55 protein-coding genes are annotated in these 57,671 nt (G+C 47.7%); 17 read left to right on the top strand and 38 right to left on the bottom strand.

All coding sequences use genetic code 11. From position 1 onward, the window contains the following. Positions 1 to 66 precede the first annotated feature (66 nt). From Q0R17_RS04470 to Q0R17_RS04460, 3 genes are all read left to right on the top strand, one after another. On the top strand, positions 67 to 756 hold the full coding sequence (locus tag Q0R17_RS04470; protein ID WP_293932499.1) for an OmpA family protein: 690 nt from the start codon (positions 67 to 69) through the stop codon (positions 754 to 756). A 71-nt stretch (positions 757 to 827) separates the two neighbouring features. Continuing rightward, positions 828 to 1,436, top strand: coding sequence for an outer membrane lipoprotein chaperone LolA (gene lolA / locus Q0R17_RS04465; protein WP_293932497.1), 609 nt, complete (start codon positions 828 to 830; stop codon positions 1,434 to 1,436). A 137-nt stretch (positions 1,437 to 1,573) separates the two neighbouring features. Then, positions 1,574 to 2,893: a replication-associated recombination protein A gene (locus Q0R17_RS04460; protein ID WP_293932495.1), complete on the top strand. Its 1,320-nt coding sequence runs from the start codon at positions 1,574 to 1,576 to the stop codon at positions 2,891 to 2,893. Positions 2,894 to 3,111: 218 nt separating this feature from the next. Here the strand turns inward: Q0R17_RS04460 and Q0R17_RS04455 are convergent, their stop codons facing one another. The 3 genes from Q0R17_RS04455 to Q0R17_RS04445 form a co-directional block, all read right to left on the bottom strand. Further along, on the bottom strand, positions 3,112 to 3,585 hold the full coding sequence (locus Q0R17_RS04455; RefSeq protein WP_293932493.1) for a WbuC family cupin fold metalloprotein: 474 nt from the start codon (positions 3,583 to 3,585) through the stop codon (positions 3,112 to 3,114). Positions 3,586 to 3,591: 6 nt separating this feature from the next. Further along, on the bottom strand, positions 3,592 to 3,819 hold the full coding sequence (locus Q0R17_RS04450; RefSeq protein WP_293932491.1) for an RNA-binding S4 domain-containing protein: 228 nt from the start codon (positions 3,817 to 3,819) through the stop codon (positions 3,592 to 3,594). 74 nt (positions 3,820 to 3,893) lie between these two features. Continuing rightward, a complete protein-coding gene (locus Q0R17_RS04445) occupies positions 3,894 to 4,643 on the bottom strand; it encodes a transferase spermidine synthase (protein ID WP_293932489.1) in 750 nt (249 codons plus the stop codon). Between the two features lie 5 nt (positions 4,644 to 4,648). Between Q0R17_RS04445 and Q0R17_RS04440 the strand changes: the two genes are divergently transcribed. Further along, entirely contained in the window at positions 4,649 to 4,930 is a 282-nt protein-coding gene (locus Q0R17_RS04440) for a GIY-YIG nuclease family protein (protein WP_293932487.1), read from the top strand. Position 4,931: 1 nt separating this feature from the next. On the opposite strand, the gene Q0R17_RS04435 is transcribed toward Q0R17_RS04440, so the two are convergent. From Q0R17_RS04435 to cysM, 6 genes are all read right to left on the bottom strand, one after another. Further along, entirely contained in the window at positions 4,932 to 5,270 is a 339-nt protein-coding gene (locus Q0R17_RS04435) for a hypothetical protein (RefSeq protein WP_293932485.1), read from the bottom strand. 276 nt (positions 5,271 to 5,546) lie between these two features. Further along, complete coding sequence (locus Q0R17_RS04430) at positions 5,547 to 6,749, bottom strand: tryptophan--tRNA ligase (RefSeq protein WP_293932483.1); 1,203 nt, start codon at positions 6,747 to 6,749, stop codon at positions 5,547 to 5,549. Positions 6,750 to 6,783: 34 nt separating this feature from the next. Then, positions 6,784 to 7,425, bottom strand: a complete 642-nt coding sequence (locus tag Q0R17_RS04425; RefSeq protein ID WP_293932481.1) for a site-2 protease family protein — start codon at positions 7,423 to 7,425, stop codon at positions 6,784 to 6,786. Between the two features lie 130 nt (positions 7,426 to 7,555). Continuing rightward, positions 7,556 to 8,179 (bottom strand): L-threonylcarbamoyladenylate synthase, encoded by a 624-nt coding sequence (locus tag Q0R17_RS04420; protein ID WP_293932479.1) that lies wholly within the window; start codon positions 8,177 to 8,179, stop codon positions 7,556 to 7,558. Positions 8,180 to 8,182: 3 nt separating this feature from the next. Then, positions 8,183 to 9,052: a 3',5'-nucleoside bisphosphate phosphatase gene (locus Q0R17_RS04415; protein WP_293932478.1), complete on the bottom strand. Its 870-nt coding sequence runs from the start codon at positions 9,050 to 9,052 to the stop codon at positions 8,183 to 8,185. Positions 9,053 to 9,193: 141 nt separating this feature from the next. Continuing rightward, positions 9,194 to 10,072, bottom strand: coding sequence for a cysteine synthase CysM (gene cysM, locus Q0R17_RS04410; protein ID WP_293932476.1), 879 nt, complete (start codon positions 10,070 to 10,072; stop codon positions 9,194 to 9,196). A 142-nt stretch (positions 10,073 to 10,214) separates the two neighbouring features. On the opposite strand from cysM, the gene Q0R17_RS04405 reads away from it, so the two are divergent. Then, positions 10,215 to 11,573, top strand: coding sequence for a sodium-dependent transporter (locus Q0R17_RS04405; protein WP_293932474.1), 1,359 nt, complete (start codon positions 10,215 to 10,217; stop codon positions 11,571 to 11,573). A 57-nt stretch (positions 11,574 to 11,630) separates the two neighbouring features. Here the strand turns inward: Q0R17_RS04405 and Q0R17_RS04400 are convergent, their stop codons facing one another. From Q0R17_RS04400 to Q0R17_RS04285, 24 genes are all read right to left on the bottom strand, one after another. Further along, the gene (locus tag Q0R17_RS04400; RefSeq protein ID WP_293932472.1) at positions 11,631 to 12,764 is read right to left on the bottom strand and encodes an MFS transporter; all 1,134 of its coding nucleotides are present in this window, start codon (positions 12,762 to 12,764) and stop codon (positions 11,631 to 11,633) included. A gap of 9 nt (positions 12,765 to 12,773) precedes the next feature. Next, on the bottom strand, positions 12,774 to 13,103 hold the full coding sequence (locus tag Q0R17_RS04395; RefSeq protein WP_293932470.1) for an EscU/YscU/HrcU family type III secretion system export apparatus switch protein: 330 nt from the start codon (positions 13,101 to 13,103) through the stop codon (positions 12,774 to 12,776). Further along, complete coding sequence (locus tag Q0R17_RS04390) at positions 13,093 to 14,142, bottom strand: flagellar hook-length control protein FliK (RefSeq protein ID WP_293932468.1); 1,050 nt, start codon at positions 14,140 to 14,142, stop codon at positions 13,093 to 13,095. Before Q0R17_RS04390 ends, Q0R17_RS04395 begins: the two co-directional genes overlap by 11 nt. Before the next feature lie 104 nt (positions 14,143 to 14,246). After that, a complete protein-coding gene (locus Q0R17_RS04385) occupies positions 14,247 to 14,642 on the bottom strand; it encodes a DUF2802 domain-containing protein (protein WP_293932466.1) in 396 nt (131 codons plus the stop codon). Positions 14,643 to 14,678: 36 nt separating this feature from the next. Continuing rightward, complete coding sequence (locus tag Q0R17_RS04380; RefSeq protein ID WP_293932464.1) at positions 14,679 to 14,999, bottom strand: hypothetical protein; 321 nt, start codon at positions 14,997 to 14,999, stop codon at positions 14,679 to 14,681. After that, positions 14,986 to 15,447 carry a flagellar export chaperone FliS gene (gene fliS, locus Q0R17_RS04375; protein ID WP_293932462.1) on the bottom strand — a complete coding sequence of 154 codons (462 nt, stop codon included), beginning with the start codon at positions 15,445 to 15,447 and terminating at the stop codon, positions 14,986 to 14,988. The genes Q0R17_RS04380 and fliS overlap by 14 nt, the downstream gene beginning before the upstream one ends. Before the next feature lie 142 nt (positions 15,448 to 15,589). After that, the gene (fliD, locus tag Q0R17_RS04370; RefSeq protein WP_293932460.1) at positions 15,590 to 18,019 is read right to left on the bottom strand and encodes a flagellar filament capping protein FliD; all 2,430 of its coding nucleotides are present in this window, start codon (positions 18,017 to 18,019) and stop codon (positions 15,590 to 15,592) included. A gap of 39 nt (positions 18,020 to 18,058) precedes the next feature. Then, the gene (locus Q0R17_RS04365) at positions 18,059 to 18,448 is read right to left on the bottom strand and encodes a flagellar protein FlaG (RefSeq protein ID WP_293932458.1); all 390 of its coding nucleotides are present in this window, start codon (positions 18,446 to 18,448) and stop codon (positions 18,059 to 18,061) included. Positions 18,449 to 18,523: 75 nt separating this feature from the next. Then, a complete protein-coding gene (locus Q0R17_RS04360; protein WP_293932456.1) occupies positions 18,524 to 20,155 on the bottom strand; it encodes a flagellin in 1,632 nt (543 codons plus the stop codon). A gap of 184 nt (positions 20,156 to 20,339) precedes the next feature. Further along, positions 20,340 to 24,866, bottom strand: coding sequence for a TIGR00180 family glycosyltransferase (locus Q0R17_RS04355; RefSeq protein WP_293932454.1), 4,527 nt, complete (start codon positions 24,864 to 24,866; stop codon positions 20,340 to 20,342). 90 nt (positions 24,867 to 24,956) lie between these two features. Then, positions 24,957 to 25,775: a cephalosporin hydroxylase family protein gene (locus Q0R17_RS04350; RefSeq protein ID WP_293932453.1), complete on the bottom strand. Its 819-nt coding sequence runs from the start codon at positions 25,773 to 25,775 to the stop codon at positions 24,957 to 24,959. Positions 25,776 to 25,804: 29 nt separating this feature from the next. Beyond that, positions 25,805 to 26,461 carry a hypothetical protein gene (locus Q0R17_RS04345; protein ID WP_293932451.1) on the bottom strand — a complete coding sequence of 219 codons (657 nt, stop codon included), beginning with the start codon at positions 26,459 to 26,461 and terminating at the stop codon, positions 25,805 to 25,807. Beyond that, a complete protein-coding gene (locus tag Q0R17_RS04340; protein WP_293932449.1) occupies positions 26,458 to 27,567 on the bottom strand; it encodes a DegT/DnrJ/EryC1/StrS aminotransferase family protein in 1,110 nt (369 codons plus the stop codon). Before Q0R17_RS04340 ends, Q0R17_RS04345 begins: the two co-directional genes overlap by 4 nt. Continuing rightward, on the bottom strand, positions 27,564 to 28,787 hold the full coding sequence (locus tag Q0R17_RS04335) for a class I SAM-dependent methyltransferase (protein ID WP_293932447.1): 1,224 nt from the start codon (positions 28,785 to 28,787) through the stop codon (positions 27,564 to 27,566). Before Q0R17_RS04335 ends, Q0R17_RS04340 begins: the two co-directional genes overlap by 4 nt. Beyond that, the gene (rfbC, locus tag Q0R17_RS04330) at positions 28,784 to 29,335 is read right to left on the bottom strand and encodes a dTDP-4-dehydrorhamnose 3,5-epimerase (RefSeq protein WP_293932445.1); all 552 of its coding nucleotides are present in this window, start codon (positions 29,333 to 29,335) and stop codon (positions 28,784 to 28,786) included. The genes Q0R17_RS04335 and rfbC overlap by 4 nt, the downstream gene beginning before the upstream one ends. Further along, a complete protein-coding gene (gene rfbG / locus Q0R17_RS04325) occupies positions 29,335 to 30,408 on the bottom strand; it encodes a CDP-glucose 4,6-dehydratase (protein WP_293932443.1) in 1,074 nt (357 codons plus the stop codon). The genes rfbC and rfbG overlap by 1 nt, the downstream gene beginning before the upstream one ends. Before the next feature lie 132 nt (positions 30,409 to 30,540). Continuing rightward, on the bottom strand, positions 30,541 to 31,326 hold the full coding sequence (gene rfbF / locus Q0R17_RS04320) for a glucose-1-phosphate cytidylyltransferase (RefSeq protein WP_293932441.1): 786 nt from the start codon (positions 31,324 to 31,326) through the stop codon (positions 30,541 to 30,543). 213 nt (positions 31,327 to 31,539) lie between these two features. Continuing rightward, the gene (galU, locus tag Q0R17_RS04315; protein WP_293932439.1) at positions 31,540 to 32,589 is read right to left on the bottom strand and encodes a UTP--glucose-1-phosphate uridylyltransferase GalU; all 1,050 of its coding nucleotides are present in this window, start codon (positions 32,587 to 32,589) and stop codon (positions 31,540 to 31,542) included. Positions 32,590 to 32,677: 88 nt separating this feature from the next. Beyond that, a complete protein-coding gene (gene ligA / locus Q0R17_RS04310; protein ID WP_293932437.1) occupies positions 32,678 to 35,074 on the bottom strand; it encodes an NAD-dependent DNA ligase LigA in 2,397 nt (798 codons plus the stop codon). A gap of 248 nt (positions 35,075 to 35,322) precedes the next feature. Continuing rightward, positions 35,323 to 35,886 carry a hypothetical protein gene (locus Q0R17_RS04305; protein ID WP_293932435.1) on the bottom strand — a complete coding sequence of 188 codons (564 nt, stop codon included), beginning with the start codon at positions 35,884 to 35,886 and terminating at the stop codon, positions 35,323 to 35,325. A 134-nt stretch (positions 35,887 to 36,020) separates the two neighbouring features. Further along, complete coding sequence (locus Q0R17_RS04300) at positions 36,021 to 37,214, bottom strand: cell division protein ZipA C-terminal FtsZ-binding domain-containing protein (protein ID WP_293932433.1); 1,194 nt, start codon at positions 37,212 to 37,214, stop codon at positions 36,021 to 36,023. An 893-nt stretch (positions 37,215 to 38,107) separates the two neighbouring features. After that, positions 38,108 to 38,782 carry a choice-of-anchor E domain-containing protein gene (locus tag Q0R17_RS04295; RefSeq protein ID WP_293932431.1) on the bottom strand — a complete coding sequence of 225 codons (675 nt, stop codon included), beginning with the start codon at positions 38,780 to 38,782 and terminating at the stop codon, positions 38,108 to 38,110. 325 nt (positions 38,783 to 39,107) lie between these two features. Continuing rightward, positions 39,108 to 40,079: a DUF808 domain-containing protein gene (locus Q0R17_RS04290; RefSeq protein ID WP_293932429.1), complete on the bottom strand. Its 972-nt coding sequence runs from the start codon at positions 40,077 to 40,079 to the stop codon at positions 39,108 to 39,110. Positions 40,080 to 40,089: 10 nt separating this feature from the next. Then, complete coding sequence (locus Q0R17_RS04285) at positions 40,090 to 40,956, bottom strand: MBL fold metallo-hydrolase (RefSeq protein ID WP_308446351.1); 867 nt, start codon at positions 40,954 to 40,956, stop codon at positions 40,090 to 40,092. Positions 40,957 to 41,053: 97 nt separating this feature from the next. Here Q0R17_RS04285 and Q0R17_RS04280 point away from each other — a divergent pair, with 97 nt between their 5' ends. Genes Q0R17_RS04280 through Q0R17_RS04265 form a run of 4 tightly spaced genes read left to right on the top strand, consistent with a single transcriptional unit; the run spans position 41,054 to position 43,923 of the window. Beyond that, positions 41,054 to 41,386 carry a helix-turn-helix transcriptional regulator gene (locus tag Q0R17_RS04280; RefSeq protein WP_293932428.1) on the top strand — a complete coding sequence of 111 codons (333 nt, stop codon included), beginning with the start codon at positions 41,054 to 41,056 and terminating at the stop codon, positions 41,384 to 41,386. After that, positions 41,376 to 41,801 carry a YeeE/YedE family protein gene (locus tag Q0R17_RS04275; RefSeq protein WP_293932426.1) on the top strand — a complete coding sequence of 142 codons (426 nt, stop codon included), beginning with the start codon at positions 41,376 to 41,378 and terminating at the stop codon, positions 41,799 to 41,801. The genes Q0R17_RS04280 and Q0R17_RS04275 overlap by 11 nt, the downstream gene beginning before the upstream one ends. Positions 41,802 to 41,809: 8 nt before the next feature. Continuing rightward, the gene (locus Q0R17_RS04270; RefSeq protein WP_293932424.1) at positions 41,810 to 42,220 is read left to right on the top strand and encodes a DUF6691 family protein; all 411 of its coding nucleotides are present in this window, start codon (positions 41,810 to 41,812) and stop codon (positions 42,218 to 42,220) included. Beyond that, a complete protein-coding gene (locus tag Q0R17_RS04265) occupies positions 42,217 to 43,923 on the top strand; it encodes a SulP family inorganic anion transporter (RefSeq protein ID WP_293932422.1) in 1,707 nt (568 codons plus the stop codon). The genes Q0R17_RS04270 and Q0R17_RS04265 overlap by 4 nt, the downstream gene beginning before the upstream one ends. Here the strand turns inward: Q0R17_RS04265 and motD are convergent. The 5 genes from motD to Q0R17_RS04240 all read right to left on the bottom strand — a co-directional run bounded on the left by motD (position 43,916) and on the right by Q0R17_RS04240 (position 47,725). Further along, positions 43,916 to 44,737 carry a flagellar motor protein MotD gene (gene motD / locus Q0R17_RS04260; protein WP_293932420.1) on the bottom strand — a complete coding sequence of 274 codons (822 nt, stop codon included), beginning with the start codon at positions 44,735 to 44,737 and terminating at the stop codon, positions 43,916 to 43,918. The genes Q0R17_RS04265 and motD overlap by 8 nt on opposite strands. Before the next feature lie 93 nt (positions 44,738 to 44,830). Next, positions 44,831 to 45,763 (bottom strand): S49 family peptidase, encoded by a 933-nt coding sequence (locus Q0R17_RS04255; protein ID WP_293932418.1) that lies wholly within the window; start codon positions 45,761 to 45,763, stop codon positions 44,831 to 44,833. Then, on the bottom strand, positions 45,756 to 46,112 hold the full coding sequence (locus Q0R17_RS04250; protein WP_293932416.1) for a Rieske 2Fe-2S domain-containing protein: 357 nt from the start codon (positions 46,110 to 46,112) through the stop codon (positions 45,756 to 45,758). Before Q0R17_RS04250 ends, Q0R17_RS04255 begins: the two co-directional genes overlap by 8 nt. Beyond that, positions 46,105 to 46,761, bottom strand: coding sequence for an HAD-IIIA family hydrolase (locus tag Q0R17_RS04245; protein WP_293932414.1), 657 nt, complete (start codon positions 46,759 to 46,761; stop codon positions 46,105 to 46,107). The genes Q0R17_RS04250 and Q0R17_RS04245 overlap by 8 nt, the downstream gene beginning before the upstream one ends. After that, the gene (locus Q0R17_RS04240) at positions 46,754 to 47,725 is read right to left on the bottom strand and encodes an RluA family pseudouridine synthase (RefSeq protein WP_293932412.1); all 972 of its coding nucleotides are present in this window, start codon (positions 47,723 to 47,725) and stop codon (positions 46,754 to 46,756) included. The genes Q0R17_RS04245 and Q0R17_RS04240 overlap by 8 nt, the downstream gene beginning before the upstream one ends. 772 nt (positions 47,726 to 48,497) lie before the next feature. Between Q0R17_RS04240 and Q0R17_RS04235 the strand changes: the two genes are divergently transcribed. The 8 genes from Q0R17_RS04235 to Q0R17_RS04200 form a co-directional block, all read left to right on the top strand. Next, positions 48,498 to 51,419, top strand: a complete 2,922-nt coding sequence (locus Q0R17_RS04235; RefSeq protein ID WP_293932410.1) for an Rne/Rng family ribonuclease — start codon at positions 48,498 to 48,500, stop codon at positions 51,417 to 51,419. A 433-nt stretch (positions 51,420 to 51,852) separates the two neighbouring features. Beyond that, positions 51,853 to 52,782 (top strand): branched-chain amino acid ABC transporter permease, encoded by a 930-nt coding sequence (locus Q0R17_RS04230; RefSeq protein WP_130107495.1) that lies wholly within the window; start codon positions 51,853 to 51,855, stop codon positions 52,780 to 52,782. An 8-nt stretch (positions 52,783 to 52,790) separates the two neighbouring features. Continuing rightward, the gene (locus Q0R17_RS04225) at positions 52,791 to 53,897 is read left to right on the top strand and encodes an ABC transporter ATP-binding protein (protein ID WP_293932406.1); all 1,107 of its coding nucleotides are present in this window, start codon (positions 52,791 to 52,793) and stop codon (positions 53,895 to 53,897) included. Beyond that, positions 53,894 to 54,679, top strand: a complete 786-nt coding sequence (locus tag Q0R17_RS04220) for an ABC transporter ATP-binding protein (protein ID WP_293932404.1) — start codon at positions 53,894 to 53,896, stop codon at positions 54,677 to 54,679. The genes Q0R17_RS04225 and Q0R17_RS04220 overlap by 4 nt, the downstream gene beginning before the upstream one ends. Before the next feature lie 73 nt (positions 54,680 to 54,752). Beyond that, positions 54,753 to 55,469 carry an ABC transporter ATP-binding protein gene (locus Q0R17_RS04215; RefSeq protein WP_293932402.1) on the top strand — a complete coding sequence of 239 codons (717 nt, stop codon included), beginning with the start codon at positions 54,753 to 54,755 and terminating at the stop codon, positions 55,467 to 55,469. A gap of 244 nt (positions 55,470 to 55,713) precedes the next feature. Continuing rightward, positions 55,714 to 56,109: a hypothetical protein gene (locus Q0R17_RS04210; RefSeq protein WP_293932400.1), complete on the top strand. Its 396-nt coding sequence runs from the start codon at positions 55,714 to 55,716 to the stop codon at positions 56,107 to 56,109. Between the two features lie 102 nt (positions 56,110 to 56,211). Next, entirely contained in the window at positions 56,212 to 57,429 is a 1,218-nt protein-coding gene (locus Q0R17_RS04205) for a TolC family protein (protein WP_293932398.1), read from the top strand. A gap of 2 nt (positions 57,430 to 57,431) precedes the next feature. After that, on the top strand, positions 57,432 to 57,671 hold a 240-nt coding region (locus Q0R17_RS04200), incomplete at its 3' end, for a heavy metal-binding domain-containing protein (protein ID WP_293932396.1).

Raw genomic sequence — 57,671 nt, 5'->3', positions numbered from 1 at the left:
GGCTTATCCAGAACCTACAAGCAATATAAATATCAGCTTGCTAAACGATTTTCTAGGAGATTAAAAATGCTGTCGATCAAGCAATCCCTGACACGCCTTGCCGTTGTTGCTGCCTTAGGTGCTATGAGCACTGCTGCATTTGCTGGCGTAGAAGCTTACACACAGAATGCAAACACCACAGGTGGTGTTGTTAAAAATGGTATCGGCGAATGCTGGCGTACAGGCACATGGTCTAAAGAAGCCGCAAACGTTGAAGGTTGTGATGGCTACGTTAAACCAGCTGCTGTAGTTGCTCCAGTTGTTGTTGCTCCAGCTCCAGCTCCGGTTGTTGTTGCTGCACCAGTAATCAACACTAAGCACTTCACACTGAAATCAGACGTTCTGTTTGATTTCAACAAAGCAAGCCTGAAGCCAGCTGGTAAAGATGCTTTAGACAAGCTGTACGACGAAGTTAAAGCAATGGACCCTAAAGACGGCCAAGCTGTTGTAATTGGTTACACTGACCGCATTGGTTCAGACAAATACAACCAACCACTGTCTGAAAAACGTGCAAAATCTGTTGCTGATTACCTGATTACTAAGGGTGCTCCAGCAGGCCAAATCAAGTTTGAAGGCCGTGGTAAAGCAGAGCCAGTTACTGGCGACACATGCGGTAAAATCAAAAAACGCGCTAAGCTGATTGAATGCCTGTCCCCAGATCGTCGTGTTGAAATCGACATCAAAGGCACAAAAGAAGTGATCACTCCAGCTAAGTAATCCTTAGCCACGGCAAAAAGCCCCGCCAGTGCGGGGCTTTTTTCTATTTAACTTGAGCTTGGAGAAGCCCAATGCGTCAACTTGCTCTCACCCTTTTGCTAATACTGACGAGCCAAATCGCCTTGGCAGACGCGGCAAACAGCCTTAAAGACTATCTAAACAATACCAAATCGATGCAAGCAAGCTTTAAACAAGTTGTGAGCGATAGACAAGGCAAAACACAAACCAGCAGTGGTATTCTTGCCATCCAACGCCCAGGTTTGTTTCGCTGGATGTCACAAAAACCTTTCGAGCAACTCCTGCTTGCTGACGGTAAACAATTTTGGGTTTACGATCCAGACTTAAAACAAGCCATTGTTAAAGATATTGGCAAGGCTCTAGAAAGTAGCCCTGCGGCGCTGTTGGCGGGTAATAATCAATTTGAACGCCTCTACACCCTCAATGCACTCCCCAACAAAGACAATATCGAATGGCTAGAGGCCAAGCCTAAAAAAGCAGACAACTCCTTCGACACCATCAAGCTTGGCTTTAACCAAGGTCAGCTTACGCAGATGGAACTCCACGACCATTTTGGGCAAACCACCCGCATCTACTTTAGCGATATAAAAATCAATCCTAAAATTGATGCTAGTCAGTTTCGCTTCACCCCACCAAAAGATGCCGATGTAATTCGTGAATAAACACAAACATTCTTTTTTACCTACAAAATGCACGTAAAACACACATAAATCCGCATCATTTACACGTTTGTTTTTTGTGTTTTATGTAAAAAACATGTGCTTGATATCAGTTAACCATCGCTAGGTATGCCATTTCAGTGAGTGATTTATTTTCCAATCTCGGCAAAGGACATATCCCACTTGCCGAGCAATTACGCCCAAAAACCATAGACGAAGTCGTTGGCCAGCAACATTTACTCGGCACCGGCAAGCCACTAGCGGCCGCTATTTTAGGCAGAAAACTGCATTCCATGATTTTATGGGGGCCACCTGGCGTTGGCAAAACCACCCTCGCCCGCCTATTATCCGGCGCCTTTGATGTAGAATTTATTGCACTTTCGGCGGTTTTTTCTGGCGTAAAAGATATTCGCGCAGCAATGGAAGAAGCCGAAAACCACCGCAGCATGGGGCGGCACACCCTACTATTTGTGGATGAAGTGCACCGTTTTAACAAGGCCCAACAAGACGCTTTCTTACCCTTTGTTGAATCAGGCCTTGTCACTTTTATCGGCGCAACCACCGAAAACCCTTCATTTGAAGTCAACTCCGCCCTCCTTTCCCGCGCTCAAGTTTATGTTTTAAACACGCTATCAGAGGCCGAGCTGACCGAATTACTACTACGGGCCTGTCAAAAATGTCTGCCAGAGCTGACTTTTGAGCAGTCGGCCATCGATACCCTCACTGGCTTTGCCGATGGCGATGCGAGGCGCTTACTCAATTTAATTGAGCAATCTGCCACTGCAGCACTGGCCGCCAAGCGTGTACAAATTGATGCAGCCTTTTTAAGCGACACCCTCACCCTCAACGCCCGACGTTTTGACAAAGGCGGCGACTCGTTTTATGACCAAATATCCGCGCTGCATAAATCAGTACGCGGCTCCAACCCTGATGGTGCGCTGTACTGGCTGACCCGCATGCTAGATGGTGGCTGTGACGCACGCTATTTATCACGGCGTATTGTACGTATGGCTTGGGAAGACATTGGCCTTGCCGACCCACGCGCCATGCAGATCTGTAACGATGCTGCCACAACGTTCGAGCGCCTTGGTAGCCCAGAAGGTGAGCTAGCCCTCGCCCAAGCCGTAATTTACCTTGCCATCGCCCCCAAATCTAACGCGGGCTACTTGGCCTATAAAAATGCCAAAGCACTCATCGCCACAGACAAGAGCCGCGAAGTCCCCATACACCTACGCAACGCCCCCACCAAGCTAATGAAAGAGCTTGGTCATGGCAAACACTACCGTTATGCACACGACGAACCAGAAGCCTATGCCGCGGGGGAAAGTTATTTGCCTGAGGGTTTAGAAGACGTGCACTTTTATGAGCCGACGCCACGGGGGCTAGAGGCCAAAATTGCCGAGAAACTACGCCACCTTGCCGAGCTAGACGCCGCATGGCTAAAGCTAAATAAAATGTAGCTTAGGCACGATTTTATGCCCAGCCTGCGCATCAACTTAAACCGTTGCCATAACAAAATACGGCATTGCATCAAGATGCATCTTTTTGTTGAGAGCGGGTGCAGCCCTCGTGCTTTTGCGGCACGAAAAAGATCTTTTCAACCTTGCTTAGCGCCCATGGGGCCTAGGACAGGTTAAAAGCTTGTGTCTGGACCATCCATAGCTCGGCAGACACACCACTAAGCCTCAAATCGATCACCAACTTGAGCCTTGGCATACCAAGCAAGTAATGCAGGAACAAGCTCCTCGCCATCGGCAGGGCCCCATGCGGCAAAGTCTGCTTCAGCAATCGGCTGATATGGGCCGTGCTTGACTTCAAAAATCACCCCACCCTGATCCAAAGACAATACCGCATGCCATACCCCCGCTGGGGTTTCTAATACAGCAGCTTCTGCCCCTAAAACACAACGCTCAATCACATAGCCTGCTTCATCAAAATGCAACACGACAAATCGCCCCGCCAAAGGATAGAGCAGCTCCCAAGTATGCGGATGGCGATGCGGGCGCACCAAGGTATCTGGCTCCATCGCAATCGCCAGCCGTTGAATGGGGTCGGCTAGCTCGGCATGCATATTTAGATTGGCACGACGGCGTGGCGAGGCCTGCGCCGCATCAGCAAGCTGGGCGATATGGGCTGGGGTAATTTGTTTCATCGTGATTTACTCAGCAGCCGCAACAACGCGAATCAAAATTGCATCACCCACCTGCACCACTTGGCCAGCACGAATTTTGCACGCCTTACGCAGCTCTTGCTGCCCATCCACCTGTACATCCCCCGATGCCACAATCATCTTGCCTTGCCCACCAGAGCTGGCAACATTAGTGATTTTGAGTAGATTATGCAGCTCGATAAATTCATTACTCAGTTCTACTTCAAATTCTTGCATTTCATGATCTCTTATTTTAATGCCCAATTAAGGGCTGGAATGATACCCGTTTCTTAATAATTATTTTTAAAACTTCACCCGGTATAAACCAAACCAGCACGCAAGCGCCGTACAATACCTTGCAAATCCAGAGCATGATCGGCCTCTAATTTAGAGGCTAAAAATAATAATTTAATCCAATTTATTTTATGATTTTCATCATTACTTGCAAATACAATCACGTTATAGCTATTAAATGCACGGCAATACCATATACGGCCATTAAAGATGCGCTTTAAGCGTTCTAAATAAATACTTAATTTAGCATCCGTGCCCCATAAATTAATCACTAATACACCTTGCTCTGAAAGCGCCATTCGGCAATGATCGTAATAAGATTCACTTGCCAGCTCGGCAGGTAGGCCCTCTTTGTTATACGCATCCAGCATAATCACATCGGCACTGGCTAAACCATCGGCCATATATTTAACCGCATCTGCTTGAATAATTTCAAATCGCTGATTATCTTTCGGAATAAAAAATTCATTACGCAGCGCAATCACTTCATGGCTTATTTCTAAGGTAGTGACTTTACATTCAGACAAATGCCGATAACAATATTTAGGCAAAGACCCACCCCCTAATCCTACAATAAGCACATGGGCAGGCTGAGCGTTAAATAATAAAAATCCCATCATCGTTTGCGAATAACCCAATGCCAAAACATAAGGATCATCGAGATCCATCGCACTTTGTGTCGATTGCTCATCAAAATGCAAAGACTTAAGACCATTTACTGTCGTAAGATAAAGGTCTTGCTCTAAATATTCAGGAATTGCGGTCATTAACTATGCCTAAAGAATTACCCACGCAGAATAAGCCATGGTTTTTATACCTGATCGAATGTCAGGATGATTCAATTTATACAGGAATCACCGTTGATGTAAAAAAACGCTACTCCGCACATGTTAGCGGCAAAGGCGCCCGCTATACGCGCATCCGCCCACCACAAAAATTATTGGCCGTGATTGAATTTAAAGACCGCGCTAGCGCTGCCAGCAGCGAGTACACCATCAAGCAATGGACGGCCGCACAAAAACGCGCTTTTGCGCAAAAACACAGCTTGAGTTAGTTTATGGCTGCTCGTCTTGCTCAACCCGCTCGCGAATATGCACTGATCTTGCCAATAGCATCAATAAACCAGCCAAAACCATTAAAGCCGGAATCGCCAGCTTTAAGCCTAGGCCATGATAATCTTTAAGATACACGGCAAACCCTGTCGCAATCAGCATAGGGGCGGTCACAACACTAGATTTATTAATCCCTTCAAAAGCCAGTACAGCCACACCTGCAGCAATCAAGCCCAAAATAATTAAGGTGCCCATTTGCGGCATAAGCTGCAGCTCATTCACCAGCCAGCCCGCACCAATTGCAATTAATACAATAGGAAATGCTACACTGCGTTGCGTCATGATTTGACCTCCATTTTAAAAATTTCGCCCACAAAAAAATATAAACTCACGAGCAAATGCACATTGGAATCGAACTAGCCTATACCAGCGCTACTTGCTGCGCCCCTACGCGTTTATATTCCTAAACGTTGACCATCTCAAACAAATAAAAAAATGAGCAAGAGACATCATCAAGATAAAAAGTATAAAGTGAATCAAGCTCCCATCATGCGTATTACATTTTTTTTTAATACGCTTAGTGTTTCTAACCCGCCAATCATTGTAATTTGCTAGTGCTTAGCTATAAGACAAGCCCATTACTTCGCGCACATCGCGCATCGTATCTCTAGCCATATCACGAGCAGCTTCACAGCCATCTGCCACAATACTTTTAAGCAAGGTGGGGTCTTCAACATAGGGCTGGGCACGCTCAAACATGGGCTTTTGCTCCGCAACAATCCCATCAATCACCGGCTGCTTACACTCAATACAGCCAATCCCTGCACTTTTACAGCCTTCTACCACCCACTGCTGCACCGCCTGATTTGAGTACACCTGATGCAGCTTCCACACAGGGCAACGCTCAGGATTACCGACATCGGTGCGGCGCGCACGCGCTGGATCAGTTGGCATTTGCCTGATTTTTTTTGCCACAGAATCAGCATCTTCGCGCAGACCAATGGTATTGCCGTAAGACTTAGACATTTTTTGCCCATCTAAACCAGGCAAACGGGGCACGCTAGACAGCAGCGGCTGCGCCTCGGGCAAGATCATTTTGCCACCGCCCTCTAAATAACCAAATAAGCGCTCTCGATCGCCATAACTTAAATTTTGAGTATCTTGCAATAAAGCTCTAGCAGCCTCTAATGCTTCAACATCGCCACCCTGCTGGTAGCGAGTGCGTAAATCATCGTAAAGCTTGCCTTTTTTGCCGCCAATTTTTTTAATCGCAGCTTCGGCTTTTTCTGCAAAGCCGGCTTCTTTGCCAAAGACATGGTTAAAACGCCGCGCAATTTCCCGCGTCATTTCAATATGCGGCACTTGGTCATCCCCAACTGGGACTAAATTACTACGGTATAACAAGATATCTGCGGCCTGCAGCAGCGGATAGCCTAAAAAGCCATAGGTATCCAAATCTTTATGGCTCAGATTCTCGATTTGGTCTTTATAGCTGGGCGCACGCTCTAGCCACGAGAGCGGCGTTACCATAGAAAGCAACAAATGCAGCTCCGCGTGCTCTGGTACACGGCTTTGGATAAAAATAGTTGCCTGTGCAGGATCGACCCCAGCGGCAATCCAATCAATCACCATATCCCAAACGCTTTTCTCTATCTCGCCAACATCATCATAATTAGTTGTGAGCGCATGCCAATCGGCCACCATAAACAAACAGGGATGTTCACTCTGTAGCTGCACCCAATTCTTGAGCACACCATGATAATGCCCAAGATGTAGCTTGCCAGTGGGGCGCATGCCGGAGAGAACTCGATCGGGGAACATCGCAAATCCTATAAAGAGAAAAACCTAATATAAACTAGACAATAAAATGCACTAAGCGGTAAGCCAGCGCAATAAAGGGAGCCATAATACCGCTTAATAACCCTGTTGCTAGCAAGCCTATTAAAACAAACATACCATAAGGCTCAACACGGGCCAGCTTTGCGGCCAAATGATTGGGCAAGACCGATAGCAACATCCGTCCCCCATCAAGCGGTGGGATGGGAATAAGATTTAGCACCATTAACACCACATTAATACTAATCCCCGCTTGGGCCATATACGCCAAGGGTAATTGAAACGAGTTGCCATCTAAGCCTTCGGCCAATTTAAATAGCAACCCCCAAATAATCGCCATCACAAAATTAGAAGCTGGCCCCGCCGCGGCCACCCACAACATATCGCGTTTAGGATTATTTAAACGGCTAAAATCAACTGGCACGGGCTTAGCCCAGCCAAATAAAAATCCACCAGGCAGAATAAGAAAAATAAGCGGCAATAAAATTGTGCCAATAGGATCAATATGCTTTAAAGGATTGAATGTCACCCGCCCTAATAGATAGGCAGTTGGATCACCCAATTTTTTAGCCACAAAGGCATGGGCGGCTTCATGTGCAGTAATCGCAAACAAAACCGGCAACGCCCAAATGGCGATTTTTTGAATCAAATTGAATTCCATTTAAATCCTTAGCAAAAAGTAGGTGGGCAAAAAAAGCTCAACACGGCGCACTGGCAGTGCCATCTAACAGCCTGTCAAACCTCGCATCGATCGCGAGCAAGAGATGCAACAATGCTAAAACACGCCTAATCTACAAGCCCAAAGGCGCTAGGCTACCCTTGCCTTCTCGTAGCAGCTCGGCACTTTCACTGGATAAATCCACCACGGTCGTTGGCTCTATACCGCAATAACCACCTTCAATCACCAAATCAACATCATGCTCAAGGCGATCACGAATCTCCCACGCATCCGTCATGGCCTCTTCGTCACCGGGTAGAATCAATGTAGAGGATAAAATCGGCTCACCCAATTCTTCTAGCATTGCTAAGGCAATGGGATGATCTGGCACACGCAGGCCAATGGTCGATTTTTTAGGGTGCCAAACGCGGCGCGGCACTTCTTTGCTGGCTTCTAAGATAAAAGTATAGCTACCCGGCGTGGTGGCTTTAAGAATGCGATACACCCGATTATCAACTTTAGCATAGGTGCCAATTTGCGATAAATCGCTGCAAACCAAGGTGAAGTGATGTTTATCATCCAGCTGACGAATGCGCTTAATCCGCTCTAATGCGTCTTTTGAATCCAGCTTACAGCCAATGGCATAACAGGAGTCGGTGGGATAAACCACCACCCCACCCTTGCGGAGAATATCAACGGCTTGCTTAATTAAACGGGCTTGCGGGTTTTCTGCATGAATAGAAAAAAACTGAGACATTATTTAACCTACTGAAATTGGAGAATGCATTGCCTCTGGCGGCAACCAGCGATACCAAACCGGTACGCAATCCATAGGGAGATCTGGGTTTAAACCAGGCTCACGCGCACCTTCACCCGTGGCGTGATAATCCGTACCACAAGAGGCCAAAAAGCCAAATTCCTGTGCCAAGCGGCCAAAGCGGGCGGCATCTGGAATACCATGGCAGCCAGAAACCACTTCAATGGCCTGCCCACCTAAGCGTTTGTATTCGGTGAGCAAGACACGCAAGGTTTCATTGCCCATTTCATAGCGGGCTGGGTGGGCCAAAACGGCGATGCCGCCTGCACCCGTAATCCATTCGATCGCTTCGTGCAAACGCGCCCACTCGTGTTCTACAAAGCCTGGCTTGCCCCGCACCAAATAGCGTTTAAACACCGTGCCCATATCTTTACATACGCCGGTATTGACCAAATGCCGCGCAAAATGTGCGCGGCTTAAAATAGCGGGGTTATCGGCGTATTGCTGCGCCCCTGCTAAAGTGCCATGAAGACCTACTTTATCTAGCTCACGCGCCATGCGCTCGGCACGCTCGCCTCGGCCAGAGCGCACAGTGGCAAGCCCTGCGAGCAGCGCCTCATTATGGCGATCAAACCCTAGGCCAACGATATGCAGAATATGCTTACCCCAGCTCACTGAAATCTCTACGCCATTGATAAACTTCATCCCCAGAAGCGCTGCTTCGTCCTCTGCCTCGGCCAAGCCACGGGTTTCATCATGATCGGTAAGTGCAAATAACTGACACCCCCGCGCATGCGCTTTACGCACCACTTCGCGCGCAGGCAGCAAGCCATCGGAATGGTTTGAATGGCAATGTAAATCGACGGGGGTCATGCTTTTTCCTTGTTACAACACACTTTCAAATAACAAATGGTCCATAAAATACACCAACATAAACCTGAAGTATTAGTCGCCTTGCAGGCTCTTTAGCATTTTTCGTGGACTAAAAATTCTAATAGATACATCTAACAATAGTTACGCCGGAAACACACCGGTCGAAAGATAACGGTCTCCGCGATCACAAACAATGGAAACAATCACTGCGTTTTCTACTTGTTGTGATAATTGCAGAGCCGCCGCCAGCGCACCGCCGGATGAAATCCCAGCAAAAATGCCCTCTTCACGGGCAAGCCGGCGCGTGGTTTCTTCTGCCAGCGCCTGATTAACTTCCATCATCCGATCTAACTTAGAAAAATCACAGATAGCAGGCACATAATCCACGGGCCATTTACGAATGCCAGGTATTTGCGCGCCATCGCAAGGCTGAACACCCACAATTTGCACGGCTGGATTTTGTTCTTTTAAATAACGCCCAGTGCCCATAATGGTACCGGTAGTACCCATGCTGGAAACAAAATGAGTGATACGGCCCTCTGTATCCTGCCAGATTTCCGGCCCAGTGCTTTGGTAGTGAGCAAGCGGATTATCTGCGTTGGCAAACTGATCTAACACAAGGCCTTGGCCTTTTTTTACCATTATTTGCGCCAAATCACGGGCGCTTTCCATGCTTTCTTCCAAAATTACTTCCGCACCGTACGCTTTCATGCTTTGCACACGCTCAATGCTAGCGCTTTTAGGCATGATCAAAATCATGCGATAACCCATGACCGCTGCGGCCATTGCAAGGGCAATACCGGTATTTCCTGAGGTAGCTTCAATTAAAGTATCACCCATTTGGATATCTCCGCGAGCCGCTGCGTGCCGAATCATGGATAATGCGGGCCGGTCTTTAACTGATCCGGCTGGGTTATTGCCTTCGAGCTTTACTAAAATAATATTACTGGTGTCACCAGGCATCCGTTTCAAACGCACTAAGGGTGTATGTCCGACGAAATCTTCTAAATACTTAAACATGCAAGGCTCCATTCTTCTTGTTTTGATTATACCTGCCACGCCATGCAAGCACACTTGCCAATATGCAGCCACACGCTGGCAAATGAATCGCCATTATTAATAAGGTTTTACCGTAAATTGTTTTTAAAACAGGAAACACATAATGAGTAACACATCCCGCGACGGCTTCACCTCAACCTTTGGTGTGCTCGTTGCCACCTTGGGCTCTGCCGTTGGCCTTGGCAATATTTGGAAGTTTCCTTATCTCACGGGTACGAATGGTGGGGCCAGTTTTTTATTGGTGTATATCATAGCCACACTATTAGTTGGCTTACCGGTTATGGTGACTGAAATCATGCTGGGGCGAGCGTCTCGCGCTAATGCCATTACCACCTTTGAGAAATTAGCCCCCAAAGGGCAAGGCTTCTGGAAGCTTATTGGCTTTATGGGGATTGCGGCTGCCGTTTTAATTCTGGCCTTTTACACTGAAGTAGCAGCTTGGGTCTTTGCCTATATTTTTAAAGCCCTATCTGGGCAGCTAAGCTCAATTGATCCGGCCCATACCAAAGCTGTATTTGGCGAGCTAGTGGCCAATCCACGGTCTGCCCTTATCTGGCAATGGATTGTACTTGGCTTTACCGGTGCAATTATTATGTGCGGCGTTTCCAAAGGCATTGAGGCCGTTAGCAAAAAGCTCATGCCGGTGCTGTTTTTATTACTGATTGCACTATGTATCCGCAGCCTGACTTTACCCGGCGCAATGCGTGGCCTTGAATTTTTATTCACGCCTGATTTTAGCAAGATTAATGCAGGCGTTATTTTAACGGCAGTCGGGCTGGCATTTTTTAAGCTATCCATAGGCATGGGGACCATGCTCACTTACGGCAGCTATTTCCGTGCTGAGCAAAATATACCGCTCACCGCCACCCGCGTGATGTTTGCTGATTTAACCGTATCTTTACTCGCGGGGATCGCTATTTTTCCAGCAGTATTTGCTTTTGGCTTTGAACCTGCTACAGGCCCATCGCTGGTTTTTATTACTATTCCAGCCGTCTTTCATAGCATGCCAGGCGGTAGTATTTTTATGGCCTTATTCTTTATTCTGACGGCGATTGCAGCAACAGGGGCCATTCTTTCTATCATGGAAGTGCCTGTTGCCATGCTGATTGAACGTTGCAACTGGAGCCGTAAAAAAGCCACGGTCATCAGCCTATTAACGATTGCCCTCTTTGGCCTACCCGCTGCATTATCCCAATCGTTAACTGCAAATTGGAAACTATTTGGCTTAAACACATTTGATTTATTTGACTATATCAGCTCAAATATTTTAATGCCTGTCGGTGGTATTTTAATTTGTATCTTTGCAGGCTGGTCTTATGGCTTACCCAAACTTAAAGAAGCACTATCCAATGGTGGTACATTAAACAATCAAGCGCTGATTAAAGTGCTGTTTATTTTACTGCGCTATATTGCACCGCTCTTAATCGGCATTATTCTTTTAAACGGTTTTGGTTTAATTTAAGCCACGGCAGGCACTGACGGGTGCTCTACCCGTCAGTATTATCCATCTAACTGCACATTAAGTGGGCCAGCTTATTTTTCTGGCTAATACCGCAATCATCAAAGCCCCCAGCGCCACAAAAGCCAGCCCCCAACCCAGATTACTCATCTGCGCGATAAAGCCAATTAAAGGCGGGCCCATTAAAGCGCCTATCGAGCCCATCGTTGTAACCGCAGCTAAAGCCACTGCCCCCTGCCTTGCCGCAGCCATATACACACACGGTGATACCGCCGCCACCCCCAAACCCACCAAGGCAAAGGCAAGCAAGGCCGGAACAATGCCGCCCATGGCCAAGCCTAATAACAATCCTGATCCAGCAACGGTACTGCCCACCAATAAAAGCTTGCGACTACCCCAACGAGTACGCCAACCATCCCCAAACCAACGCGCCAATAGCATGGCTCCAGAAAAACTCGCCAAGCCCAAAGGAGCTAGCCATTGTTCTGCTTGTAAATCATTACGTAAATAAAGTGCAGTCCAATCAACCATCGATCCTTCTACGATCGTACCAAATAAGGCCGTTAAACCCAGCAACACCGCCATACCCGTTGGCAAAGCAAAGCGCTTGCCACGGGCCATAGACTGCTGAGTCCGATCTGCCAAGAGCCTCGATGAAGCCCACAACACCGTTGCCCAAATCAACACGGCAACAACACATAAATGTAAGGATAAATCGGGTGAAATACTGCTTAGCAAAGAAGCAAACAAAGCCGCAGCTAAGCCGCCCAAGCTAAATACGGCATGTAATCTAGACATAATCGGCTTGCCGTTTTCTAGCTCCACTGCCACGCCCTGTGCATTCATGGCTACATTTAGGCAGCTATGCGCTACCCCCTCAAAAGCCATAATCACCAAGGCAAAACTATAACTTGGCGCAAAAGCCAGCGCGGGCAGCACCAAAGGCAAGGCCAGTCCTGCGCCTAGACACACTTTTTTGGAGCCAAAGCGTTGCAAAACATAAGTGGTAACAGGAAAAGAAAACACCGCACCTAAACCTGCGGCCAAGAGCAAAAAGCCGACTTGTGCAGCATCTAAATGGAGTTGTGATTTGATAGCAGGTAAGCGCGAAGCCCAGCTACCATAATTAAAACCAAGGGCAAAGAAGAGCGCTGCAACAGCATAAGTCGCAGTTTTTAAGTGATGGCGAAGCATGGGATGGGATTACTCGGGCTGATCGTCGACTAGGGGCGGTAAATCAAAAACAGGCGCAGTCGCTGTTTCTCCGCGTTCCAAATGATAAACGAAGGCCAGCAATTCGGCGATAGCTCGATAAAGTTGCGGGGGAATATGTTGATCTAGATCCACTTGCATCAGCATCGCCACCAACTCAGGCGATTCATGCACAAACACGCCCGCTTCTTGGGCGCGTTCAATAATCCGCTCAGCCAGCAAGCCTTGGCCTTTTGCAACGACACGGGGGGAATTACTACCTTGCTGGTAAGCCAGCGCAACAGCTTGCTGGCGACGGCTATCAGGATGCTTACGTGACATTCACAGACTCAGCATTAACCACCACCAAGCTGGACGCCAAAGTTAAACCAGCGGCCTCAAAGCGGTTTTGCAGATTCTTAGTTTCTGCACGAATTTTTTCTGCCGTTTGGGCCGACGCCTCAAAGCGCAAAGCAAATTCACCGTTATGCAGAACCGCCACAATATTTAAGCCACCCAGTGCGGGAAGCTGAAGGTTTAGCCGTGTTTGCCAACTACGCTGCTCTTCATCTTGCCCTCTACCCGCTTGGCGCTCGTTTTCGCTTTCGACTTCCCAGCGCAATGGCTGACCAGGCCACGCTTGCCCTGTCCAAACAACGGGGCGCTGCTCGAGCACATCCAGCTGCTGCTGCACCAAACTACGTAAAGCGGCATCTGGTGCTTGTGCCGCTTTCTCAGCTAGCTGTGTGTCTTTAGCCAGAAGCGTACTGTTTGTTTTATCCGTGTTCTCTGTTTTAGCTTCTGTGCCATTCGCTGCAGGCTTAGCTAAGCCTGCTTGCGGTTCTCTTAATAGTGATTGCAATGGCCGTTCACCATTTACCCACTCAGCCTGATGTGATTCATAAAATAAACCACTATCGGCCAGCCCTTGCGAGAGCTTAGCGGCCAATTTTTCTGTATCAGGAGCACCATCAAACAATGCTGCAGCAGAACTCAATTGAGCTACTTCGGGCTTAGCCTCACCTTTGCCAAGCAAGGAAGCCAAAAAGCGAGCCCCTTGGCTTAAGGCCATTTCTTGTGGCAAAGCTGGCTGCGCGCCAGCGCCAGTCAAAGTAAAGGTTAGCTTAGGATTGCCCGTTACCACGGTAAGATCTAGCTTTTCACCAGGCTCGGTATTTCTAGGTAAATTAAGATCAAGCAGCTGATCTTTAATGAGCACGGCATAGCGCCCGTTTGGCAGTAGCCCAGTGACCGTTGCCTGCACCCGCTCGCCCACGGTATAGCGCACATCGTCTGGTGCGATGCGCGTAACCTCAACCACCCCCTCCTGTGCTTTGAGGTAGTGCTGAACTAAGCTGATCGGGCTAGAGCCGGGAAGCATAATGATCTTTTAAACAAGGCAAGAGGCGCGCAAAGTGCACCTCGCCTCTTGTGATTGAATATGCCAGCAAGGGCGCTGGATTGGTGCAAAGCCGGAATGCATGCTTATCTCTGCGTACTAGAGCGATAAAGCGCAACGATTAAATCAGCTTCCCCACGTGAAATACCACACTGATGCGCCACGCTATTTGAATCTGCTCCAAGCTTTGCCAAGCGAATAGCATGGCTATAGGGACTTTCTTGATCGCCTTCCATAACCAATTCAGTAGAAGAACTGGTCCACTGGGTTTGAGAGGCAGCCAAGCGCAGTTTGAGAGCATCCATCTCAAATCGAAGCTGAGCAATTTCATTACGCAGCTTATCCATCTCTTGAGGGTCTTGGCCTACCCCGCGATGCATGGATGCTTTACGCATAAATAAAAGCAATTCAGCCACATAAAATAAAATCAAAATCAGGCTGATATAAAGTAGCTGTACCCAAGTAATGACGATGCCATTCATAAGACGATCTCCCCTGCCGGGGCGGGCAGGCTATTATTAGACGTCATACGCGCGCTGTAGTTTTCCAGTGTTATGCATATTTTGCAGAAGCGTCGCCAGCTCACCGCGCTGATTGACTGCCATTTGCTCTATCTCTTGCACTTCGCTGTTACATACTTGCAAAATTGCAGCGAGTTGTTGCTGCTCTAAGCTTGTTAACGCGCCCCATTCAATCATAGGCAAATTCGAGCTTAATTCTGCAAATAATTGAGCATGCACCAACATATTATCCCAGTCTTCAGCCTTGGCTGTGAGTAACATTTGAGTGGTGCATGCCTTTAAATTGGAATAGACGGAAAAATACTTAGATACGCCCATAACTTAAGTTACTCCGCTCTTGTTCATCACGCACTACAGCGGGCGTTTCGTTCTCAACTTTGCTAAACCCAATAGATAACCATGCGTCTTTTAATTGGCCTAACAAATTCAACATTTCATCCAATCGTTCAGGCGTGTTATTAATATTAGCCTGCAATAATTCAAAACTAATATAGTCATACAGAGAGTCTAAATTTTCAGCCAACTCACCGCCATTTTCTTTATCTAAAGCCAGCCGCAAACCATCTTCTATAATTGCAATAGCCTTTGAAATTGCCGCACCTTTTTGTGCAATCAGGCCCTGTTGCATGTAAATCTTACCCAATTGAATGGCTTTAATCGCACCTTCAAATAAAAGCACAATAAGTTGATGGGGACTGGCTGATTCTACAACCATGTCGAGGCTGGTTTGCCCATAAGCAGAAATTGCTTTTTTAACCGCACTCATAACAATAACTCTCTAAAGTAATTCGAGAAATACCGGCCCATTGTAACAAGCCTTATTTAATAAACTAAGCAGCCAACTTAATAAAAAACAAAGTGTAAATTTAAATTAAGAACTACACTTTATACTCATAAAAATAAAGCACTTATTTTGGCAAACTTGCAAGCTGTGCCGTTAAATTACTACTTGTATTTCTCATAGTAGCAATAGCAATATCCATCGCCGTAAATTGCTTACGATAAAGAGCCTCAGTGGCATCATATTGGCGATTCATCCGAACTCGTTTTTCGCCTAGTTGAGCAATGCTATTGGTAACCCCTTCTGTTTGCTTCGCCACCAGCCCCGTTCGATCTTTAACCATGCTATCAAGTAATTTATCTAGGGCAAAAGCCACGCCACGGTTAAAGGAAACCGAGCCATAATCTCCTTTTGTGCTCGCCGTCACAATTAAACTTAAACCTTCACTGGCCCCTGTACCTGTTAAAGCTTGCCCAGACCCCTTGGCTTTTTCACCGCCAATCAAGCCCTCCACATCCGCTCCTGCGGTATAGGTATAACCAACGGTTGGGCCAGAAGACGTATCAGAATATCCACCAATGACTAGACCTAAAGTTGCCGCAGAAGTGCTCGTGGTTGAGTTACCCACTCCTGTAATTTTAATTTTTGAATCTTTCCCATATAGGCCGGAGGATAAATCAAACTGACTAGTTGCTTCATTAAAAGCGACGCCTACAGTTTTGCCTGCTTTAACCAAGGAAGTATCACTATTAATTTTTGACTGCATTTCTGCCGCCAAATCCGCCATCGTGGCATAGCTACCTTTACCCAGCGTAATAATTTGACTATTCACACCATCGACGGAAACCAATAATGTTTTATTATTTTCATCAATGGTAATAGGCTTAGGAGCAGAAGCAACACTTAAAGCCATTGAGTCTTTTTGAATCGTTGCAGGCGAGCCAGCAATTGTTCTTTCACGGCTAATATCAAAGTTTTTATTCAATTTATTGAATTCAACTTTAATAGTATCTGTGCCAGAGGTAAACAAAGTTAAATCAGCTTCAATTTTAGATTTAATTTGGGCAGCCAAACTTTCTGTTGTGTAATCATTATTATCAATGGCAATACTGGCACTGACTCCACCTAAAGTGACATTCTTAGTATTATTTGTTGCATCAACTTTAAGAAACGAAAGCGCAGAGCCGCTATATTTTGCTTGGCTAGCAGGGGTAGTCACCTCAACCGCATATTTACCCGATTGAGTTGCCAAAGATCCAGCCAAAAAGGTAACTTGATTGCTACTGGAAATACCATTGACCGTAAATAAATTGGCAACATCCCCAGGGTGGCTTGCAATAGCCACCTGTAATTTTGCCTCATTAAGTGATAAATCACCCTTAGGTGTCGCTCCACCAATAATTGTGCCTTTAGCATCAGTTTGATAGCCACTAAATGAAACACCAATATCACTCAGTGATTTAAAATAGCTCCCTTCACCCTGCATTTCATTTACTACTGCGCGCATTTGATTTTGAATAGAACGAATAGCTGAATCACCATTGAGCGGTGCAGCTTTAGCAGAGGTCGTTGCATTACCAGGTGTATAACTTGAAACGTCTTTGAGCGTTTTGTTCAATTCATTATAAGATTTAATAAAACCTTTAATAGAATCTTTAAGCCCAGATAAATCTGAACCAATCGTAATCGTGGTCGGCGCAAGCGTGGTTGCACCGGTACTAGTTGGTGAAGAAACTTTAGTTAAATTAATGGTTAAACCTTGAATAGCATCCGTTACTGAATTAGTAGGCTTGCTAACATTAATACCATCAATTTTAAATTTAGCGTCTTTCGCTGCCTGAGTTTCAATTAAATTACGCGCTCCTGCCGGATCGTAAGCCAATACAGACAACCCTGCAGTGTCCGTGCTATTGCCATCGGCATCAATGACCGATACTTTTATTGAGTTCTCAGCACCAGAATCTTTACTGGTTAAAACTAAGCGACTGCCGGTACCATCATTTAAAATACTGGCACTTACACCTTGATTAGCGAGATTAATTGCATCACGCACCCCTGCTAAGGTATTGTTTTTGGAAGTAATGTCGATAGAAAACGAAGGTTTTTTTGCATTGGCAGTAAAAGTGTCATCGCTTGTAGCATCCGTATCATGCTTATCAACCGTGCCTAGTTGAATTGTAAGCGTACCCGTACCCAAGCCCGTATTAATACTGCTAAAGGCATTTGATGTGAGTTTTTGATTTTGAGCTAACTGTGAAACTTCTAGACTATACGAGCCAGGCTGAGCAAGGCTATTCGATGTAACGGTTGCAATCGATGAATCAGCCAACGTAGCCGTTGTACTTCTGAACGTTTGTACACTGGAGAGGTTTTTTAGTGACGTTTGAAACGCAGACAAAGCACTTTTTACAGAGCCATAGGCAGATATTTTAGCTTGGTAGGATGCTTCTTTAAGCAGTAAATCTTTTAATGGCGCTTTTTCAGCAGTCATTAGCTTATCAATCAAGCCCGATAAATCCATCCCTGAACCTGAGCCTAAAGAAGAAATTCCAGCCATGATAGCCTCCCTATTTATGTATTCAATATATCGGCCAAACTAGACACGATCTTTAATTAAAAGCCCCTGAAATCGATCAATTGCCTTTGCAATAGAAATGGCTTCTTCGCTTGGGAATTGTCGAATCACTTCTTTTGTTTTGGTATCAATTAATTTGACAATAGGTAGCTTAGTTTCTTCTTCAACAGAGAACTGCAAGCTATCAGAAAAACCTTGAACCGCTTGATTTAACTTCTCTACAGCCTGCTTCACTTCTTTAGCGTCCGCTGCGGGTTTAAGTGCCTGTACCGCATCAGGACTCACTTTAACCGGCTCTGCACTGGCTACCTTTACCTGCTCACTAGAAGGCGGAGGCACATCATGAAAGCGTTCACTAACACTTTTTGCCGCAACAGCGGGTACAAGCTGCGATGTTGATTGAATATCCATGATACACCTTCCTGTAGAAACGCCCCAGCAACGCGAGTTTGCCGGGGCCTTGACTCATTTAAGCCTAGCTTAAACTTAACCGCGCAGCAAACTTAGCACTTGGTTTGGTAGGGCATTCGCTTGGCCTAACATCGCTGTACCTGCTTGTTGCAAGACTTGAGCTCGGGTCAGCGCAGCAGTTTCACTTGCGAAATCTGCATCTCTAATCCGACTACGCGCTGCGCTCATATTCTCTGACGTTGTGGCCAGATTATTAATCGTAGCAGTGAAGCGGCTTTGCAGCGCACCAAACTTAGCACGTTGGTCATTTACTGTCGACAAAGCGTCATCAACCACACGTAAAGCTTGGTTAGAACCTTCAACCGTTGAGATATCTAACTTTTCAACTGTTTTCAGGGTGGATGCATAAGCTGCACCGCTGGTTAAAGCTGTTGTGGTAGAAGTTCCACCTACCGCCAACACACCTGAAGCAAAACTAGCACCGCTGGTTGTTACAGAGTATGAGTTAGTAGAGTTCAGTACGATCTGACCACCGAATGTCACCACGCCCGATCCAGCCGCAGAGGTAGACAATGCACCAGCCTGACCACTGGATCTATACTGAATAGCACCACTGGAATTGGTTACATCCATATCCCACTTAGTTACGCCACCACCAAACCCGCTGACGTTGCTTGGATCATTACTCAGTGCAATATTTGAGCCATCCGCAGCAGTTAGCTTCAATGCATATTGAGTGGTTTTAGAAGAATCTTGGAAAGTCGCTAGCTCAGCGGTAATCCCTGTCTTAGAAGACTTGGCATTAAACGCCTGAATCGCTTGCGAATACTCATCGGCTTCAATTTTGCCGTTGTTATCCAAGTCATTCACGTTAAATGATACGGATTCAAATGTGCTGCTTTTTGAAGCGGCAGTTAAGCTGTATGTACCAGAGGCCAAACCTAAGTTGACTTCAGTACGTGCAGTGGCGGTTACACCTGTTCCGGCGGCATTAATTTTATTGGCAATATCTTTTGCCATATCTGTACCAGAAACAGAAATATTAGTGCCGTTAATACTGAATGAGCCAGAAGAAGTTACCGCAGCACCATCCACATTAACCGTACCCGTAGCACCCGCTGTTACAGATGTAGAGCCAGAAACAGAGTTGGTTGTTGCATAATTGCCAGTACCATTACCCACACCCATCTGGTAAGTGCCGTACTGGTTGGTACGCAGGTTTGCAGTATTAGCCGTAATCGTTTGGTTAGTATTTGCACCCACCTGATATGTAGCTGCAGTAAAGCTACCATCAAATAATTTTTGACCGTTAAAATCGGTAGATGTTGCAAAACGGTCTAGCTCTGACACTAACTGTGTTACTTCAGAGTTGATCGCCAAGCGGTCATTTGAAGTGTTGGTGGCATTGGCAGACTGAACAGCCAGCTCACGTACACGTTGTAAAATATCGCCCATCTGACCCAAAGCGCCTTCACCCGTTTGCGCAAGCGACACACCATCGTTGGCATTGCGCTTGGCTTGATCCATACCACGGATCTGGGAAGTGAAACGCTCTGAAATTGCCAGACCCGCTGCATCGTCCTTGGCACTATTAATACGCAGACCCGAGGACAAGCGTTGCAGAGAATTGGTTAAGCTCATTTGCGAGGTACTTAAATTTCGCTGCGCATTGAGTGATGGTACGTTGGTGTTAATGACTTGAGACATGGTACTTCCCCTTGCTTGTCCTGGAATCGGTGCTTAGTGTTTCAGGCATATAAGTAAGCCCTTGTATGCTTTATCGGAAGAGCACCGATAAACTTGAGGACTATTTGTAATCTTTTTTCAATCACTAACAACAAGCAAAGCCAATGAGGTTTGTTGCCACCACGCAAAAACAAACCTCATACCATTAATTAGGCAACCAAGCTGCACGCCATTTATCTAGATTGCCTCCATCCAGCATCCAGTCTTTTAATATGGCCGCTTTTAAATCACGCCCTAGGCGGGCGCTGGCATCTAGGTCAGCTAAATGATCTCGAATGGCATCGACCCACTCTTTGTGCTTATTTTTTACCCGCGTAACCGGCAAGCTACCTCGATACGGCGCAATATCCGTACAAATCACTGGAAAACCGCATATGCCATACTCTAAAAGACGCAAATTACTTTTGCACTGATTGAAAATATTTTGCTCTAAAGGCGCTAAAGCCAAATCAAGATTTAAGCTAGCTAGCTTTGCCGGATAAAGGCCAATCGGCACACCTGCATGAAACTCATGCACAAAGGGGCGCAGCTTATCTGGGCACATCCCAAAAAACACCCATTCAACTTCATCAGCAAGCGCTTTAACCACGCTCTCTATCAACTCTAAATCACCCGTGTGGCTGGCACCTCCCGCCCAGCCTACGCGTGGCTTTTTGCCCTGATTTCTTGCTGAGTGCAAATCCCCCCAAAGTGGCACAGGCAAGTAATTGTTTACGACATGCATGACCGAATGCATGCCCTGATAGGCGCTCGCCAGCTCATCAGTTGACACCGTAAAACGGTCAACAAAGGTTAGCGCCTTGCGTAAAGACTTCACCACGTCTTTAGGCATATGCGAGCGATGGGCGCTTTTAAGTGGGATATTGGGCAAATAATCATCCAACTCATAAACCTTAAAGGAAGGCGAGCAGGCTTTGGATAGGCGCAAAAAATCAATTTGTTGGGCCGAAATCTGCCGCTGAAAAACCATCACATCAGGGGAAAACTTTGCCAGCTCAAACGCCGGGAACAGCTCAAAAGCAATCGCCCCAGAAATTTTTTGCTCTTCTTGCATCGCGGCAAAAGGCTGCAAAATACGATATTGCCCGCAGCCAGTCTGATCAGCCGGATGGCAAAGCACCACAGGTAAAGGCTTCCAGCTTAATGGCCGCCAAGACAAGAGCGAGCGGTGCTCTAATTCAAAACCATTACCGCTCAGGGTTAAGTTCTTATTATATGCAGGGTCATTGCCTATCTCTGGCCGCCATTTTCGGTACATCGCTAGCTGCTCACCTTCAAAGCGCAATTGCTTAGCCGCGGCCTTATCAGGGTTAATTTGCGTTTGACTCACGCTCCCCTCATGCATCACCACTGAATATGGCGTCCAGACCGTTGAATAGCCCAGCTCCCTCACCTTTAGGCATAAATCAACGTCGTTATAAGAAACCTTGAAGTCCTGCTCATCCATCCCCCCAGCCTGCTCATACACAGATTTTCGGATCATCATGCAGGCTGCCGTCACCACCGAATACTGCTGATCTAGCTGCAGCCGGTGCATATAGCCAGATTCCTCCAGCGAAGCGCCAATAAACGGGTGATCAGCTGGCCCACGCAAGCCGAGCACAACGCCTGCATGCTGCACTAGGCCATTTGGATACAACAGCTTAGCGCCCACAATTCCTACTTCTGGCCGCATGGCATGATGCAATAGCTCATCCAGCCAGCTATCCTGAATCATGGCGGTATCATTATTTAATAACAGCAGATACTCACCATTAGCCTGGCCGACAGCGGCATTATTAATGGCAGAAAAATTAAAAGCATGCGGGTAAGAAAATACCCGTAAACGATCACTGAGCAATAATTCAAGCTGCTCTAAATAAGGCTGTACTAGCGGATCATCACTATTATTATCAATGATAATAATTTCATAATTCGGATAGCGGGTTTTCTCCAAAATAGATTCAATACAGCGTTGCAGCATAGGCAGCTGATTTTTAGTCGGAATAATAATACTCACAAGTGGGCGCTCTGGCAGCGTATATTTCACCCGCACTGCGCCTTCTACTCGGCCATTAGGCAATACTTCAGCGTCAATCCCTGAGCGCTGCAAATGCATTTTGATTAATTGAGAGAAATCTTTATAACGACGAGGATCGGATAAAGTTCTGGAATCATTAATCTGCAAATGCGTTAATACTTCAGGAATATGGCCAATCGATTTTGCCCCATATTGCTCATAGCAATGCAATAACAGCGTGAGCTGCTCGCCACCCCAGCCTTCAAGCTGATGGTATATATCCGCCGAAGCCGCATTGACTCTGAGCAATAAAAAGCCATCGGCATAAGGAATGCTGCGTAATAAATTGATATCAAAATCAGGCTTAAAGCGCGGGCAGGCTGGGCGGCCATCGGCATTCATCACATCATCATCAAAATAAACCGCTTGCCAATCAGGGTGATCAGCCAGCTGGTGCATAGCCAGTAATAAACCGCTCATAGTGAGCTGATCCCCTGCCTCCATCAGCCCAAGCCATTCCCCCTGCTGCGGGGCTAAAGCCGCCAGCACGGCAGAATAAAACCCATCTTCAACTTGAATCCATTCAATCCCCGATTCTGGCATGGGATTGGCCGCGCTTGAGCACACCAGCAATTCTACATTGGCATAAAATTGGCGTGAAACGCTATTAATTGAAGCAATTAAACCGCTTTTATTGGCAAAACGATCAACAATACAAATTTTAACCTTAGGCAAAGTCACAGTTTGTGCGTGCAGATCAAATAACTTGGCCTCCGGAATACTTAGTTCTTGCTTACTTAGCCAGTGCAAATACTCTTCGCTGCTATTAGGAAAACGTGGATTAGGCACATGGCCCTGATAACCTGCATCCACCGTTAACAAGCCCTGATGATAAGCAATTAACGGAAACAAACGCTCAATCGCATGCGCCAGCGTACCATTAGTTTGCCCCGCTTCTGGCTCAAAATCATTAGTGGAAATATTCAGTGCATTAAATGAATTAAACACCCGCCCACGGCACCAAAACATTGAGCCGCCAGGAAACTCATAAGCCGTTTCATCTAAATTAAACCCCAGCCGTGCGGCTAATTCACGCAGCAAACCAATATTGCCGCCGGGAGTGTAGTGCGCATGCACCAGCACGCCCGCCCCCGTCACAATACCCACCTCTGGGCGGCTATTAAATAAATCAAAAATAGCCTGCACGCCTTCTTTGGAAGGCAGCAATGAAATCAACAACTCTTCACGCCATTTTTGTACCAGCTCAGGATCTAAATGCGGCGATTTTTTAGTATGCAATTTACAAACAAAATCATAAGACGCTAAATTGCTTTGCTGCAAAAGACTAAACAAGGGCCCAATATCTCGGCCACGGTTTTCCGTAATACTGAGGGCCGCCTTAGGAAAATCTTGAGCAAGCAAATCCTTAGCTGCAGGATAATTTTCTGCAACGGTGGATACAAACAAATCAAATTCATAAGGAATATTTTTTAATAAAGGCTGAATATCCACCCACTGCTCAAGATAGAAAAGATGCAAGACCACCGCAACACGCGGAGCAATCAGTGCAAGCTCATCAGCAAAATACCCCTGCTCTATTCTTAAACGCACATAAGGGTCATTTTCTTGGGTGGGTAGTTTGCTCAAATTTTCAAGCTGCAACTTACCGCAGGGCATAACCCTAACCAGCGTATCAATTTCAGCCAATTTATTAAAAAAATCAGCACTATAAAATGGTAATTCAGTGATTGGCTGCTTAGCCAAGAAAGTCCAATCTGGTTTTTGCGGTATAGATTCGGCAGTTGAAAAGAAAAGCTCAGCCAGTTGCAACGATGTTTGCGCCCCCAAACAATCTACCAGCGCGGTTACTGAATGCTCAATGAGCTGACGGGCTTCAGCCACACTGCACAGAGAATCTTCATTAATCAGTAAACATTCGAGTTGAGTATAAAATTCTTTTCTTTTTTCAGGATGGTAGCTGGACAGCTCCATTGCAGACTTTAAATCTGTCAAATGCTCCGAATAAGGATAATTGAGTTCTCTTACTAAAAATGGAATATGTAAAACATGCGCTTGACCCATATTCAGCAAATGAAAGGCATGCCCAAACTCATTAAACTCCAAAAGAACATCATCAGCAATTTGTTCAAACCAGCTGCTGAGCACATTAGTTTTCTGAACGGCATAAAACGGAGGATGATATTCAGCCATAAAATCAATAATTCGCTTACTTCTTGCACCAGCGTAGTCACCATTTATTTTTTTTGCATACTGAAAATAATGGATATCTTTAGCATCAGCCAAATACATCATTGAGTATCCGTGGCACATAGAATAATCAGTGTTGTGTACCAAAAACTCCATACTTTCCAGCACACCATCCAGCAGGGTAAAATCATCATCTGCAAGAAAAAGCGTATACGGGGTCGCCACTAGGCTAACCCCGTATTTTATTTTTCGGATGACATCACCATAGGCATGGTGCTGATAGTGGCAATATTCTATGTCAAAGTTTTTATATTTATCCAGCAACTTTTCATTCGATTCAACAGAAGAATCTAAAATCAGCAGCTTAAATGGAAATTTTGAATAATACTCAATCGACCGCTCTAAAAATTTTTTTCTATTGTGGGTCAATAAAATAAGAGTCAGTTCTTTAGTATACTTTGTCATGAAATTTATCTGCTTTAAATTAGTAACACACCCCCGCATAGGCAATAAAAAATATGCATCCATGAAGGCACTTCATTCATACGAAAAGAATTAAATTCTTTTCAGATAACCATCAGGAGCAACAGTGATCAATAGTTTATTTTCTATATTTTTATCAATTTCATACTTCAATACCGAACCATTCAGCCCATATATTTTTTGGCTTTCTAGCACTTTTAAATACGCATGCACGGCTGTCTTAGGGTTATTTCCAATACCCCATGGCCGATCAGGGAAAGCATCCTGTGGCATATTTTCAATCACGGTATCAAAAACAACGCAATAGCTGTTAGGCGACACCATTGGGGCATATGCTTTTAGTTCCTCAAGAACATGCTCATGAGTATGATTTGAATCTAGGCAGACTAAAACTTTAGAATACGAAGATGCTATATTTTTAATTTTCTCTACAATCAGCGGGTCAACAGACGACCCTTGTATCATCTCAATTTTATGCGCAAGAGGATGAGCCTCTATTGCCTCACGATTATGCTGGCGGATATCAATATCAACGCCCACCACTTTACGCCCCACGGCACGTGGATCAAGCATTTTTCCTTGCTCTACGGCATCACAATAGTCCAGCATTGCTAACATAGACGCACTCATAATGAGTGACCCACCATGCGCAATGCCCGTTTCAATAATCAAATCAGGTTTAAGCTCCCATATTAATTCTTGTATGGCAATCATATCCTGCGGAAATTGAATAATAGGCCGCCCCAGAGATTTGAAATTATAGGTGTATTTATACGGAGCCGTTTTTACCAGAAACTCGAGCCCGATTGCACAAGCAAGAGAGTCACTCCCTTGTCTTTGAATATCGCAGGCGCGCTCCTGCGCAAATTCTTTATGTAAATCATTATTCATTTCACATCTCCAGCCATTTAAACCTATATTCAAAATTCAGGTATATCCTGCATTCTCAAAATTCTTGCAGGATTTCCTACCATTACCGCACCTGCAGACACATCCCTAGTGATAACGGATCCTGCTCCAATAATGGACCAATCACCGATACTCACCCTAGGCACAATAGATGCACCGGAACCAATAAAAACCCCACAAGCAATATTTACGCACCCAGATACGGTTACCCCAGGAGCTAAGAAAGAAGACTCGCCAATATGTGTTTCATGCCCGACAATTGCACCCGCAGAAATGCTCACATTATTCGCAAGCACAACTTCTGCCTGAAGAATAGCCGCCCCCTGTAAATACAAACCCTCCCCTAAAGTAACCATGCCGGTATCTAGCCCCGGATGAATAAAGTTTGTCATTTCAAAGCCAAAGCGACTCATACTTAATGTTGTTTGGTGGCGGGTTATACAATCCCGTGTAATAAGATTTACAAATTTATATTCAGTAGGATCAAGCTGGGGAAGTATTTCAAACCCACCTAAAACCGGCAGTCCATAAAATAATTGCCCTTTTTTCTGGGGTGCATTATCTATATACCCAGCAAACTGGCTTCTCTTATCTTGATCCATACAAGAGATAATGCGTGCCACTTCTGGGTTATTGGCCCCTAGCAATAAAATTTTTTTCTGGCTCATGCGGAGCAAAGACCTATTACACAATCAATCACTCTTTTAATTTGAGAGGTGGTCATATCATGATAACTAGGCAAATTTATGGCTCTAAATGGAATTGAGTAACTGTTTACATTTGTTAATACGGCTTGAAATGCGGGGGTACTCGATAAGGGATCAAAAAAGACACGAGCATCAATATTTGCATGGCTAAAAGCAGCAATAAGCTGCTCACGATTTATACCTGTGGTTTGATCAAACACCACCGTTGGCATCCAGAAGCCATTTGTACAATCTGTAGCTTCTGGGTTGAGTGCAACACCGAGAATGGATTGCAATGCATCACGATAAGCGATAAATATTTCTCGCTTACGCGCCACCAGCTCATCGACCCGCTCTAATTGAGCGCAGCCCATTGCAGCCTGCACATTAGACATTTTATATTTAAAACCAATTTTTTCTGGCCAAAATTGCTTGGTTTCCCCACGCTTGCGCCCATGGTTACTGAGGGTCAGTACTCGTTCATACAGCCCTGCATCTGCAGTAACAAACATCCCCCCTTCACCCGTCGTGATGGTTTTAGTGCCATGAAAAGAAAACACCCCAAAATGAGCCAGGGAGCCAGCGCGTCGGTCTTTATATACAGATCCAATGGCCTCCGCCGCATCTTCAATAAGAATCAGTTGATGGCGCTTTGCGATTGCAGCCAATACCGTCATATCACATAAATTACCGTAAATATGCGTGGCCACGATGGCGCGGGTACGCGGCGTAATCGCAGCTACTACGGCTTCTGGATCAATGCACCAGCTATTTGGCAGAATATCTACAAACACAGGACTAGCGCCCAAATGGACAATCGGGGCAACGGTAGCGACCCAGTTGGTATCCGCCAAAATCACTTCATCACCAGCACCAATACCTAAGGCAGCAAGCCCCATATGCATGGCCCCAGTGCAACTTGAGGTTGCAATGGCATAAGGCACATCTAAGTACTTAGCAAAACCCGTCTCAAAACGATGAATATAATCATAGCAATGCTCACCCCAGCCATTAGCAGCCGCATCTGAGGCATAGGCCACCTCAAGCGCTGTAATTGAAGGCTTAGTGTATAAAATTCGCTCACTCATAAGATCTCCAAGCTCGGCACCGCCGTAACAAACTGCCCACCCCACTCTGCGATCACCGCCAGCTCTTGCATCACTTCGGCTTTTAAATTCCACGGCAAAATCAGGACATAATCTGGGCGAGCCTCAATGAGTTCGGTAGGCGTGAGAATTGGGATATGGCTACCCGGTAGATATTTGCCCTGCTTAGAAGGCGCGGCATCCGCCACCATGGGCAACAGCACCGCATCGATTCCTGCGTAATTGAGCAAAGTATTGCCCTTCGCTGCCGCGCCATACGCCAGCACACGTTTACCCGCACGGTGTTGTTCCAGCAAAAAAGCGGTGAGCGCTAAACGCACTGTAATAGCCTGCTGCTGAAACTGACGATAAACATGAGCCTGATTTAAGCCTGCGCTTATTTCTTCATCAATCAGATTTAAAACCGCTGCCGAGCTAGCTTGCTTAGCCTGCTGATGGCAGGCATAAACGCGTAAGCTGCCGCCATGTGTACTTAAGCGCTCAACATCATAAATTCGCAAGCCTGCCGCTGCCAGAATACGCTGCACGGCCAGTAAGGAAAGATAGGAGTAATGCTCGTGGTAGATGGTATCGAACTGCGAGTGGGTAATCAGCGCTAATAAATGAGGGAACTCTAGCGTAATGGTTCCGCCCTGAGCCAAGCCAGTGGCGAGGCCAGCAACAAAATCATTAATATCGGGCACATGGGCAAACACATTATTTGCCACAATTAAATCGGCCAAGCCGTAGGAAGTGCGCAGCGCTGCGGCACTTTGCTGGCCAAAAAACACCTCTTCAACCGTCAAGCCCTTCGCCCTTGCCGCTTCAGCCGTGCCATGCGTTGGCTCAATTCCTAGACAAGGAATCCCTCGCTTTGCAACATACTGCAGCAGATAGCCATCATTAGCCGCCACTTCCCACACCATAGAAGCACTGGTCAGCCCCAAACGGGCAGCGATCATCGCAACGTAATGCTGTGCATGCGCAAGCCAAGAAGAGGAAACCGATGAAAAGTAGGCGTAATCCGCGTTAAAAAAAGCATCGCGCTGGGCAAAGTCTTCGGTTTGCACTAGCCAGCAGCTTTCACATACTTTGACCCGAAGCGGGTAATAAAGCTCAGATCGAGATAAATCCTCTAAACCAAGATAGGCGTTTGAAGGAGGAGCAAAGCCCAGATCTATAAAATCCAAATGCAAGGGGGATGCGCAGTGACGACATTTCATAAAGTAATTCCAGGGAAATCGACTGGCAAATGGGCATGCTGCTTGTCTCGGTCCGATACCACGCTCACAGCTAAAGGCCAAGCAATATTGATGCAAGGATCATTATAGGCAACGGCCGATTCTGCTTCCGGCGTATACGGGGCCGTGTGTAAATAGAGTAGCTGTACATCGTCCGTTAAGGTCTGAAAACCATGGGCGCAGCCTTCAGGAATAAGTAAGGCTTTATTATTATCTGCAGATAATTCAACCGCCTGCCACTGCAAAAAAGTAGCCGAGCCCGCACGTAAATCCACCACCACATCAAACACCCGCCCCACTAGACAGCGCACAATTTTCTTTTCAGCATAGGGTGAGTGTTGAAAATGTAGCCCTCTTACCGTACCCATCTGCGCACTATGCGAGTGATTGATTTGCCGGATAACCGAACCGCTCAACACATCGGCCAGCTCATTCTCACAAAACCAGCGTGCAAAGCTCCCCCGTGCATCGCCGTGCCGATCTGTTTCTAGCACAGCCACGCCTGCCATCGCTGACCGCTGCACTTGCATCAGCAAGCCCAGCCTAATTTGGCATCTATTGCATCGTGTAGATAAGCATTTAGCTGAGGCAAAGTATGTAAATGTGCCGAATCTGCGCGCTGGTACCAAGCTACGGTTTCAAACAAAGCACGGGATAGTGGCCAGACGGGATGCCAGCCTAATTCTGCTGCAATAAGGGATGAATCCAACCGCAGCGCCTGCGTTTCGTGCGCAGATGCATCCGTCGCCTGCCACTGTAGCGCTGGCCAGTGCTCTGCCATACCATCTAATACAGCCGCAACAGAGGCGACATCACGCTCGCTAGGCCCCACATTCCAAGCCTTAGCCGCGAGAACATCCCCAGCCAAGAGGCGCTGACCAATCAATAAATAGGCCGACAAAGGCTCCAACACATGCTGCCAAGGGCGAACGGCCCTAGGGTTACGAATTTCAACGGGCTTTGCAGCCTGCACGGCGCGTACCGCATCGGGCACGAGTCTATCTTGCGCCCAATCACCCCCACCAATAACATTACCCGCTCTTGCCGTAGCAATAAGAAGGGGCTGAGGCCGATGTGCGCTAGAAAAACTGGCGCGATAAGATGCTGCCACAAGCTCAGCCGCAGCTTTAGAGGCGCTATAAGGATCATGCCCACCCAGCGCATCTACCTCGCGGTAGCCCCAAGGCCATTCCTGATTTTGGTAACACTTATCCGTGGTAATCACCACCACGGCCTTGACTGAAGGTACGTGGCGGCAGGCTTCCAGCAGATTAACCGTTCCCATCACATTGGTGTTCCAAGTATTCAGTGGATCGCGGTAGCTTTCTAGCACCAAAGGTTGGGCGGCCAAGTGAAAGACAATCTCTGGGCTTGCTTCCTGCAAAGCAGCACTTAGCCTTGCAAAATCACGAATATCCGCCATGGTAGATTCAATAGGCAACGCAAGCTGAGCGTAATGCGAACGCTCGCCCTCTAAAGGAGCCAGAGCATAGCCATAGACCTTAGCGGATAATTGGCTTAACCACAGACTTAACCAGCTGCCTTTAAAGCCAGTATGCCCAGTAATAAATACTTTTTTATCGCGATAACAATCAGCAAACATTTTTAGCCCAATTCATTCCATTGCTTCCATGGCACTTTGCCCTGGTCCCCAAGCTGATTAAGTTCAATTTTATCCCACAAGATATCCATGCATTTCCTAATAGCCGCATACCGACAGGCAAACCGAAACTATCTAGCCCAATTCATCCCATTGCTTCCATGGCGCTTTGCCTTGGTCCCAAAGCTGATTAAGTTGGATTTTATCCCGCAAGGTATCCATGCATTTCCAGAAACCTGTATGCCTATAGGCAAGTAGTTTGCCATCACTGGCCAGCTCTTCGAGAGGAAGACGCTCAAATATGGTCAGATCTCCCTCTTTAATATAATCAAACACGCCTGAGCGGCACACCATAAAGCCGCCATTAATCCAAGCCTGATCAGAAATCGGTTTTTCTTTAAATTCGCGGATAAACCCAGCTGAATCAGGATCGACCATACCAAAGCGGGCCTCAGGCTGAACAGTCGTCATTGTCACTAAGCCATCATGCTGCTGGTGCTGCGCCAATAAGGCTGCAATATCCACATCTGAAACACCGTCGCCATAGGTCAGCATAAAATCTTCATCACCCAAGTAATCTCTGGCTCGCAGAATACGCCCGCCGGTTTGGCTTTTTAAGCCGGTCTCTAATAAAGTGACTTTCCATGGCTCTGACTGATTGCGGTGTACTTCAATCTGGTTATTACTTAAATCAATAGTTACATCACCCTGATAAAGAAAATAATTAGCAAAAAACTCTTTAATTAAATTTCCTTTATATCCCAGCAAAATAACAAACTCGTTATAACCATAATGCGAATACATTTTCATGATGTGCCATAAAATAGGCCGCCCGCCAATTTCAACCATAGGCTTAGGATGCACGTCAGTTTCTTCACCTAAACGAGTGCCTAAACCACCGGCTAAAATGACTACTTTCATGTTTGATTCCTTAAGATATTTATAAAATTCGTTTTTAAATTTACAAACCTTATAAAAAAACCGACTAAACCCGCAAAAAACAATATGTGCAAAGCCAGAATTAAATACTGAAATAGCATATATTTATCTAGATCAGCTTACTAAGCATCATAGAGCAAAAAAAAAGGCGACACCAGAGGTGTCGCCTTTTTTGCAAGCTTATTGAAATAGCACTTAAGCTTTTAAGCTCTTCACGTAAGCCGAAAACTCTTCACCAACTTCACCATGCTTCATACCATAGGCCATTGTGGCCTTCAGGTAGCCCAGCTTAGAACCACAATCGTAGCGTGTACCGATTATTTTATGCGCCAAGATATGCTGCTCTTGCATCAGGGCGAAAATGCCATCAGTAAGCTGGATTTCACCCCCCTTACCTGGTTGCACATGTTGCAGGTGGTGGAAAATACGCGGGGTTAAAATATAGCGCCCCACCACGGCCAAATTAGAGGGGGCTTCTTCTGGCTTTGGTTTTTCAACGATATTGGTGATTTTCAATTTACCGTTACCATCATTCACTTCAACAATGCCGTACGAGCCGGTGTCTTGCTGTGGCACTTGCTCAACGCCCAAAATAGAGCAATGGGTATCACTAAATACATCGACCATGCGTTTCATTTCGCTGGTGGCACCGCCATCGATTAAGTCATCTGCCAAAATCACAGCAAATGGCTCGTCTCCAACAACAGGCTTAGCGCAGAGCACGGCGTGGCCTAGGCCTAGGGCTTCTGGCTGGCGGATATAAATGCAGCTGACTGATTTTGGAATAATACCGCGCAAGATTTCCAGTAGAGCTTGTTTGTTTTTGGCTTCTAGCTCGGCTTCTAACTCATAGGCTTTATCAAAGTGATCTTCAATGCTGCGTTTATTACGGCCAGTAATAAAGATCATTTCGGTAATACCTGCCGCCAACGCTTCCTCTACCGCGTACTGGATCAGCGGCTTATCGACCACCGGCATCATTTCTTTTGGGCTAGCTTTGGTGGCTGGCAAAAAACGAGTGCCCATACCGGCAACGGGGAAGACGGCCTTACGTACTTTTTGCATTTGGGAATCCTGATATGAAGTAGAGAGTAAACCGAGCCTTAATGCCGCCCCCAGCACTTGATCCGCTTGGCGCTGTGCCAATTCATCTGGCCACTGGGAAACGGCAGAGCGCCCAAGTCCTAACGCATCGGCTAGACGAGTTTGGGTGCCAAACAGTTGGATTGCTTCAGACTTTCGCATACTGCAATGTTTATATAAATAAACACTCACGTCAACCCTCATTGCAAGATTCACAAATGTTTAACAGGATAAACACTTACCCTATACCTTAAGCCCCAGCTAGCATTTTCAGCAGTGCGCCCTCATCCAAAATAGACACACCTAAATCCACCGCTTTAGTCAGCTTGCTCCCCGGATCACTACCCGCCACCACGAAATGCGTTTTTTTAGACACGCTGCCTGATACCTTGCCCCCTGCCGCTTCGATCAAATCCTTGGCTTGATCGCGGGATAAAGTAAGCAGCGTCCCTGTGAGTACCAGTGTTTTATCTTTAAACACACCCTCATTCGCGGCAGTTAGCTCTGGCAACTGCCCTTCTAAATCAGTACACCATGCTGCCAATTCTTTTAAGGACTGCCGCTGCCCTTCTGCGTCCAACCATGCCAGCAGGGCTTTGGCCACATCGCTAGGCAAGAAGGTCAGCGTCAACCAATCGGCCTCGGCTAAGGCCGCCAAACTATTGACTCTTTCGGCCAATTGCTGGCTGCGTACGATCGATAATTTAGGCACACCTAAATGCGCGTACAGACTGGCGGGTTGCAGCTTGTCTCTTAATTGCCCACTTGGTGCGTGCTCATCCCTTGGTGCAATACCTGCGGCAAGCAAAGCGTCTAAAGCCTGTTGGTTTTTGGGCTCACTAAAGAAGTCATAAATAGCGATGGCTACCGTATCGCCAATATCGGGCAAGGCCCGCAATAATGGCACGGGAGCGTGGCGGATTAGCGCTAAGTGCCCCAGCCAATCGGCCAAGGTTTTGGCTGTGGACTCACCCACATGGCGGATGCCCAGCGCAAACAAAAAGCGCGCCAATAAGGGTTGCTTACTTGCCGCAATGCCTTCCAGTAGGTTTTCTGCCCATTTAGTAGCAAGGCGGCCCTGCGCAATACTTTCTGCACTAGCTCCCGCCGCTTCATCAGCGGCAGCCTTCATACTCTGGAAATCTTCCAGCGTTAGGGCATATAAATCGGCAAGCGATTTGACATAATCCAGATCAACCAAGCTTTCGACATAACGCTCGCCTAGGCCATCGATATCCATCATGCGCCGCCCTGCAAAGTGGCGAATCGCCTCTTTACGCTGCGCCGAGCAGCTTAATCCGCCGGAGCAACGCGCGATCGCCTCACCCTCTTCGCGCACTACGTGCGAGCCACAAACCGGGCAAGCTTTCGGCAGGCTAAATGCGGGGTAAAACGGCGCTTGGGCGGGTGAAAATAAATCCGCACCCAGCACGTCTTTCATAGGGCGACGCTCCAGCACCACACTCACGACTTCTGGAATCACATCACCTGCACGGCGAACGCTAACGGTATCCCCGACCCGCACATCTTTACGTCTTGCTTCGTCTTCGTTATGCAGCGTGGCATTGGTCACCGTTACACCGCCCACAAATACCGGCTGCAAACGGGCAACGGGGGTGATTGCACCGGTGCGGCCAACCTGCACATCAATCGCCTCAACCAAAGTTAAAGCTTCTTGCGCAGGGAATTTATGCGCCACCGCCCAACGTGGCTCGCGAGTTCTAAAGCCCAATTCTTTTTGCAAGGCCATACCATTAACTTTGTAAACCACGCCATCGATATCAAACGGCAGGCTTTCGCGAATCTGTGCAACGTGGGCATGGAACTGCGCCAATCCCGCACCCCCATTCACCACGGCACGCTCAGCACATACAGGGAAACCCAATAGCGCCAGCGCATCCAAAATAGCGGAATGCGTCTGCGGCATGGGCCAGCCCTCCACCACGCCCAAACCATAGGCAAAGAAAGACAGCGGACGCGCAGCGGCAATCGCTGGATCCAGCTGGCGCACCGCACCTGCAGCGGTGTTTCTAGGATTGACAAAGATTTTATCGCCAGCGGCCAGCTGACGCTCATTCAAACGATCAAAATCATCCCGCCGCATATACACTTCACCACGCACTTCTAATACCTGCGGTGCTACATCAGCACGCAAACGCAGTGGGATCTGCAAGATGGTGCGGATATTTTGCGTCACATCCTCCCCAGTCGCCCCATCACCCCGTGTAGCGGCCTGCACCAGCACCCCACTCTCATAACGCAGGCTAATCGCCAAGCCATCAAATTTGAGCTCGGCAGCGTATTCAAGCGCGGCGGCACTCGCTGGCAAATCCAGCTCTTTGCGCACACTGACATCAAAAGCCAGCGCACCCGCTGGCGTAACATCGGTTTCGGTGCGGATCGACAGCATAGCAATACTATGCATCACCGGCACAAACTGCGGCAAAGGCTTGCCCCCTACCCGCAGAGTTGGCGAATCTGCGGATGCCAACTCAGGGTGCGCCATTTCCAACGCTTGCAACTCACGGAACAAGCGATCGTACTCAGCATCCGGCACCGTTGGGGCATCGAGTACATAGTATTCATGGGCATATTGATGGAGTTGCGAGCGTAAGGATTGCGCTTGATCGATGAGGGAAGAAGTCATATTTATCTATTGGTTGTGCGGAAGTTGGAATAAGGAGGATGGATAACAAGAATTAACACGCAAAATTTTAGCATCCCCTGCGGGCAGGAATATCCCCTTATTTATTTCATGTCTTTTGCGTTTTTTATGCGTAAACAATTGCCCTGCATCACACTAAGCAGCCATGTATAAGCCACTGAATAGGCATAACTTGGTGCTGAGTATAGCGAAGCCCAACACACGTATAAAGAATGCTGGGCCCATGCTTATTACTTAGTCAAAATCGAGATTCCCATACCTTGGAATGGCCCAAGCGGAGTATTTTCTTGTTCAAATTGCTCGATACTTGGTGTACCACTCCACAATTTATAAACAAGGCGCTCATTTTGAATAATAAAGATGACATCAAAATGCCAACCAGAAATAACTGTCTTTCGTTCAAAATTTAAAAAATCTGCCCAGAAATTTCCATAGCGCTTTCTGACTGAGCTTTTCTGCTCAATTTCATAAGCAAAGCACGAAGTTTGGGCGGCAATACAGGCTTGGATTTGAGGCGCTAATAAACGCGGCTCGCCAGCGCCACTTAAAGCGAGACGACGCATTAAATCGGCATAACTCAGTACGATGATATTAGGCGTTTTAGCTGGATCTAGCCCCATTGCATGCAACTGCTGCAAACTGGTGGTTTCCAAGGAAACACCTTTAAACACCTGCTCCGCCGTTTGATAATCAGGCCAAGGAGTACGGCTAATTTGCTCTGAATCGGGCAGAAGGGCAGCACAGGAAGTCAAGCTCAAACAGAGAGCCGCATAGCTTAATCGGGCGCGTTTCATGACCCTTCTCACAGCGTAACAGCGATAAATCTATATCGTCACTCTAGACAAAAAATACAGCATAAGATGCCTCTTTCTAGCTAAAAGTAGCAATGCCGCTGACGAGCAGCGGCATTGTAGTAACACATCCAGGGCTATGCAAACAAACGCAAAGCCGCCACAGAGCCTGGTGCAATGCCCCTATCATCCATTTTTGCGTACAGCACCCCTAATTGCTTACGGATATTATCTAGGCTCGCCTCAGTCAGGGGCTTGCTATTATCATCAACCAGCTCACCAGAGAGCGCCACCGATAAGTGCTGTGCAAATTCAGCAAAATAATCAAATACCGACACACCACCCGCTACACGCGGCACATCAAATAATAGCGTCAGGCCATTCGAAGTATTACCAAGTGGCGTCTGATCATAGTTTGACAGGGTAAATAAGGTTTTACCTGAATCACTACGGTAGTGAAACGCACCTTCTGGGCTGCGAATCAAGCCTGCGTTTTCGGCCAATAAACGCACGCGCTCCATTGGGAACGGGCGGCTTGCTGCCATCACATTCAAGCCAATCAATACGTCCACACTGGCGCAAAATTCATCAAGATTAGTTGCAGCGGCCAACTTAGCGGAGCGCTGCGGAAAAGTCACCACCGCCTCATGCTCATCCGAAAACTGCTGCACCGACATACAAAAAGCATTGAGCTGCTCTGAGCTTAATGCGCCTTGACGATCTGCCAATTGCAAGCCGATTTTCAATTCTTTATAACGCGAACGCGAACTTGGCAAACAGGCTTCCCAGCGATTATTTTGGCTTAAACCCATTACCTGGACGCGCTTAGAGCCACGAAATACGGGTAGATCTGCTGCTGCAATCATCTCTGTGGCATGAACTTCTGCAACAAAATCAATAGATGAATCAAGCAGGCTACTTGCGAGTGCTTCACTGTCATCACTGACTGGCGCAGCAGCCTTAACCGGCTCAGGCACATAAGACGCTGGATCTGCCACCGGCACTACCGGAGCAATAGGCTCGATATAAGGCTCGCGCACTGGAGCCGCTTGAGCTTGATAGGCGGGAGCGGCCTCAAGCTCTGGCTCGACCAACTCTGGCTCAAAGCGCTCAGGAGCCTGCTCGGCCGCCTCTAAGCTAGGCTCCATCCGGCTTGCCCCCGCTGAGCGCACCATATTTTTGGGCACATCCAGCAGCGCATCGCTTTCATTACGAGCAAAGGCCTTGGTGGCTTGCTGACGATAGCGGTATTCCTGCCACCAATTGAAGGCATAGACAGCGGCGACAATCACGCCACCAACAATCAGCGATCCTAGTTGCAAATCGGTCATTCTTTAGGGTCTCTTGGCGAGTCGATCTATCACTTTAAAAAAACTTTATCACGACCTAATTAAGCATTTGATAAAGTATCTAAACTGATATCGGTCTGGCCTATTATTCGGTGTTAATTAAGTCTGCTGCTTGATCATTATCAGCCACAAACCTACTCTTTACGTTTGCTTGCTAATAAATTAGCAAGCACTTTTCAATTGCAATAAAAGGTAGAGTGAAATCATCTGCGTTTCGCCATCTTGTTTTACTTGATTCACTCAACCTTCACTTTAGCCCGTCCTAGCTTGCATTAAGTAAATATCACACAAGCCAAACAAATAGGATACCAGACTTAAGCGCTACTGGTCGCTAGCATCCACTCAACAGTGGCCCAATTTTACTGTGCTTTTTGCCCATAAACATCATCATGTGTAGTAGATCAAAAATTAACAAGCCGCATTTTTGATGCTTTTCGCTGTATAAGCTACAACAAGATTCAAATCGTTACCGTTTGCTCACGCACAGACAACACTCCCCACCTACTTGGCATAGCAACAACACCATAAATTAAATTCATTAAAATCAATACCATATAAAAAAACAATTACAAGAAAACACCTTTATTAGCGAGTTATCTATCTGCACCATATGGATTAATTTACTAAAGCCATCGCCAACATTGTAAAAATGTCGACCCGCACTATTTTTTTAGATCCAAATGAATTTAGAATTTTTTTATTACCAAAACATATATAGAAATCAGCATGCCATAGCAAACGCCCATGCAAAACGGCATAAGTTACAGCATGCAATGCTGCTATTTTTACCTACTTAGCTAGGGGGACAATACTCAGAACCAAGACCTACACGATAAAAACGCAGTAGCACCATTGCAGTGCTACTGCTTGTCAAATTACTTAACTTGCTTACGACGATGCGCCAGCAGCCCTAACATGCCTAACCCCATCAGGGCATAAGTTTCAGGCTCTGGAACAGGCGTTACCGCATAGGTATAAGTTATCTTGTAATTAGCGGCCGCATTGGTTGCAAACTGTGTAGTTAAATTACCAGGCCCAGAGGCAGAAGATGCTGCCTGTGCGCCCAGTTTTAAATTAATCATTCCAGGGCCTGTAAATAAAGATAACCAGCTGGCACTATTAAGCACCTCTGAATCCGCGGCATTAGCAGATAGCCCCGTTAATGTTTTGCCCGATGTACCCCCAAAATCCGTAATGCCATCATAGGCAGAAGCACTATAGGCATTTGACACAAGCGGGTTAATAGTGAGCAAGTTTTTACCCGATACGGTTGCAAGTTTGATGATTGCACCTAAATCAATCTGCACATTAGACGCTGAAGCATCCAAACTTTCATACTTAGCGCTTCCCTTCACCGTGCCATACAAATCTACATTCACACCTGTTAGCGTTCCAAGATTAGCGTCAAACCGCTGCAAGCTAAACACATCATTCCAATTAGTCGAAGAAAGATCATGCCCCCCAACAAATGATAAGGAATGGATAGATGCCGAAGCAGTCAGAGCACTCATCGACAATAGAGAAAATACAGCTAATTTGGCTAGTTTCATACGTTCTTCCTTAAGTAAATTAAAGAGTGACATAAGCATTACCACCCCTCTAAATTTAAATGCCCAGAGGGAACAAAGCGAATCATCCTTGCCAATTTAATACGTAATGCTTACTTAAAACCAATATTAGTCATTCACAAAAAATACACAACATCGATAATTAAATTACACTACTCTTATATTTTAATAAAATTTATTGTTTTTTCATTTTAATGTAAGCCTGTGCTGTTTACATGGCAAAAAAATAGGGCCAAATTCATTGGCCCTATTAATAGAATATCTGAGCTTAGGCTTTTGGGAGGCGATGCCCCCCCCCCCCAAAGATCTAACTCCTTACATCCACACGCTGTGGCTTAAATATTTTCAAGATACGCGCAGCCACTATTCCAAACATAAGCAAGATTGCACCGGCAATAACGCCTGCCACAGCATCCAATAAAATAGGCAATCCGATGTAGAGCGTAGGGCCAACACCGGCGATATCACTCGCCGCTAGGGCGATATGATGGATAAAATCATGGGCAGGTGCAAAGCCGTGAGTAAGAATCCCTCCCCCCACCATAAACATCGCAATAGTGCCCACCACGGTAAGCGTTTTCATTAAATAAGGCGCACCCACCAAGCATAAGCGGCCCACTCTATGCTGCACTTGCAGCCACAGGCCCCGGCCGGTTTTTTTACACAGATAGAGGCCTGCATCATCCAGCTTAACAATGCCCGCCACCAAGCCATACACCCCAACGGTCATGACAATGGCAATTACGCTTAATACAGCGAGTTGAAATGCAATGGATGTACCGGCAACCGTTCCAAGGGCAATGACAATAATTTCGGCTGACAATACAAAGTCAGTACGAATCGCCCCTTGAATTTTGTCTTTTTCATAGGCAACTAAATCTACCTCGGCATCATTTGCGGCAGCAAGCAGTGCCTCTTTATCTTCGTGCTCTTCAGTACTATTATGCAAAAATTTATGCGCCAGCTTTTCAAACCCCTCAAAACATAAATAAGCCCCACCTAGCATCAATAAGGGCGTAATCAGCCAAGGTGCCACAGCACTGATCGCCAGAGCCGCAGGGACTAAAATCAATTTATTGCGAAATGATCCTTTTGCTACCGCCCACACCACGGGTAGCTCGCGCTCTGCACGCACACCAGAAACTTGCTCGGCATTGAGGGCAAGATCATCCCCCAGCACCCCAGCGGTTTTTTTAGCCGCCACCTTGGTCATTAGGGCCACGTCGTCTAAAACTGCGGCAATATCATCGAGTAATACTAAAAGGCTGGTACCGGCCATAGGGCGATCTCTACAAAATATCTAAGGGGATTTTTAAATAACGCTGACCATCAGCATCAGGAGAGGGTAATTCCCCAGCACGAATATTGATTTGAATAGCGGGCAAAATCAACTGTGGCATGCCAAGGGTTTGATCACGCGCTTCTCGCATCGCAATAAAATCAGCCTTTGCCACGCCTGTATGCACATGAATATTGCCCGCTCGCTGCTCCGCAACGCTGCTTTGCCACTGCACCGTTTGACGATGTTCCGGCAGATAATCATGACAAACAAATACTCTTGTTGCGTCTGGCAGGGCTAATAGCTGCTGAATTGAATCATAAAGGATTGCTGCATCACCCCCTGGAAAATCACAACGGGCCGAGCCCACATCTGGCATAAACAAGGTATCCCCCACAAAGAGCGCATCCCCTACCCAATAGGCAACATCTGCCTGCGTGTGCCCCGGCACATACAGCACTTTAGCGCTGAGTGTCCCAATCTGAAACACGGCATTAGCCGCAAACAGCGCATCAAACTGACTGCCATCCACAGCAAAATCATTCCCCAAACCAAATACCGGCTTAAAAATACTTTGCACTTGATTAATATGCTGGCCAATCGCCACCTTACCGCCCACTTTGCGCTTTAAATATGCAGCGGCAGAGAGATGATCGGCGTGGGCATGGGTTTCGAGTATCCATTGCACGGTTAATTTTTTGGCCGTGACAAAATCAATCAAGCGATCCGCACTATGGCTTGAAGTGCGCCCCGATTTTGCATCGTAGTCGAGCACCGTATCCACCAAGGCGGCACTGCCCCCTTCGTGGTCAAACACTGCATAGCTGAGGGTACAGGTGACGGGGTCAAAAAAAGCTTCTACGTTTGGATACAACATCGGCACGCCTCAGCAATAAATATATTGGCAAATATTATATACAAACATATAATTATTCAAATAATTACCGATCCTTGCAAAAGGAGCCGCTTTAACCATGAACTCAGAACAAATCACCGCCATGCGCCAAGCCGCCAGTGGCGCAACGCGCGTTTTAAAAGCAATGGCCAATGAAGACCGCTTATTATTACTTTGCCAAATGGCAGAGAGCGAAAAATGCGTCTCTGATTTTGAAGCCTTGCTGGATATTCGCCAGCCCACACTCTCGCAACAACTCACCGTGCTGCGTAAAGAAGGCTTAGTCAATACTCGCCGTGATGGCAAAAGAATTTACTACAGCTTAGCCAGCAGCGAGGTGCAGCAGCTACTGCAAGTGCTGTACTCACTCTATTGTCCTAATGATTTAAAGGATTCTGACCATGCAAATTGATTGGATTCATTTCACTCCGTGGAGTGGTTTATTAGGCGGTGCACTTATTGGCTTAGCCAGCGGCTTGCTCGCCCTACTCGCGGGGAAAATCGCGGGGATTAGTGGTATTTTAGGCGGCCTACTCAATGCACAAAGCGATATGCAATGGCGCGCCGCGTTTTTATTAGGCCTCGTGCTCACCCCGCTATTTTGGATGGCTTTTAATACGCCTGCCAATATTCAGATCACCGCCAGCACGCCAACGCTCATCATAGCGGGGCTCTTAGTTGGCCTTGGCACCCGCTATGGCAATGGCTGCACCAGCGGTCACGGCATTTGCGGTTTATCTCGGTTTTCTATCCGCTCCCTCGCCGCGATAGCCAGCTTTATGGCCGCAGGCTTTATCACGGTATTTCTGACTCACCACCTATCTTGAGACCCAACATGCAAATAATTGTCGCCTTACTTACAGGTATTTTATTTAGCCTTGGCCTGATTATTTCAGGCATGGTCAATCCCGCTAAAGTAATTGGTTTTCTTAACTTAGCAGGGCAATGGGACCCAAGCTTAGCGCTGGTCATGGTAGGCGCCATTGCCACCGCCACACCTTTATTTATGTGGGCAAAGAGCCGCAAAAAAACGCTCCTCACCCATGAAAAGATGGCGCTACCCACCAGCACAATCATTGATCGCCCCTTAATCGGCGGCAGCCTGTTATTTGGTATTGGCTGGGGCCTAGCGGGTATTTGCCCAGGACCTGGCTTGGTGGCCTTAGCGATGGGTGAAAGCAAGGCGTTTATTTTTGTAATGGCCATGCTGAGCGGCATGTTTGTTTTTAGGCTTATTCCTAAATGAATCGACTCAAATCTCTGGCACAGTTTTTTCCCATTTTGCAATGGCTACCGCTTTACCAAAAACAAAAATTTGCTGGGGATTTAAGCGCCAGCCTGATTGTGGCCGTATTACTGATTCCACAAAGCATTGCTTATGCCTTGCTTGCGGGCCTGCCGCCACAAGCAGGAATTTATGCCAGCATTTTACCGCTGGTGGTGTACGCTTTTTTTGCCAGCAGCATGGTTCAATCGGTAGGGCCAATGGCGATTGGCGCCATTATGACCGCCACAGCACTTGCACCATTGGCGGCCGCTGGCTCCATTGAATACAGCACCTTGGCAGCAAGTTTAGCCTTACTATCAGGGATATTTTTGGCGCTACTTGGCTTACTTAAGTTAGGGTTTATCACCCAACTTCTTTCTCATCCCGTCATTAATGGCTTTAGTAGCGGCGCGGCTATTTTGATTGTGCTGGGGCAAATGGCAGCGCTATTCGGTGTATCGATTCAGGGCGAGCATATTGGCCAGTTGTTACCACAGCTTATGCAGGCTATTCCTGCAATGCAGCCCTTTGGCCCAGCCTGTTTAGGGCTACTCTGGCTAGCCGGCGGCCCTCTAGCCAAACGGCTACAGCATGTTCGCCACGGGCCGCTACTGAGCAAACTCAGCCCCTTACTGCTGATGCTAGTGATCACCGCTGCCGTATATTTTTTAAATATCCAAACCAAGCTTATTGGGGCTTTTTCTGCCGACCTACCCCGCTTATTTTGGCCACAGCTCAATCAAACTAGCCTTGCCCAACTTTGGCTACCCGCCCTCGCCATTGGCCTAGCTGGCTTTTTACAAAGCATCACCATTGCCCAAAGTTTGGCCTTAAAAGCCAAGCGTAGCATCAATAGTAATCAAGAGTTAATTGGCTTAGGCGCTGCCAACATTGCGGCAGCAGCCAGTGGCGGTTTTCCGGTTAGCGGTGGTTTTTCACGCACCGCAGTTAACGCCGCATCAGGTGCAAATACGCCCTTGGCTGGCGTAATGACGGCGGTGTGGATTGCGCTAGCGGCGCATTGGCTCAATGATTATCTAGCGCACCTACCCCTGCCCCTTTTGGCGGCCACCATTATTTTAGTGGCGCTGCGCTTAATAGACTTTGATTTTTTACTTAGGAGCTGGCGCTACGATAGCCGTGATGGTGCAGCTTTTGTCTGCACTGCCATCGCCGTTTTAGCCCTAGGAGCGATGATAGGGATTGTAGTGGGAGTGGGCGTATCGCTATTACTCTTTCTGTATCGCAGCAGCCAGCCGCATATCGCGGTGGTGGGCCGCATTGCAGGCACCGAGCACTATCGCAACATTCACCGCTTTAGCACACAAACCAGCGATCACATTGTGGCCGTGCGCATTGATGAGAGCCTGTATTTTGGCAATATCGCCAAGGTGCAAACCGAGTTAATCAACATTTTGAACCAAGCGAGCAACACCCAGCACTTACTACTGATTATGTCGGCAGTAAATAGCATCGATTTTAGTGCCATGCAGGCCATCAGCCTACTACAAGAAAACCTGCGGGCACGGCACATCAAGATCCACCTAGCCGAAGTCAAAGGACCGGTAATGGATCATTTACGCCATAGTGAAATCTTAGAAAACTTAGATGGAGACGTCTTTTTGAGCGCCCACTTAGCCATGCAAACGCTAAGCGGGGCAACTGAGGATTTTTCTATTTAGCAGGAACAGCCGGTACAGCTGCCGCCGCAGCAGGCTTATCCGGTGTAGTAGGCAACACCGCCACCTCGTCTTTATTATCCGCCAAGATATTTAGCGTAACCCGCCGATTACTCGCCCGCCCTTCGGGCGTATCGTTACTACCCTGAGGCCGAAACTCGCCATAACCAATCGCCACCAAGCGTTGCGGAGCTACGCCCACGTCAACAAACAAACGCACCACGCTGGCAGCTCTGGCGGCAGATAGCTCCCAATTGGATGGAAACTGCCCCGAGCGCATCGCTTGGTTATCGGTATTGCCTTCAATTTGAATCAGGTTATCGGTGTTTTTAACCATTTCTGCCACGGCAATCAGCGCTGTGGCCGATTCGGTATGTAAATCGGCTTTAGCGGTATCAAACAAGACTGAATCGCTAATTTCTACCGCAATTCCACGCTTGGATTGTGTGACCCGCACCTTGCCCTGATCAATCAAAGCACCTAGTGATTTTTTTAAATCCCCCGCCATACCCTGCATTTTTTGTGTTTGCTCGGCGACTTTTGGGCTTGGGGTGGGTGGAGAAACCACATTAAGAGCGACTAACTTATCCGGCGCCCCAGCCAAGGGTTGATTTTGCTTGATCACTTCTTTACTGGTTGGCGTTTGTTTAAAGGCATCCACCATGGAATTAGACAGCACCTTATATTTGCCTTCATTCACCGATGAAATAGCGTACATCACCACAAAAAATGCAAATAACAGGGTAATAAAATCGGCATAAGACACCAACCAGCGCTCGTGGTTTTCATGCTCCTCGTGCCTCTGCTTACGTGCCATGCTGAAATCCTATGGAGTGGGCATGGCTTTTTGTGCGCATGCGATTTAAAAACTTGCCCGTTCGCGTGGGCACAAGGTCGTGCCCACCCTACATTACTTGAGTTGTAAATTAAATTCAGAAACCAGTTTATTCGCCGCTGTCACGCCAATCTGACGCGCCAAACGGTCTGCGTAGCTTGGACGAGGGGTGAAATCGACAATATCTTTGGCCTTCACTACATCGCGTGCCACGCTATCTACCGAGCCTAAAGCATCGACTAAGCCCATTTTAATACTCGCAGCACCACTCCAAACCAAGCCAGAAAACAAATCAGGATTGTCTGCTAGCTTATTGCCACGCCCTGCTTTTACCACGCCAATAAACTGCTGGTGAATTTCATCTAGCATCACCTGCGCTTTATCACGCTGACCTTGGCTCATAGGTGAGTAAGGATCTAAAAAGCCTTTATTTGCACCGGCTGTAAGCAACCGACGCTCAACGCCCAGTTTTTCCATTACACCACTAAAACCAAAGCCATCCATCAACACGCCAATTGAGCCCACCATCGAGGCTTTATCTGCATAAATTTTATCGGCACCGGCCGCAGCGTAATAGCAACCTGAGGCGCAGATTTCTTCGATCACCACATAGAATGGAATTTTTGGATGCAGTTTTTTCAAGCGCGCAATTTCATCGGCCATCATGCCTGCTTGCACTGGGCTACCGCCTGGGCTATTGGCTTGCAGAATCACGGCCTTCGTGTTTTTGTCTTCAAATGCCGCGGTTAAACCCTCAATCAGCATTGAAGCGTTTGCCTCACCGCCTGCAGCAATAGCGCCTTCTAAACGCACTACGGCCGTATGTGGCCCTGTCATTTCATCACCGGCTTTTTTACCAACCCAGCCCATCATCATTGCAATCACTAAAATCACAATACTGAAGGTCACTAAGCGAAAGAAAATAGCCCAGCGGCGCGCACTACGGCGCTCTTTAATACCGGCATGCAGCAAACTTTGTAATTGTTCACGTTCCCAAGATTCATTCATGCTGTGTGTTTTCCTCAATCAAGCAAACTTGGTCCGCGTATTCGCGAACCGGCAAAGAAATTAACTTGCGACCAGGGCAAGGCCCGCCCAAGCAAAGACCCGTATTGGGCGCATAATATGCGCCGTGAGTGGAACAAACAAGCCAAGAGCGGGATAAATCAAACAGATCACCCGGATTAAAATCCATTTCAATCGGGATATGCGCACACTCATTAATATAAGCGTACACCCTGCCATTGTAACGCACTACAAAAGCACTGCGTTCACGCCCACCCCAAACCAAGGTAAAGCGCTGCGCCAAGCCGCGCTCCAACAAGTCGCCACTCTGGCACAGCACCCGATCAGGCATTAAGTAAGATCCAATCCCTTAAAGCGTGAAAATCATCAAAATGCGCGAGAGGCTTGCAAGCCAATAGTTCTGGCAATTTGTGCGCGCCATAAGTCAGCGCCAAGCTTTGCGTACCGGCATTTTGAGCCAGCTGTAAATCATGGGTGGTGTCCCCAATCATCACGGCACGGCTGGCATCCACGTGGCATTTATCCAAAAGGTAATGCAGCATCGCCGGATGTGGCTTAGAAAACGCCTCATCGGCAGTGCGCGTCATTTTAAAAAACACACCCAAGCCACTAGAAGCCAACGCCTTATCTAAGCCCGCTCTGGATTTACCCGTTGCCACCGCCAGCTGAAACCCTGCCTCAATAAACTGCGGCAAGGCCTCGATCACCCCGTCATACAACGCCACATTTTGGTCTTGGGCTAAGTAATGGCCGCGATACACACTCACCACCTCGGTGATTTGTGCAGGCGTCGCATCTGGAGCAAGGTATTGCATCGCCTCATTCATGCCATAGCCAATCACATAACGCGCTTCTTTATCGGATGGCACAGGCAAGCCAATATCACTAAAGGCCGCCTGAATCGCGCGGGCAATGGTGCCGGTGCTATCCATTAAAGTGCCATCCCAATCAAACACCAGCAAATCAAACTGCTTAGGCATGCGGTTTATTCCCGAGAGATCTCTCAAGTTGATCGATATAAGATTGTAATTCAGGGGGAAGTGGCGCTTCTAATTCCAAAGGCTTGCCCGTAATAGGGTGATCCACAATTAAACGCCAAGCATGTAAAAACATGCGGCGCAGCCCCTGCCTTGGTAATAATTTATTTAAAGCAAAGTCACCGTATTTTTCATCCCCCAAAATAGGGTGATCACTGGACGCCAAATGCACCCGAATCTGATGGGTGCGTCCCGTTTTAAGCTCACACTCAAGCAAAGAACAATCTTTCCATACCTGACGGCGATTCACCACCGTATGCGAAATTTTGCCTTCTGGTGAGACCCGCACACGGCGTTCGCCCTCGGCGGTGTTGTATTTCAGCAAAGAAAATTTCACGTGGCTACGTGGATTCTCCCACACACCTTTCACCAAAGCTAAATAACGCTTATCAATACGATGATTGTCACGCAAGGCATCTTGCAAAACAATTAAGGCTGAGCGCTTTTTTGCAACCATTAAAATACCGGATGTTTCACGATCTAAGCGATGCACTAATTCCAAAAATTTTGCTTGTGGGCGCTGCGCACGAATCAGCTCAATCAAGCCAAAACTCACACCAGAGCCGCCATGCACAGCCAAACCAGCCGGTTTATTTAAGATTAAAATGGCCTCATCTTCAAAGATGATGGGGATATCGATGCGATGCGACGCAGCTACAGCCGGTGCGGCATCTGGCTTTTCAGCCACGCGCACGGGTGGCAGGCGTAAAATATCGCCAGCTAGCAAGCGATAGGTCACATCGCTACGGCCTTTATTTACACGAACTTCGCCACTACGCACAATGCGATAAACATGACTTTTGGGTACGCCCTTGAGGTGTTTTAACAAAAAATTATCCAGCCTTTGGCCGGCATCTTCCTCATCTACAGTCAGGAACGTTACGGATGCTTTGCTACTGCCCTTCATCTTGACTTATACTCTCCGCACGCCACAACCCAGAAGGTTGTAGCAGGTTGGCCGTGGCGTTATAAACGCAACGGCAACGATTACCGCAAGGGCTTGTTTTGACACGGGACTTTATAATAAACCCACCGAAACAAACACTGCGCAAGGTGGCATTGCCACTTTTAGATCCCGCTCTTAAAGCATACTGCCCGACGATACAGTCGGCGATTACCTTCCCGCCGTAGAGAAAAACACTCTACCCACTCCCCAAGGCTCACTAGCCTTTGTAAAACAGGGAGCACAAGCGCGGGGCTCGCCTATCTGCCGTATGGCTGCTGCAACAAGTTCAGGGAAACGGTTATCTCGCTCACCGCAAAAAGCAGCGATGGTAATTGATTTATATATATAAAGCACTCATCGGATTCTAATTAGCGTACTGGCCTACTTTTACAGAAAAATAAGTAAAACCGCCGGTATGGACCGTTCGGCACCTGGTCACCTTGTAGTAGCGAAGACAAAATGGTGCAAAAAGTACCAGCAAGACAAGCGAGTTAAAATCCTAATAAAAGCACCAACAAGGATTTTAGGCTCATTTCCAATGCGAGGTAGGACTGCAGCACCGTTTTGCAATGCGCTGTAAATCATTGCAAGCAATAGACTCATCGCCAGCGCCATCAATACCTTTTGAGCTTTAGCCGCAGACACAATGATGCCTGAGCTAAAGCTCCCCTCGGTTGCGCTGAGCTTGCCAGAACCTAATTCCAGCCGCGTGAGTGCGAGCCGGAGCACTGTTATGAAACGTATGCTATTTAACGCAACACAAGCTGAAGAGCTGCGCGTTGCTATTGTTGATGGTCAAAAATTAGTCGACCTCGACATCGAAACCGTTGGTAAAGAACAGCGGAAATCCAATATCTACAAGGGTGTGATTACCCGTGTAGAGCCCAGCCTTGAAGCCTGCTTCATTGATTATGGCTGCGATCGTCATGGCTTCTTGCCGTTTAAGGAAGTGGCTCGCGCCTACCTGAACGACAACGGTGATGGCAATGGCCGCCCGCGTATCGGCGATTCTCTTAAAGAAGGTCAGGAACTGATCGTTCAGGTAGAGAAAGACGAGCGTGGCAATAAAGGCGCTGCGCTGACTACCTACATCAGCTTGGCCGGTCGCTACCTTGTATTGATGCCAAACAATCCGCGTGGTGGTGGTGTATCCCGCCGCATTGAGGGCGAAGAAAGGAATGAACTTCGCGCCGTTCTTGATCAGCTCGAAACGCCTAACGGCATGAGCCTGATTGCGCGTACTGCCGCCATTGGCCGCAATGCAGAAGAGCTGCAGTGGGATTTAAACTACCTGCTGCAACTTTGGCGTGCGGTTGAAGGCGCTGCCTCTACCCAAACGGGTGCTTTCCTGATTTATCAGGAATCTAGCTTGGTTATCCGTGCGATTCGCGATTACTTCCAGCCAGAAATCGGTGAGCTGCTGATTGATAAGCTTGATATTTACGAGCAAGCACGCCAGTTTATGAGCCATGTGATGCCGGCCAATGTCAACCGCGTGAAGTTCTATCAAGATGACGTGCCGCTATTCTCACGCTTCCAGATTGAGCATCAGATCGAAACCGCCTTTGCCCGCGAAGTAAACCTGCCTTCTGGCGGCGCAATTGTGATCGACAAAACCGAAGCGCTCTACTCTATTGATGTGAACTCGGCACGCTCCACCAAGGGCGCCGACATCGAAGAAACCGCGCTGCGCACCAATATGGAAGCCGCTGACGAAATCGCCCGTCAGATGCGTCTGCGTGACGTGGGTGGTTTGATCGTGATCGATTTTATCGACATGGAAAACCCAAAGAATCAGCGCGAAGTAGAAAACCGCCTGCGTGACGCTTTGCACCACGACCGTGCCCGCGTACAAACTGGCAAAATCAGCCGCTTTGGCTTGATGGAATTATCACGCCAGCGCCTACAGCCCTCCCTTGAAGAAACCAGCCACATTGCCTGCCCTCGCTGTCATGGCACGGGCTTTACCCGTGGCATTGAATCTTCTGCACTGAATATCCTGCGGATTATTCAAGAAGAATCGATGAAGGAAAACACCGGTGCGATTCATGCGCAGGTGCCAGTGGATGTAGCCACCTTCTTGCTGAACGAAAAACGTGCAGAGATTTCTGCGCTTGAAGCACGCCTAAAAGTAAGCGTAATCCTGATTCCAAACACGCATTTAGAAACCCCCAACTACAATCTTTCACGTCTGCGCCATGAAGATATAGGCAGCCATGAAGATGTCGTGCCGTCCTACAAAATGGTTGATTTGCCAAGCGAAACGGGCTATCAGCCAGGCAAGGTCAAAGAAGAGCAAACCAAACGTCAAGAAGCCATGGTTAAGGGCATTACCCCAGACCAGCCTGCGCCGATTTCTGCGCGTGATCGTGTTGCTGCGCCTACCGATGTGGTTGCCATACCATCACTGTGGAAAAAAATTGTAACTTGGTTCCAAGGTGAGCCTGAAGCGCCGGTAGAAACGCCGAAGCCAGCGGCTGCGGCGCGGCCAAGCAATAATTCACGCAATCGCAATGATCGTGGCCAACGCCCAGCGCGTGAACCACGTGAAGGCCAAGCGCCTCGCACCGAGCGCCCTGCTCGCAATGAAGAAGCCCCTGCACAGCCGCGTCGCGGCAGTGGTAAGCCACGCATTGAAGAAGATCTGCAAAAGAGCCGTGAAAACCGTGAAGCACGTGAAAACCGTGAGCCGCGTGAACGTGCGGAACGGACCGAGCGCAACAATGAGCGCAGCGAAGCTCCGGCCGAGCAACGCCCTCGCAATGAGCGCCCTGCCCGTCCAGAACGTCAGCCACGCAAAGAAACGCCTGCTGCCACAACAGAAGCATTGTTAATTACACCTATCGTAGAAAACAATTCGGACGAAGCCAGCGAGCAACAACGTAGCCGCCGTCGTCGCAGCCGTCGTGGTGAGCGTCGTGATCGCCCAGAAGCAACAGGCGCAGAAGCCGCTTTCACAGCAATCGTTCCTGCTGCGCCGATCTTTGACAACAAGCCGATTGCACCTGTTGATGCGCCTACTCCTGTAGCCGCTCCAGCAGTAGAAGTGGCTGTGGTCGCTGCACCCGTAATAGTCGCGACAGCGCCAGTCGTGGCGGCAGTCATCCCTGAAGTGGTGCTTGCCCCTGCACCTGTAGTGGCTCCCGCACCAGCGCCTGTTGTGGCACCGGCTCCTGCGCCGATACCCGCTCCAGCTCCGGTTACCGCTCCAGTAGTGATTGTGGTTCCTGCTCCCGTTGCAGTTGCAGTTGCAGCTCCAGCCCCAGCCCCAGCCCCAATCGCGACTCCAGTAGCCGCACCGGTTGAAGTCGCTCCCGCGGTGGTGGCAGCACCAACCCCCGTTCAAGCACCCTTAGTGATTGGCACTCCAGAAGCAGCAGGTCTGGTTATGGTCGCAACGCGTACCTTAGCAGCAGAAAGCACTCCAGCTGTTGAAGCGCCTGCTCGCCGCCGTCGCCGTGATGTTCAAACGACTACACAGGCTAGTGCAGAAGTCACTATGTTGCAGCAGGTTGAAACACAAACGGCGACTACTGACGCTGCTCTTACTCCTGTAAGCGATGCGCCTGCGCGTGCTAATCGACGTGATGCCACTGCTACTCCAGCAGACACCTCGGCCGAGCCTCTGGTACAGGTTCAAACTAAGCAATTCTAATTTGAATTGAATCAGCAAAAGCCACCGAAAATCACTCGGTGGCTTTTTTAATGCCCCAAAGAAAATAACAAGAATATGTTTTCAGAAAATGTGCATGCTCAAATAAATACCCCATTCATCCGCTTAAACAAGCAGCGGACAATCCCGCCTATCAAACAGTGCCCTTTTAAAACCGCACGCCTATGCAATTAAATACCAATGAAATTTTGAATATTTGCTATTCATGGCTAATTTAAGACTAGACATATAAATAGAAGCCATTAGTTTTAATTGCAAAGCACTTCAGCCTGTTTAAAACAACCCAGTTTAAGATTGCCAGTTGGGGAAATTCACAAGTATCGGCCATTATTATTCAGGGTTAATTTTCGCACATGGATCTAACTGTAATGGTCTTATTCAATCGCATCTGCACTCCTCATATGGGCATACACACGTGGATATTTTTCTCCAGCAAATCTTTAATGGCTTAGTTGTCGGCAGTATTTATGCACTGATTGCCCTTGGCTACACCATGGTGTACGGCATCATGCAGCTGATCAATTTTGCCCACGGCGAAATCGTTATGATCGGTGCAATGGTCACCATTACCTGCATCAACCTCCTCCTTGGGCACAATGTATCGCTCCCCGGCCCCATGCTGCTCTTAGTCGGCTTTATGATGGCCGTGCCGGTCTCGATTATTTTGGGCTACGCCATCGAGAAAATCGCCTACCGCCCACTACGTAAAGCCCCAAGGCTCGCGCCGCTGATTACCGCGATTGGCGTATCCATTGTGCTGCAACAAGCCGCCATGCTGATCTGGGGCCGCAACTACCGCCCTTTCCCCGCTATTTTGCCCAGCACCGTGCATGAAATTGGCGGAGCCACCATCACCAGCTTGCAAATCGCCATCATTGGCCTTGCACTGGCTTTAATGGCCGGGCTGTTTTTCCTGATTGAACGCACTAAGCTTGGCCGCGCCATGCGGGCCACGGCGCAAAACCCTGAAGTTGCAGGGCTGATGGGGGTGAATATCAATTCAATCATCTCAATGGTCTTTATGATCGGCTCAGCCCTAGGCGCTGTAGCAGGAGTAATGGTTGCCGCCAACTACGATCAAGCCCATGCCTATATGGGATTTTTGATTGGTCTAAAAGCCTTTACTGCTGCAGTACTGGGTGGGATTGGTAATCTAGGCGGTGCGGTATTGGGTGGCTTATTACTCGGCTTAATCGAGAGCCTTGGCTCCGGCTATTTAGGCGATCTAACCGGCGGTGCTTTTGGTAGTAACTACAAAGACATCTTTGCCTTTATCGTGCTGATTATCGTGCTGGTATTCCGCCCATCTGGATTACTTGGCGAACGTGTCGCTGATCGCGCCTAGGAATTAAAATGCTAAAACTAGAAAATCCTCGCCAACGGCTGATCGCAATGGCCGTACTTGCGGTCGTGATGCTAATTCTGCCTTTTGTGCTGACCGGCAGCTTTGAAAGCGGCAAATCATGGATTCGCACCATTGATTTTGCCCTGCTGTATATCATGCTGGCGCTCGGGCTCAATATTGTAGTGGGCTACGCTGGCCTATTAGATTTGGGTTATATCGCCTTTTATGCCGTGGGCGCTTACCTTTATGCCATTTTAAATTCGCCACATCTGGCTGCCGTTCTGCCAGCTTGGCTGATTTACCCTTCATTCCCTGTGATGATTTTACTAGCGGGCTTAGTGGCGGGTTTATTTGGCGTCTTGCTTGGCTCGCCCACATTAAAACTACGCGGCGATTATTTGGCGATTGTGACTTTAGGATTCGGTGAAATTATCCGCATCTTTATGAATAATCTAGATCGCCCGATCAATATCACCAATGGCCCGCAGGGCATTAATAATATTAAGAGCATTCATGTTGGCCCTTATGATTTTGGCCGCCCGATTGAGTTTCTAGGGCTAACATTTGAAAAAGTCCACCTTTACTATTACTTAATTCTTGCCTTCTGCCTGTTGATTATTTTTGTCTCCATGCGTTTACAAAATTCACGTATTGGCCGCGCTTGGGTGGCCATTCGTGAAGATGAAATCGCCGCCAACGCCATGGGCATCAACACCCGCAATATCAAGCTACTGGCGTTTGCGATGGGTGCCAGCTTTGGGGGGGTATCAGGTGCTTTATTTGCCAGCTTCCAAGGTTTTGTCTCCCCTGAATCATTTGTGCTAATGGAATCCATCATGGTGCTATGCATGGTGGTATTAGGCGGCATGGGGCATATTCCTGGTGTGATTTTAGGCGCAATCATTGTGTCTATCACCCCAGAGATTCTGCGCGATGTGATCAACCCACTGCAGCAAGCCATTGTTGGTCGCCGTGTGGTTGACCCCGAAAACTTACGCATGCTGATTTTTGGCCTTGCCATGATCGTGATTATGCTGCTGCGCCCAGAGGGCCTATGGCCATCGCAACGCCGTAAAGCAGAGTTCCACGAAAAAGATGAAGAGGCAAAAGCATGAGCGCGCTAGAAACTAAAGAAGTTCTACTCAAAATTGATGGCATTACCAAGCGTTTTGGCGGCCTACACGCTTTGTCTAGCGTGGGCCTCACTATTAACAAGGGCGAGATTTATGGCCTGATCGGCCCAAATGGCGCGGGTAAAACCACCCTATTCAACGTCTTAACAGGGCTATATCAACCCGACGAAGGCAGCTTTAGCTTTAATGGCTTAGATTTATTCCGCAAAAAACCCAATGTCGTAGTGGAATCGGGTATTGCGCGCACTTTTCAGAATATCCGTTTATTTGCCAATATGACGGCACTAGAAAACGTTATGGTCGGCCAGCATGTGCGCACCCACTCTGGCATTTTGGGCGCTATTTTTCACAGCCCCAAAGCCGTAAAAGAAGAAGCAGACATTCATAGCAAGGCTCACGAGCTGCTCGATTATGTAGGCATTAGCAAACACGCTAAAGAACTAGCCCGTAATCTCTCTTACGGTGATCAGCGCCGCCTAGAAATTGCACGCGCGCTGGCGACTCGCCCTACGCTACTGGCATTGGATGAACCAGCAGCCGGGATGAATCCAAAAGAAACGGGCGATCTTAAAAAGCTCATGCAAAAAATTCGCGATGATGGCGTGACCATTTTATTAATTGAACACGACGTCAAACTAATGATGGATCTGTGTGATCGGATTGCAGTGCTCGACTACGGCAAAAAAATTGCTGAAGGCATCCCCGATTCAGTAAAAAATGATCCGCGCGTGATCGAGGCTTATCTAGGAGTAGCCCCAGAATGAGTATTCTATTTCTACAAATAAGCGGCATAAGAGCAACGCTTTGTGCATCACTTGGCCTAGGAGTTGCACCATAATGTCCAGCCCATTGCTGCAAGTAAAAGACTTAAAAGTCGCCTATGGCGGCATCCATGCCGTAAAAGGGATTGATTTAGAAATTAATCAAGGCGAGCTTGTTGCCCTGATCGGGGCTAATGGTGCAGGCAAAACCACCACGCTAAAAACGCTGATTGGCATGTGCAAACCTAGCTCAGGCGATATTTTATTTGATGGTAAATCAACCGCCCAAAAACCTATTTACGATTATGTAAAACAGGGGCTGATCATGGTGCCCGAAGGGCGAGGCATTTTTAGCCGCCTTACCGTTGAAGAAAACCTACTGATGGGTGCCTATACCCGCAACGATAAAGCGGGCATTGCCCACGATATGGAACGTGTTTACTACCTGTTCCCGCGCCTAAAAGAGCGAATGAAACAACTAGCCGGCACGCTTTCAGGAGGCGAGCAGCAGATGGTCGCGATTGGCCGCGCCATCCTTGGCCGCCCTAAGCTATTGCTGCTGGATGAGCCTTCAATGGGCCTTGCGCCGATTATTGTGCAGAAGATTTTTGAGATCATTAAAATGATCGCTGCCGAAGGCGTCACCATGCTGTTGGTAGAGCAAAATGCCAAGTTGGCACTGCAAACGGCCAACCGAGGCTATGTGATGGAATCGGGCAAGATCACCTTGGCAGATACAGCAGAAAACTTACTCGCCAACCCCAAAATTCAACAGGCCTATTTGGGCGAGTAATTGCTATTAACGTAAAAACGAGCCACATCGCTGGCTCGTTTTTTTACGCACCCAATTTTATGCATATTAACTATTTACTCACGAAAAACCAATAAAATATACAAGGCCCCTGCCCAATTGTGTTGCTGATCAGGATGGTGAAATTTATTGATTTGAGCCCTTATATTTAAATTTAACAAAAACAATTGCAATGCACTATATATTCGTAAGGTAAGCTACTGCTGCACTCACTAAAGTTAGGCTCATGAAACATCGCTTTTTGGCTCATCCACTCGCTGTTCTGCTCATGATGATCTTGCTGACATTCAGCCAGTTCGTTGTGGCGGCTTATGCCTGTGCAGATGCTCTAGCGAGCTTGCCTACTGCGCCTGCCATGGTGCAAATGGCTGACATGAGCGATTGTGTGGATATGAAAGCCAACCAGCAGCCATTGGTATGCAAAGCGCACTGTCAAAAAGATTCACAATTAGAAGCACATAAAACACCGGATTTGCCTGCCCCACAGCTATTTATCCTGTTTTATCTTGCGCCTTTATTCGATAGCTATTTGCCGATGGCTAATCAGCAATTAGCAGCGCCACCTACACTACTCGCATCCTCCCCGCCCTTACGTATCCAATATCAAGTCTTTCGCAACTAGCCTGTTTCTCTGATCCATTTGAACATCACTAGGACTGCGGGGCGTTTTTGCTCGCCTGCACGTTTTGGTGTTTCGTATTCAGTATGATCTGGAGAAGCACGTATGTTTTCTTATGCACTGCGCAGTATTGCGCTATTACTTTGCGCGGCCAGCGCACAGGCTCTGACCCTAGATGAAGCCTTAACTGCCGCTCAAAATTACGCCCCTGATCTTGTTGCCAGCCGATCAGGTGCTGCTACAGCTCAATCTTTAACCCTATCTGCAGGTGCATTACCTGACCCTAAGCTCTCTTTTGCCATTGATAACCTTCCGCTAGAGGGAGAAGACCAATACCGTATTGGCAAATCAATGCGCAGCATTGGCCTGATGCAGGAGTTTCCTAATGCGGGCAAGCGGGCAGCGGAGCGCCAAATCGCCACGGCAGCGTGGCAAGCCAGTAGCGCCCAGTATCGCTTTGCACAGCTTAATGTACAACGCGCCACCTCACTCGCTTGGCTAAGCCTGTATTACGCACAAGAAAAAATACAAATCCTTGATACGCAGCTCATTGAGAATCAAAACAGCTTAAGCCTCAGTCGCGCAGCTATAGCAGGGGGGGGCACAGTCGACAATGCCTTAGCTGCACAGCTAGAAACCCAGCAATTAGCCGACGCGCGCGATGACTTAAATAGTGAGATTCAACAGGCACGTGCGCTATTGGCACGCTGGATTGGGCCAGATCGCGCCGCCGAGCCCATCAGTGGCTCACTCCCTGTATGGCAACGCGAGCCAACTTCCAAGGATCAATCTGATCAATTTAGCCAGCAGCCCGATCTGCACGCGGCCAGCTCGCAAATTAGCACCGCCCGTGCCGAATTGGCCCTGATGGAAGCAGGCAAGCATCCCGATTGGGGATTGGAGCTGGCCCTGCAACGCAGCGATATGGGGCAAAACCAAGCGATGGTGAAGGTTTCTTTTGACCTGCCGTTTTTTACCGCCTCACGGCAAGATCCAAAAATCGCAGCCGCCACAGCTAATTTGCAACGAGCCGAAGCAGAAAAAACCGCTCGTAGTGCGGGCTATCGTCAGCAATATGCCGAGTTAAATGCGCAAGGTAATGCACTCACTAACCAGTTGCAAAGGCTAAAGCAACAAACACTGCCCTTAATTCAAAAGCAAACTGAGCTGGCCTTAGCGGGCCTGCAATCTGGCAAAGCTAATAGCAATGCGGTACTTGAAGCGCGCAAAACGAAAAGAGTAGCCCAATTACGCGCACTTGATCTGACCTCCCGCCTTGCCGCCATTCAGGCGCAAATATTCTTCCTAACAGGAGGGCATTAATCATGAATCGCAACAATACAATCGCTTTAGTCATCGCCGCCCTTTTTGTCGGAACTGCCACAGGCTGGTGGCTAAAGCCTACGCCAAACCACGCCACCGCCCCCGTTGAAGCCCGCAAAGCCCTGTATTGGTATGATCCGATGAAGCCAGAGCAGCATTTCGATCAGCCAGGTAAATCTCCCTTTATGGATATGGAACTGGTGCCTCGCTATGCCGATGCCACTGATTCATCTTCATCCACG

Origin of the sequence: Iodobacter sp., from assembly GCF_025352645.1 — a bacterium.
GTDB lineage: Bacteria > Pseudomonadota > Gammaproteobacteria > Burkholderiales > Chitinibacteraceae > Iodobacter.
Note: the sequence above shows the minus strand (reverse complement) of the source record. Positions and strands in the feature narration are given on the sequence as shown.

Bases quoted from the DNA above. Each gene is read 5' to 3' on its own strand.
- Q0R17_RS04395 (WP_293932470.1), bottom strand. From the start codon at position 13,103: ATGTCACGTAAGCATCCTGATAGCCGTCGCCAGCAAGCTGTTGCGCTG.
- Q0R17_RS04450 (WP_293932491.1), bottom strand. From the start codon at position 3,819: ATGCAAGAATTTGAAGTAGAACTGAGTAATGAATTTATCGAGCTGCAT.
- Q0R17_RS04355 (WP_293932454.1), bottom strand. From the start codon at position 24,866: ATGACAAAGTATACTAAAGAACTGACTCTTATTTTATTGACCCACAAT.
- Q0R17_RS04430 (WP_293932483.1), bottom strand. From the start codon at position 6,749: ATGTTCCCCGATCGAGTTCTCTCCGGCATGCGCCCCACTGGCAAGCTA.
- Q0R17_RS04470 (WP_293932499.1), top strand. From the start codon at position 67: ATGCTGTCGATCAAGCAATCCCTGACACGCCTTGCCGTTGTTGCTGCC.
- Q0R17_RS04290 (WP_293932429.1), bottom strand. From the start codon at position 40,079: ATGGCCGGTACCAGCCTTTTAGTATTACTCGATGATATTGCCGCAGTT.
- Q0R17_RS04415 (WP_293932478.1), bottom strand. From the start codon at position 9,052: ATGACCCCCGTCGATTTACATTGCCATTCAAACCATTCCGATGGCTTG.
- Q0R17_RS04350 (WP_293932453.1), bottom strand. From the start codon at position 25,775: ATGAATAATGATTTACATAAAGAATTTGCGCAGGAGCGCGCCTGCGAT.
- Q0R17_RS04380 (WP_293932464.1), bottom strand. From the start codon at position 14,999: ATGGGCGTATCTAAGTATTTTTCCGTCTATTCCAATTTAAAGGCATGC.
- Q0R17_RS04255 (WP_293932418.1), bottom strand. From the start codon at position 45,763: ATGAATGAATCTTGGGAACGTGAACAATTACAAAGTTTGCTGCATGCC.
- Q0R17_RS04270 (WP_293932424.1), top strand. From the start codon at position 41,810: ATGCAAATAATTGTCGCCTTACTTACAGGTATTTTATTTAGCCTTGGC.
- Q0R17_RS04445 (WP_293932489.1), bottom strand. From the start codon at position 4,643: ATGACCGCAATTCCTGAATATTTAGAGCAAGACCTTTATCTTACGACA.
- Q0R17_RS04305 (WP_293932435.1), bottom strand. From the start codon at position 35,886: ATGAAACGCGCCCGATTAAGCTATGCGGCTCTCTGTTTGAGCTTGACT.
- lolA (WP_293932497.1), top strand. From the start codon at position 828: ATGCGTCAACTTGCTCTCACCCTTTTGCTAATACTGACGAGCCAAATC.
- Q0R17_RS04245 (WP_293932414.1), bottom strand. From the start codon at position 46,761: ATGCCTAAGCAGTTTGATTTGCTGGTGTTTGATTGGGATGGCACTTTA.
- Q0R17_RS04220 (WP_293932404.1), top strand. From the start codon at position 53,894: ATGAGCGCGCTAGAAACTAAAGAAGTTCTACTCAAAATTGATGGCATT.
- Q0R17_RS04385 (WP_293932466.1), bottom strand. From the start codon at position 14,642: ATGAATGGCATCGTCATTACTTGGGTACAGCTACTTTATATCAGCCTG.
- Q0R17_RS04250 (WP_293932416.1), bottom strand. From the start codon at position 46,112: ATGCCTGATCGGGTGCTGTGCCAGAGTGGCGACTTGTTGGAGCGCGGC.
- Q0R17_RS04275 (WP_293932426.1), top strand. From the start codon at position 41,376: ATGCAAATTGATTGGATTCATTTCACTCCGTGGAGTGGTTTATTAGGC.
- Q0R17_RS04420 (WP_293932479.1), bottom strand. From the start codon at position 8,179: ATGTCTCAGTTTTTTTCTATTCATGCAGAAAACCCGCAAGCCCGTTTA.
- Q0R17_RS04215 (WP_293932402.1), top strand. From the start codon at position 54,753: ATGTCCAGCCCATTGCTGCAAGTAAAAGACTTAAAAGTCGCCTATGGC.
- Q0R17_RS04390 (WP_293932468.1), bottom strand. From the start codon at position 14,142: ATGCTTCCCGGCTCTAGCCCGATCAGCTTAGTTCAGCACTACCTCAAA.
- Q0R17_RS04455 (WP_293932493.1), bottom strand. From the start codon at position 3,585: ATGAAACAAATTACCCCAGCCCATATCGCCCAGCTTGCTGATGCGGCG.
- motD (WP_293932420.1), bottom strand. From the start codon at position 44,737: ATGGCACGTAAGCAGAGGCACGAGGAGCATGAAAACCACGAGCGCTGG.
- rfbF (WP_293932441.1), bottom strand. From the start codon at position 31,326: ATGAAAGTAGTCATTTTAGCCGGTGGTTTAGGCACTCGTTTAGGTGAA.
- Q0R17_RS04335 (WP_293932447.1), bottom strand. From the start codon at position 28,787: ATGAAATGTCGTCACTGCGCATCCCCCTTGCATTTGGATTTTATAGAT.
- Q0R17_RS04285 (WP_308446351.1), bottom strand. From the start codon at position 40,956: ATGTTGTATCCAAACGTAGAAGCTTTTTTTGACCCCGTCACCTGTACC.
- fliD (WP_293932460.1), bottom strand. From the start codon at position 18,019: ATGGCTGGAATTTCTTCTTTAGGCTCAGGTTCAGGGATGGATTTATCG.
- Q0R17_RS04225 (WP_293932406.1), top strand. From the start codon at position 52,791: ATGCTAAAACTAGAAAATCCTCGCCAACGGCTGATCGCAATGGCCGTA.
- Q0R17_RS04295 (WP_293932431.1), bottom strand. From the start codon at position 38,782: ATGAAACTAGCCAAATTAGCTGTATTTTCTCTATTGTCGATGAGTGCT.
- galU (WP_293932439.1), bottom strand. From the start codon at position 32,589: ATGCGAAAGTCTGAAGCAATCCAACTGTTTGGCACCCAAACTCGTCTA.
- Q0R17_RS04405 (WP_293932474.1), top strand. From the start codon at position 10,215: ATGAGTAACACATCCCGCGACGGCTTCACCTCAACCTTTGGTGTGCTC.
- Q0R17_RS04345 (WP_293932451.1), bottom strand. From the start codon at position 26,461: ATGAGCCAGAAAAAAATTTTATTGCTAGGGGCCAATAACCCAGAAGTG.
- Q0R17_RS04265 (WP_293932422.1), top strand. From the start codon at position 42,217: ATGAATCGACTCAAATCTCTGGCACAGTTTTTTCCCATTTTGCAATGG.
- Q0R17_RS04340 (WP_293932449.1), bottom strand. From the start codon at position 27,567: ATGAGTGAGCGAATTTTATACACTAAGCCTTCAATTACAGCGCTTGAG.
- rfbC (WP_293932445.1), bottom strand. From the start codon at position 29,335: ATGCAAGTGCAGCGGTCAGCGATGGCAGGCGTGGCTGTGCTAGAAACA.
- rfbG (WP_293932443.1), bottom strand. From the start codon at position 30,408: ATGTTTGCTGATTGTTATCGCGATAAAAAAGTATTTATTACTGGGCAT.
- Q0R17_RS04360 (WP_293932456.1), bottom strand. From the start codon at position 20,155: ATGTCTCAAGTCATTAACACCAACGTACCATCACTCAATGCGCAGCGA.
- Q0R17_RS04240 (WP_293932412.1), bottom strand. From the start codon at position 47,725: ATGAAGGGCAGTAGCAAAGCATCCGTAACGTTCCTGACTGTAGATGAG.
- Q0R17_RS04210 (WP_293932400.1), top strand. From the start codon at position 55,714: ATGAAACATCGCTTTTTGGCTCATCCACTCGCTGTTCTGCTCATGATG.
- Q0R17_RS04205 (WP_293932398.1), top strand. From the start codon at position 56,212: ATGTTTTCTTATGCACTGCGCAGTATTGCGCTATTACTTTGCGCGGCC.
- ligA (WP_293932437.1), bottom strand. From the start codon at position 35,074: ATGACTTCTTCCCTCATCGATCAAGCGCAATCCTTACGCTCGCAACTC.
- Q0R17_RS04280 (WP_293932428.1), top strand. From the start codon at position 41,054: ATGAACTCAGAACAAATCACCGCCATGCGCCAAGCCGCCAGTGGCGCA.
- Q0R17_RS04440 (WP_293932487.1), top strand. From the start codon at position 4,649: ATGCCTAAAGAATTACCCACGCAGAATAAGCCATGGTTTTTATACCTG.
- Q0R17_RS04365 (WP_293932458.1), bottom strand. From the start codon at position 18,448: ATGGATATTCAATCAACATCGCAGCTTGTACCCGCTGTTGCGGCAAAA.
- Q0R17_RS04235 (WP_293932410.1), top strand. From the start codon at position 48,498: ATGAAACGTATGCTATTTAACGCAACACAAGCTGAAGAGCTGCGCGTT.
- Q0R17_RS04400 (WP_293932472.1), bottom strand. From the start codon at position 12,764: ATGCTTCGCCATCACTTAAAAACTGCGACTTATGCTGTTGCAGCGCTC.
- Q0R17_RS04435 (WP_293932485.1), bottom strand. From the start codon at position 5,270: ATGACGCAACGCAGTGTAGCATTTCCTATTGTATTAATTGCAATTGGT.
- fliS (WP_293932462.1), bottom strand. From the start codon at position 15,447: ATGAGTGCGGTTAAAAAAGCAATTTCTGCTTATGGGCAAACCAGCCTC.
- Q0R17_RS04425 (WP_293932481.1), bottom strand. From the start codon at position 7,425: ATGGAATTCAATTTGATTCAAAAAATCGCCATTTGGGCGTTGCCGGTT.
- Q0R17_RS04300 (WP_293932433.1), bottom strand. From the start codon at position 37,214: ATGACCGATTTGCAACTAGGATCGCTGATTGTTGGTGGCGTGATTGTC.
- cysM (WP_293932476.1), bottom strand. From the start codon at position 10,072: ATGTTTAAGTATTTAGAAGATTTCGTCGGACATACACCCTTAGTGCGT.